Source organism: Algoriphagus yeomjeoni (genome assembly GCF_003259505.1).
GTDB lineage: Bacteria > Bacteroidota > Bacteroidia > Cytophagales > Cyclobacteriaceae > Algoriphagus > Algoriphagus yeomjeoni.
The window spans coordinates 230,687-288,357 of sequence record NZ_QLLK01000006.1 but is presented as its reverse complement, the minus strand read 5'-3'; the positions used below and the strand labels follow the sequence as shown (position 1 = coordinate 288,357).

Annotated in this window: 44 protein-coding genes (2 of these 44 running past the window's edge); 26 read left to right on the top strand and 18 right to left on the bottom strand. The window is 39.9% G+C overall.

Features of this window, described 5'->3' with window-relative positions:
• On the top strand, positions 1 to 81 hold the end of the coding sequence (locus tag LV83_RS12340) for a GlcG/HbpS family heme-binding protein (protein WP_111611832.1). It extends 378 nt beyond the left edge of the window; only the last 81 of its 459 coding nucleotides appear in the window; its start codon lies off the left edge, out of view; the stop codon is at positions 79 to 81.
• Between the two features lie 113 nt (positions 82 to 194).
• Here LV83_RS12340 and LV83_RS12335 read toward each other — a convergent pair whose 3' ends face one another.
• From LV83_RS12335 to LV83_RS12325, 3 genes are all read right to left on the bottom strand, one after another.
• A complete protein-coding gene (locus LV83_RS12335; RefSeq protein WP_111611916.1) occupies positions 195 to 422 on the bottom strand; it encodes a hypothetical protein in 228 nt (75 codons plus the stop codon).
• 103 nt (positions 423 to 525) lie between these two features.
• A complete protein-coding gene (locus tag LV83_RS12330) occupies positions 526 to 903 on the bottom strand; it encodes a DUF4174 domain-containing protein (protein ID WP_158530564.1) in 378 nt (125 codons plus the stop codon).
• Positions 904 to 984: 81 nt separating this feature from the next.
• Positions 985 to 1,278: a hypothetical protein gene (locus tag LV83_RS12325; protein WP_111611830.1), complete on the bottom strand. Its 294-nt coding sequence runs from the start codon at positions 1,276 to 1,278 to the stop codon at positions 985 to 987.
• A 555-nt stretch (positions 1,279 to 1,833) separates the two neighbouring features.
• On the opposite strand from LV83_RS12325, the gene LV83_RS12320 reads away from it, so the two are divergent.
• On the top strand, positions 1,834 to 2,772 hold the full coding sequence (locus LV83_RS12320) for a serine hydrolase (protein WP_245947044.1): 939 nt from the start codon (positions 1,834 to 1,836) through the stop codon (positions 2,770 to 2,772).
• Here LV83_RS12320 and LV83_RS12315 read toward each other — a convergent pair.
• The gene (locus LV83_RS12315; RefSeq protein ID WP_158530562.1) at positions 2,769 to 3,389 is read right to left on the bottom strand and encodes an HD domain-containing protein; all 621 of its coding nucleotides are present in this window, start codon (positions 3,387 to 3,389) and stop codon (positions 2,769 to 2,771) included. The two genes, LV83_RS12320 and LV83_RS12315, sit on opposite strands and share 4 nt — an antisense overlap.
• Positions 3,390 to 3,794: 405 nt before the next feature.
• On the opposite strand from LV83_RS12315, the gene LV83_RS12310 reads away from it, so the two are divergent.
• From LV83_RS12310 to gloA2, 6 genes are all read left to right on the top strand, one after another.
• Entirely contained in the window at positions 3,795 to 6,035 is a 2,241-nt protein-coding gene (locus LV83_RS12310) for a sodium-translocating pyrophosphatase (protein ID WP_111611828.1), read from the top strand.
• Between the two features lie 452 nt (positions 6,036 to 6,487).
• Complete coding sequence (locus tag LV83_RS12305) at positions 6,488 to 9,574, top strand: SusC/RagA family TonB-linked outer membrane protein (protein WP_111611827.1); 3,087 nt, start codon at positions 6,488 to 6,490, stop codon at positions 9,572 to 9,574.
• A 19-nt stretch (positions 9,575 to 9,593) separates the two neighbouring features.
• Entirely contained in the window at positions 9,594 to 11,006 is a 1,413-nt protein-coding gene (locus LV83_RS12300) for a SusD/RagB family nutrient-binding outer membrane lipoprotein (RefSeq protein ID WP_111611826.1), read from the top strand.
• 79 nt (positions 11,007 to 11,085) lie between these two features.
• Positions 11,086 to 12,393 (top strand): D-alanyl-D-alanine carboxypeptidase, encoded by a 1,308-nt coding sequence (locus tag LV83_RS12295; RefSeq protein ID WP_111611825.1) that lies wholly within the window; start codon positions 11,086 to 11,088, stop codon positions 12,391 to 12,393.
• Between the two features lie 4 nt (positions 12,394 to 12,397).
• Complete coding sequence (locus tag LV83_RS12290) at positions 12,398 to 14,470, top strand: S9 family peptidase (protein WP_111611824.1); 2,073 nt, start codon at positions 12,398 to 12,400, stop codon at positions 14,468 to 14,470.
• A 12-nt stretch (positions 14,471 to 14,482) separates the two neighbouring features.
• Positions 14,483 to 14,872: an SMU1112c/YaeR family gloxylase I-like metalloprotein gene (gene gloA2 / locus LV83_RS12285; RefSeq protein ID WP_111611823.1), complete on the top strand. Its 390-nt coding sequence runs from the start codon at positions 14,483 to 14,485 to the stop codon at positions 14,870 to 14,872.
• Between the two features lie 64 nt (positions 14,873 to 14,936).
• Here gloA2 and LV83_RS12280 read toward each other — a convergent pair whose 3' ends face one another.
• The 3 genes from LV83_RS12280 to LV83_RS12270 form a co-directional block, all read right to left on the bottom strand.
• Positions 14,937 to 16,427: a RagB/SusD family nutrient uptake outer membrane protein gene (locus LV83_RS12280; protein ID WP_111611822.1), complete on the bottom strand. Its 1,491-nt coding sequence runs from the start codon at positions 16,425 to 16,427 to the stop codon at positions 14,937 to 14,939.
• 12 nt (positions 16,428 to 16,439) lie between these two features.
• Entirely contained in the window at positions 16,440 to 19,574 is a 3,135-nt protein-coding gene (locus tag LV83_RS12275) for a SusC/RagA family TonB-linked outer membrane protein (protein ID WP_111611821.1), read from the bottom strand.
• A gap of 424 nt (positions 19,575 to 19,998) precedes the next feature.
• Positions 19,999 to 22,404 carry a S9 family peptidase gene (locus tag LV83_RS12270; protein ID WP_245947052.1) on the bottom strand — a complete coding sequence of 802 codons (2,406 nt, stop codon included), beginning with the start codon at positions 22,402 to 22,404 and terminating at the stop codon, positions 19,999 to 20,001.
• 326 nt (positions 22,405 to 22,730) lie between these two features.
• Here LV83_RS12270 and LV83_RS12265 point away from each other — a divergent pair, with 326 nt between their 5' ends.
• Positions 22,731 to 23,147, top strand: a complete 417-nt coding sequence (locus LV83_RS12265) for a DUF1801 domain-containing protein (protein ID WP_111611914.1) — start codon at positions 22,731 to 22,733, stop codon at positions 23,145 to 23,147.
• Positions 23,148 to 23,154: 7 nt separating this feature from the next.
• Positions 23,155 to 23,901: a DUF1835 domain-containing protein gene (locus LV83_RS12260; protein WP_111611819.1), complete on the top strand. Its 747-nt coding sequence runs from the start codon at positions 23,155 to 23,157 to the stop codon at positions 23,899 to 23,901.
• Positions 23,902 to 23,943: 42 nt separating this feature from the next.
• Here LV83_RS12260 and LV83_RS12255 read toward each other — a convergent pair whose 3' ends face one another.
• On the bottom strand, positions 23,944 to 24,537 hold the full coding sequence (locus LV83_RS12255) for a hypothetical protein (protein ID WP_111611818.1): 594 nt from the start codon (positions 24,535 to 24,537) through the stop codon (positions 23,944 to 23,946).
• Between the two features lie 3 nt (positions 24,538 to 24,540).
• Complete coding sequence (locus LV83_RS12250; RefSeq protein WP_111611817.1) at positions 24,541 to 25,035, bottom strand: RNA polymerase sigma factor; 495 nt, start codon at positions 25,033 to 25,035, stop codon at positions 24,541 to 24,543.
• Between the two features lie 282 nt (positions 25,036 to 25,317).
• Between LV83_RS12250 and LV83_RS12245 the strand changes: the two genes are divergently transcribed.
• From LV83_RS12245 to LV83_RS12225, 5 genes are all read left to right on the top strand, one after another.
• Entirely contained in the window at positions 25,318 to 26,289 is a 972-nt protein-coding gene (locus LV83_RS12245; RefSeq protein WP_111611816.1) for a GSCFA domain-containing protein, read from the top strand.
• Between the two features lie 184 nt (positions 26,290 to 26,473).
• A complete protein-coding gene (locus LV83_RS12240; RefSeq protein ID WP_111611815.1) occupies positions 26,474 to 28,501 on the top strand; it encodes a thioredoxin domain-containing protein in 2,028 nt (675 codons plus the stop codon).
• Positions 28,502 to 28,504: 3 nt separating this feature from the next.
• The gene (priA, locus tag LV83_RS12235; RefSeq protein ID WP_262510739.1) at positions 28,505 to 31,024 is read left to right on the top strand and encodes a replication restart helicase PriA; all 2,520 of its coding nucleotides are present in this window, start codon (positions 28,505 to 28,507) and stop codon (positions 31,022 to 31,024) included.
• 99 nt (positions 31,025 to 31,123) lie between these two features.
• Positions 31,124 to 31,396, top strand: coding sequence for a DUF6364 family protein (locus tag LV83_RS12230; RefSeq protein ID WP_111611814.1), 273 nt, complete (start codon positions 31,124 to 31,126; stop codon positions 31,394 to 31,396).
• A complete protein-coding gene (locus tag LV83_RS12225) occupies positions 31,380 to 31,829 on the top strand; it encodes a type II toxin-antitoxin system VapC family toxin (protein WP_111611813.1) in 450 nt (149 codons plus the stop codon). The genes LV83_RS12230 and LV83_RS12225 overlap by 17 nt, the downstream gene beginning before the upstream one ends.
• On the opposite strand, the gene LV83_RS12220 is transcribed toward LV83_RS12225, so the two are convergent.
• The 5 genes from LV83_RS12220 to LV83_RS12200 form a co-directional block, all read right to left on the bottom strand.
• Positions 31,824 to 32,210: a helix-turn-helix domain-containing protein gene (locus LV83_RS12220; RefSeq protein WP_111611812.1), complete on the bottom strand. Its 387-nt coding sequence runs from the start codon at positions 32,208 to 32,210 to the stop codon at positions 31,824 to 31,826. The genes LV83_RS12225 and LV83_RS12220 overlap by 6 nt on opposite strands.
• A gap of 17 nt (positions 32,211 to 32,227) precedes the next feature.
• Positions 32,228 to 32,521, bottom strand: coding sequence for a type II toxin-antitoxin system HigB family toxin (locus LV83_RS12215; RefSeq protein WP_111611811.1), 294 nt, complete (start codon positions 32,519 to 32,521; stop codon positions 32,228 to 32,230).
• Positions 32,522 to 32,585: 64 nt separating this feature from the next.
• On the bottom strand, positions 32,586 to 33,431 hold the full coding sequence (locus LV83_RS12210; RefSeq protein ID WP_111611810.1) for an alpha/beta hydrolase: 846 nt from the start codon (positions 33,429 to 33,431) through the stop codon (positions 32,586 to 32,588).
• Between the two features lie 177 nt (positions 33,432 to 33,608).
• Positions 33,609 to 34,682, bottom strand: a complete 1,074-nt coding sequence (locus tag LV83_RS12205; RefSeq protein WP_111611809.1) for an agmatine deiminase family protein — start codon at positions 34,680 to 34,682, stop codon at positions 33,609 to 33,611.
• A 6-nt stretch (positions 34,683 to 34,688) separates the two neighbouring features.
• A complete protein-coding gene (locus LV83_RS12200; RefSeq protein WP_111611808.1) occupies positions 34,689 to 35,564 on the bottom strand; it encodes a carbon-nitrogen hydrolase in 876 nt (291 codons plus the stop codon).
• A gap of 302 nt (positions 35,565 to 35,866) precedes the next feature.
• Between LV83_RS12200 and LV83_RS12195 the strand changes: the two genes are divergently transcribed.
• From LV83_RS12195 to LV83_RS12180, 4 genes are all read left to right on the top strand, one after another.
• Positions 35,867 to 36,769: an NAD-dependent epimerase/dehydratase family protein gene (locus LV83_RS12195; RefSeq protein WP_111611807.1), complete on the top strand. Its 903-nt coding sequence runs from the start codon at positions 35,867 to 35,869 to the stop codon at positions 36,767 to 36,769.
• A 108-nt stretch (positions 36,770 to 36,877) separates the two neighbouring features.
• Positions 36,878 to 38,434, top strand: a complete 1,557-nt coding sequence (locus LV83_RS12190) for an FG-GAP repeat domain-containing protein (RefSeq protein ID WP_111611806.1) — start codon at positions 36,878 to 36,880, stop codon at positions 38,432 to 38,434.
• A 95-nt stretch (positions 38,435 to 38,529) separates the two neighbouring features.
• Positions 38,530 to 39,012 carry a thiol-disulfide oxidoreductase DCC family protein gene (locus LV83_RS12185; protein WP_111611805.1) on the top strand — a complete coding sequence of 161 codons (483 nt, stop codon included), beginning with the start codon at positions 38,530 to 38,532 and terminating at the stop codon, positions 39,010 to 39,012.
• 195 nt (positions 39,013 to 39,207) lie between these two features.
• Positions 39,208 to 40,293 (top strand): alpha/beta hydrolase, encoded by a 1,086-nt coding sequence (locus tag LV83_RS12180; protein WP_111611804.1) that lies wholly within the window; start codon positions 39,208 to 39,210, stop codon positions 40,291 to 40,293.
• A gap of 120 nt (positions 40,294 to 40,413) precedes the next feature.
• On the opposite strand, the gene LV83_RS12175 is transcribed toward LV83_RS12180, so the two are convergent.
• Entirely contained in the window at positions 40,414 to 41,118 is a 705-nt protein-coding gene (locus LV83_RS12175) for a hypothetical protein (RefSeq protein WP_111611803.1), read from the bottom strand.
• A gap of 220 nt (positions 41,119 to 41,338) precedes the next feature.
• Between LV83_RS12175 and LV83_RS12170 the strand changes: the two genes are divergently transcribed.
• Together LV83_RS12170 and LV83_RS12165 are read left to right on the top strand one after the other, a co-directional pair.
• Complete coding sequence (locus LV83_RS12170) at positions 41,339 to 42,133, top strand: alpha/beta hydrolase family protein (RefSeq protein ID WP_111611802.1); 795 nt, start codon at positions 41,339 to 41,341, stop codon at positions 42,131 to 42,133.
• Positions 42,134 to 42,175: 42 nt separating this feature from the next.
• Positions 42,176 to 43,570, top strand: coding sequence for an alpha-L-fucosidase (locus tag LV83_RS12165; RefSeq protein ID WP_111611801.1), 1,395 nt, complete (start codon positions 42,176 to 42,178; stop codon positions 43,568 to 43,570).
• A 6-nt stretch (positions 43,571 to 43,576) separates the two neighbouring features.
• Here the strand turns inward: LV83_RS12165 and LV83_RS12160 are convergent, their stop codons facing one another.
• Entirely contained in the window at positions 43,577 to 48,706 is a 5,130-nt protein-coding gene (locus LV83_RS12160; RefSeq protein WP_111611800.1) for an adenylate/guanylate cyclase domain-containing protein, read from the bottom strand.
• A gap of 199 nt (positions 48,707 to 48,905) precedes the next feature.
• On the opposite strand from LV83_RS12160, the gene LV83_RS12155 reads away from it, so the two are divergent.
• Complete coding sequence (locus LV83_RS12155; RefSeq protein ID WP_111611799.1) at positions 48,906 to 50,471, top strand: hypothetical protein; 1,566 nt, start codon at positions 48,906 to 48,908, stop codon at positions 50,469 to 50,471.
• 10 nt (positions 50,472 to 50,481) lie between these two features.
• On the opposite strand, the gene LV83_RS12150 is transcribed toward LV83_RS12155, so the two are convergent.
• Positions 50,482 to 51,936, bottom strand: a complete 1,455-nt coding sequence (locus LV83_RS12150; protein WP_111611798.1) for a Dyp-type peroxidase — start codon at positions 51,934 to 51,936, stop codon at positions 50,482 to 50,484.
• A gap of 9 nt (positions 51,937 to 51,945) precedes the next feature.
• The gene (locus LV83_RS12145) at positions 51,946 to 53,208 is read right to left on the bottom strand and encodes a hypothetical protein (RefSeq protein WP_111611797.1); all 1,263 of its coding nucleotides are present in this window, start codon (positions 53,206 to 53,208) and stop codon (positions 51,946 to 51,948) included.
• A 408-nt stretch (positions 53,209 to 53,616) separates the two neighbouring features.
• Between LV83_RS12145 and LV83_RS12140 the strand changes: the two genes are divergently transcribed.
• The 4 genes from LV83_RS12140 to LV83_RS12120 form a co-directional block, all read left to right on the top strand.
• Positions 53,617 to 54,066, top strand: a complete 450-nt coding sequence (locus LV83_RS12140; RefSeq protein ID WP_111611796.1) for a nuclear transport factor 2 family protein — start codon at positions 53,617 to 53,619, stop codon at positions 54,064 to 54,066.
• A gap of 216 nt (positions 54,067 to 54,282) precedes the next feature.
• Positions 54,283 to 56,637 (top strand): ABC transporter permease, encoded by a 2,355-nt coding sequence (locus tag LV83_RS12135; protein WP_111611795.1) that lies wholly within the window; start codon positions 54,283 to 54,285, stop codon positions 56,635 to 56,637.
• 254 nt (positions 56,638 to 56,891) lie between these two features.
• Positions 56,892 to 57,506: a hypothetical protein gene (locus LV83_RS12125; protein ID WP_111611793.1), complete on the top strand. Its 615-nt coding sequence runs from the start codon at positions 56,892 to 56,894 to the stop codon at positions 57,504 to 57,506.
• A 1-nt stretch (position 57,507) separates the two neighbouring features.
• Positions 57,508 to 57,671, top strand: the 5' portion of a protein-coding gene (locus LV83_RS12120; protein ID WP_111611792.1) for a winged helix-turn-helix domain-containing protein. It continues 130 nt past the right edge of the window; the window shows 164 of its 294 coding nt (coding positions 1-164); its start codon is at positions 57,508 to 57,510; its stop codon lies beyond the right edge, outside the window.

The window sequence follows — 57,671 nt, the reverse complement described above, 5'->3', positions numbered from 1 at the left end:
GTCGTTGGAGCAATTGGGATTTCAGGCGCCAGCTCTGCCCAAGATGGAATTGTCGCCGCTGCTGGGATAGCTGTATATTGAGCAGCAACTCTTTAAATTAAAAAGCCTCCGGCTCATTTAGATTAATGAACCGGAGGCTTTTGAGCTTATTTAAAAAACTCATTCCACCTCGTCAGAACTGGGATAAACACCTGTTAGTCCTTCATACTTGAAATAAACGAACTCACTTTTGAAGTACAGCAAGATTCACATAAACCTACCTTTTCTTTAATGGCCAATGCTTTACGCAGTGCTTCTTTGCCTGTATTGAATGGGCCCAGATAATCCCGGTCATAAGCGCTCGGAATATGCTCACACTCGCGATCGTGGACTTCATGAATACCATTTTCGTTTGGATTGGAAGAAAGGTAAAAGAATTTCATAGGTTTAGTAATAAGATTTTCGCTTCTCAAAAATACCAACTGTACTAAAGCCAAAAAATACCCTATACAGGGTATTTTTTGTGTAAAAACTAAAAAAAATCACCTATTTCAGAGTATTAAAACTTTTAATTTCAGATTTCCGCATCGGCATTTGATCTATTAATTGATAGATATGCTTCAAGGAAAAATCTTGCCTGCTTCCTGAAGCCTTTACACCGCCATCCAGTCCGATCAAAACCCATTCAGGATTTTGGTTATTGCGAGAAAGAACATTGAGAAATCCAGAAGGATCGACTTCGTCCTGCTCCGTATTTTTAATGTACTCACTGTGTTCAAACTCAACGAACAATAGCTTTCTCTCCTCTATGCTTTTAGCTTTTCCTTCCAAAATTGAATCGAGCTTCATGTTATCAAAATTTGTGATAACGATTCGGTTTTCCCATTTATAGTCTTCAATAGTCTTGATAGCGTTAGGGAACATAAAAAAAAGAGTTAAAAGTAGTATAAGAGATTTCATATACTGGTAACCTCCACTCTTTCAATTGGTTTTGTTAATCTGCCATTATTTTAAAAAACGACTTAACAACTCCTCCCACTCTTGTTCTAGCGATAAATCTGGTTTAACCTCCCCAGCTCTTCTATACCAATAGTCTGCATTCCATTGATCTCCTTCTTTTCTGTGTAAATAAGCATGAATTCTTGCGGCAGGCTGGCCATCCAGACTATCCACCTGCTCATGCGCTTTTGCCCAATCTCCATTCCCATCGTACCAAAGCGCTTTGAGCATAGGACTGTACTCTTTGACCGCATCTTTTGAGTTCAAAAAATCATCAATAATATTCTTATCTAGTCGCATACCTTTTATTATTTCTTCTCAAAGAAAAGAAGCTAAAGTATAAATCCGTTACTCTTCCGTGATTTTTTTGTGATACACTAAAGGCAATTTTGGATAAATCTAAACCTCAAAATTAGGAAAATGCAGACACCTAAAAATTATATATGATTTTCCGCAATGATGCCAGTCCCTTTAGATTCTTTGCTTGGTTGACTGGAAGACCCCTGCCCGAACTGCAGGCGGGGATGACCGAAGACCGAAGCGGCCTCAAAGCGAGAGTTTACCATTAATTAAGTCGCTTTTACCTATATATTGGTAACAAAGCGTACACATATAAAATTATAATTATTGCAAACCTCTCTTTGCAAACTTGTAAAACTCGTACTTAAAATTTCTGTCAAAAAGTAGCCCTTGACTAGTATTAATCCACTTTTTCATCTGCATGATAATCATACCTCTAGGAAACTAGTTCAACTTCCTTTTGCACCTCAAAATGCTGAAAACTTCAAATTCAAAACAGCATTTCCTTGCGATTGGCAATCAGAAATTCACATATTTAAAGCCTAAACGCTACCAATGATGAAATTTATACGAGGGATTGTTTTATTGATTTTTTATTTACTCTGCTGCAATACCATACTCGCTCAGGTGAATATTGATAAAAATTTAGAGTCTTCAATAAGAGCGCTCACAGATTCATTTAAAGGCGATGTGGGGATTTACATCCAAAACCTAAAAACAGGAGCTACGGTGGAGATCAATTCAGATACGATTTATCCCACTGCCAGCATCGTTAAAATCCCGATTCTTCTAGGCCTCTTTGATAAAATCGAAAAAGGGGAAATCAGCTATAGAGAACCATTGATTTATCGGGATTCTATTAAGTATGGAGGATCGGGGGTTATGCAGTTTTTTAAGGACTCTACGCAGACAGATCTTAGCACTTTGATAGCACTTATGCTGAGTTACTCAGATAATACCACCTCGCTTTGGAACCAAGCGCTAGCTGGTGGAGGTGCGGAAATTAACGAACTGATGGCTACGCTTGGCTACGAAAATACCCGAGTGAATAGCCGAACCCTTGGCAGAGAAAGTATCTGGGAAAAATATGGCTGGGGCCAAACCACACCTAAAGAGATGGCAGATATTCTTATCAAATTAAATAATCGAGAATTGATAAGTAAGGCAGCATCCGAACAAATGTATCGACTGCTTTCAAACACATTTTATACAGATTATGCAGTGTCCGGGATTCCTGCAGGAGTAAATGTCGCCAGTAAACAAGGAATGGTCAATGCTTCTAGATCGGAAGTGTTTTTGGTCAATTCACCTCAAGGGGATTATGTATGCGCAATTTTCACGAATAACAATGAAGATAAAAGTTGGGGACATGAAAATGAAGCCTGGGTAATGACGCGAAAAATATCAAATCTGCTCTGGAATCATTTTAACCCAGATCAGCTCTATCATCAACCGGAGGGTATAAATAAATACTTGGAAGGACTTACCTACTAAGAGGATTTTACCGCAGCTTTTGCTAGTTCTTCAATTTTGGATCTGAGAAATTTAAGATTCTCAATCTTGCCAGGACGAAAAAATTTAACTGCATAGTCTGTGTGGTAGTGATGACCTTCCAAGAATTTCTCACTACTTCTCAACCAATCTAACAACTCAAGAGGCTCTCCATTTAGTTGTTCGCTTTCTTTCTTTAATAGTAAGGTTTGAGCATAAAATTGATCAGAACTCAAATGATATAAATCAGCATCGCAAATAATAGAATCCATCAGATTCTTGGGCTTTTGAGGAACTTTAGTAGCAAGTATAGCTTGACAAATGACTTTTATTCTCCTTGCGGGAACATTATAGTTCTTCAAAAACTCTTTGGCAAACTCTGCTCCTCTTTTCTCATGATCCAGAGCTACTCCTTTCCAATAGCCAACATCATGCAGCCAGCCTGAAAAAAACAAGTCTTCCAATTCACTTTTATCCAAATTATAAAACTCTCCTATCTCTTTGACCTTGGAAACTATCGACAAGGTGTGATCCAAATTATGGTAACAAACCTCAGGAATTAATCGCTCGGCAAACAATCTTCTAATGTCCTGTTCAAAAGTTTTGAGATGTATGTCCACTGGCTCTAATCTTATTTTTGATAACTTAAAGAAAACTAATTTACTATTAATATTGATTTCACAAGCTTTAAATAATTGAATAGTAGATATTTAAACTATTTAATACCGTTAAATAGGCAAATCAATACATTTAATTTCAGCAGATTTTACTTTTATTACCCAGTATTGCTTGCCAAAAAAAATTAAAGATTTGGACTTTTCACTCTCTTTTCAATTTTACACATATTCTATAATTCCCCGCATTTTTCATCACTAAACATGGCTAAACCACAAATTCTTTGCTTAATCATCAATAAATTCTTCTAAAACAGCAATTTAAGCTATAATAATCTGCAATTGGTCGGTAATTGAGAAGTTATATATTTGCTCAATTATCATTCTCAAAATAACTGTAAGAATTACTTTATGGAACAAGCTTTAATTTATGTAGTCCCTGCGTTGGGACTGGTGGGCCTGATTGTGATGGCCATTAAATCTGCTTGGGTTACTAAGCAGGAAACTGGTGACAAGAATATGATGGAGCTTGCTGGATATATTGCAGACGGAGCCATGGCATTCTTAAAGGCTGAATGGAAAGTCCTTTCCTATTTTGCTGTCATTGCAGTAATACTTTTAGCATGGTCAGGTACGGCTGTGGAGACGTCTAGTCCAGTTATCGCCATTTCCTTCCTGATTGGCGCTGTTTTTTCAGCTTTCGCTGGATATATAGGAATGAATATCGCTACTAAAGCGAATGTACGTACTACTCAAGCCGCAAGAACCAGCTTAAAGCATGCACTTAAAGTATCCTTTACGGGCGGTTCTGTCATGGGACTTGGAGTAGCTGGATTAGCGGTTTTGGGCCTGGGTTCACTCTTTATTTTATTCTATCACTTATATGTACAAAGTGTAGGTGCAGGAGTGAATGGTTTAGAAATGGAAAAAGCACTTGAAGTACTAGCAGGATTCTCATTAGGAGCGGAATCAATAGCTCTTTTTGCAAGAGTAGGTGGCGGAATCTATACCAAAGCTGCTGACGTTGGAGCTGATTTGGTAGGAAAAGTAGAAGCAGGAATTCCTGAGGATGACGTAAGAAACCCTGCCACTATTGCTGATAACGTAGGCGACAACGTAGGTGACGTGGCTGGAATGGGAGCTGATTTGTTTGGCTCTTATGTAGCTACAATTCTAGCGACTATGGTCTTGGGACGTGAAATTGTTTCAATTGATAATTTTGGAGGCATTGCCCCTATCCTACTTCCAATGGTTTTGGCAGGATTGGGAATCGTTTTCTCAATCTTGGGAATGTTCTTCGTGACAATCAAAAATGACAAAGGTGACGTGCAGCATGCGTTGAATATGGGTAACTGGTCTTCTATTGTATTTACAGGAATTGCTTCATTCTTTGTTGTCAAATACATGCTTCCAGAGACTCTTTCTATTCGTGGATACGACTTCACGAATATGGATGTATTCTATGCAATTATTTTAGGTCTACTAGTCGGGACCTTGATGAGTATCATCACCGAGTATTATACTGCTATGGGCAAGCGTCCTGTGAAATCAATTATAGATCAATCTGCAACCGGTCACGCAACAAATATTATTGCTGGATTAGCTGTAGGCATGGAGTCCACAGTCCTACCTATCCTTGTTTTGGCTGGCGGCATCATGGGCTCATATGCCTTTGCTGGGCTTTATGGTGTGGCAATTGCGGCAGCTGGCATGATGGCAACTACCGCAATGCAACTTGCGATTGATGCTTTTGGTCCAATTGCTGATAATGCCGGAGGGATTGCAGAGATGAGCCAACTCCCTGAGGAAGTTAGAGAGCGCACAGATATCCTGGATGCAGTTGGTAACACTACTGCAGCTTCAGGCAAAGGATTTGCAATTGCTTCAGCTGCCTTGACTTCACTTGCTCTATTCGCTGCCTTTGTGGGAGTAGCAGGAATTGATGCAATTGATATTTTCAAAGCACCAGTATTGGCTGCATTATTCGTAGGCGGTATGATTCCATTCATTTTCTCATCGCTGGCTATCGCAGCAGTGGGCCGGGCAGCCATGGACATGGTGAATGAAGTAAGACGTCAGTTTAGAGAGATTCCTGGTATAATGGAATACAAAGCTAAGCCCGAGTACGACAAGTGCGTGGAGATCTCTACTAAGGCATCGCTAAGAGAAATGTTACTACCCGGTGCCATCGCATTGATCACGCCTATCCTCGTTGGCTTTGGTTTCAAAGACGTTTTCGAGCAGGTGTCCTCAGCAGAAATGCTCGGAGGGCTACTTGCTGGTGTGACCGTCTCAGGAGTTCTGATGGGTATGTTCCAATCCAATGCAGGAGGAGCTTGGGATAATGCTAAAAAGTCCTTTGAAAAAGGAGTGGAGATCAATGGAGAAATGTACTACAAAAAGTCCGAGCCTCACAAAGCTTCTGTGACGGGTGATACCGTAGGCGATCCCTTCAAGGATACTTCAGGACCTTCCATGAACATCCTGATCAAATTGATGTCAATTGTCGCTTTGGTCATTGCACCACATATCAGCCAAAGTCCACATTCTGGAGCTATGTCTGATAAAGTTGAAATCAAAAAAGAAATCAACTATGAAGATGGAAAGAAAGTAGTCACAGAAACCATCAAGCAAATAAAGACGGTGGATTAAACACCACACTTTTAAAAGATACCTGAAAGGCTGCCTTAACTGAGGCAGTCTTTTTTTATGCCTATGAATAAAGGAGTTAGCATTGAATTGCTTGAATACAAAATTTAATACAGCATAAACAAGCAAAAGCAAATATTATTGAAGTCGAAAGAAATTATTAACAAATTGATGAAAATCAGTGCGGAAAAATTGAAATAAATAATCTATTATCCGTAATTTATGCAACGATGGTAGTGAAAGGCCTACTAAACTGTTCGATTTTAGTGCAATATCGCAAAAGTGGTTAAAATGAAGAGTTATGGTTGCATAGCATTTAAAGCACTATAAATCAATAATATATAATCTAATCTGCCAAATATTGAATATTTCCTTTGCTTTTTACTCTGAAAAAAAATGCAAGGAACTGCAAGAATTTAAAGCAAAACCAATTTTAATCTATAAACAAAAAACAAATGAAGAAAAACTACGCAATGACCTTGCTTTTTCTTTTGGGGTTTCTGGCGAGTATACCACTCTATGCCCAGCAAACGGTAAAAGGAAAAGTAACAGCTCAGGAAGATGGCGAGCCACTTCCAGGAGCTAGTATTTTGATCCAAGGTACCAATACAGGTGCTGTAACAGACCTCGATGGTAATTATACCATAGATGTCCCGAATGCAGATGCCATATTGGTTTTCTCTTTTATAGGCTTTGATTCAAAAAGTCTAACTGTAGGTTCACAATCAACTATAAATGTTGCATTAGCAACTTCTGCTTCTGATCTGGATGAATTTATTGTTACAGCTTTTGGTATTTCCCAAGAGAAAAAATCATTGGGCTATGCAGCTCAAAGTATCGATTCTGAAGCAATCACAACTTCCAAGCAACCTAATATAGTTAATGCCTTGCAAGGGCAGGTTGCTGGCGTGCAAGTAACCAACTCTGGTGGAGCTCCAGGTCAGTCAGCTAGAATTATCATTCGAGGTATAAACTCGCTGGATCCAAGCGCAGATAACCAACCACTGTTCGTAGTAGATGGTGTTCCTGTAGATAACTCTACTGTAGAATCTAGTGGTACCCCTAGAGGTATGACCAATAGAATTGCTGATATCAACCCAAATGATATCGAGACTATGTCTGTGCTAAAGGGTGCGGCAGCGACAGCTTTATACGGTGTGCGTGCTGCAAACGGTGCAGTAATCATTACCACCAAAAAAGGTAAAGTCGGTCAAGTTCAAGTAAATGTATCAAGCTCATTCGGAGTGGATGAATTAGTTAAAAAGCCGGCACTTCAAGACCAATACGGTCAGGGATTCAGTGGGGAAAGAGATGATTCTAGCTTCTGGCCTTCATGGGGAGCAAATATCGCCGATGAAAACGACCCAAACTATGTTTATCAGGACAATTGGACCAATGCATTCAACACGGGAACTACCATTGACAATAGCGTCAGTATTTCTGGTGGCAACGAAAAAGCTACTTTTTATGGATCTTTTGGCCGACTAGACCAAGAGGGTATTATCCCTTTTTCTACTTGGGGTAGAACGACAGCCAAACTTTCGGGTACTGTAAAAATGAGTGAGAAGTTTAATTTCTCTGGTTCTGTGAACTACTCAAATTCAGGTGGAAATAGAGTGCCTCACGATAGATTTCTTGAAAGAATGATGTATTGGTCGGAGACAACAGATGTAACAGACTATATCAACGAAGATGGTACCATGAAGACATATGGTAATACCAACCCAATCTATGATGCACGATTTGCAACCTATGAGGATGATGTAAATAGGGTGATAGGAAATATTAACCTGAATTACAGCCCTACTGACTGGTTAATGTTCTCATATAGACTAGGAACTGATTTTTATGCAGACAGTCGTACAGAAATCACTCCTGGTCCAATGGGCATCGATGGTGAACTAGCTTTAAGCTCTACTGGAAATATGGAAGAAACCCGAATTAACAGTAAAGACTTAAATTCCAATTTCTACATTACTTTAAAAAAACAATGGAACAGCGATTGGAATACGCAATTGAGATTAGGTAATGATGTATTCCAAAGAAGGTATGACAGAGTATCAGCATCAGGCTCAAACTTTGTAATCCCTGGATTCTACAACCTCAGCAATACTACTCAAATATTTGCAAGTCAGGGCAAAAGCATTAGAAGACTGGTAGGCTTCTATGGTGATTTAATGGTCGATTATAAAAACTTCTTATTTTTAAACATTACCGGCAGAAATGACATCTCCTCTACCCTGCCCAAGGAAAATAACTCCTTCTTTTATCCATCAGTAAACTTAGGATATGTGTTTAGTGAGAACCTGGATTTACCTTCCTGGTTTACTTTTGGAAAACTGAGAGCTTCTTGGGCACAAGTAGGTAAAGATACTAACCCTCATATCTTGGGAGCAACATTTGTATCACCATCTATTTTCCCATTGAATGGACAGGTTGGTTTCTCTAAAAACTCTGTATTTGGTGATCCAGCTCTTAAGCCTGAGAGTACAACTTCTGTAGAATTTGGTACTCAATTGGCCTTCTTTAATAATAGATTGAATTTGGACGTGACTTATTACAAGTCAAATGCTGCGGATCAGATCATCCCAGTTCCGATTTCAGATGCAACTGGTTTCTCTTCTTATATCACCAATGCAGGTGAAATCGAAAATAGAGGATTTGAAATCGTACTTGGAGGCTCTCCTATTGAAACTGCAGATTTCAAATGGGATGTTACTGCCAACCTCACAACCAATACGAATGAAGTAAAATCAATCCGTGAAGGAATTGATCAAATCGTAGTGGGTAGCCAATTCGGATATGCAGGATCTACAGTTACAATGATTTTAAGAGAAGGAGAAGCATATGGAAATATATCCGGGAGCTATTATATCAGACCTGGCATAGCTGAAGGAGCAACTGAATTGGATAGAGGGCTAACCCAACAAATTGGTGCTAATGGATTCCCAGTAAGAACAGGCAATCAGATCATCCTTGGTAATGCTGTTCCAAAATTCTTTGGTGGTTTGAGAAATCAATTCACATACAAGGGTCTTGAACTTTCTTTCCTTGTCGATTTCAGAGCAGGATTAGAGCAATATGACCAGTTTGGCAACTTCCTATCTGCATTTGGTAAGCAGGAAGATTCCAATAGAAGAAATGACACCGTGGTATTCCCTGGAGTACTTGCTGATGGATCACAAAACACCAAAGAAGTTTGGCTTGGTCAAGGAATTGGTCCTGACGGAGTAAATTATGGAGCTGGCTACTGGAGAAACTACTACAGAGGTGTTTCTGAAAACTTCGTGAATGATGCAAGCTTCATCAAGCTAAGAAACATCACCTTAGCCTACAGCTTACAGCCAGAGGTATTGGACAAAACTCCATTTAGATCTGCCAGAATTTCTCTAGCCGCGAATAATATCATCCTATCAACCCCTTGGGATGGGTTTGACCCAGAGTCCTTCTCTGCTGGAGCAGGTGGAAATGCAATAGGATTCACTGGGCTAGGTTTCCCAGGTGTACAGAGCTATTTCGTCACTTTGAATTTAGGTCTATAACCACTAAACCAACAGAAATATGAAATTCAATAATAAAATAAAAGCAGTTTTGGGAACATCCATGATTCTTACAGCCTCGGCTTGTGATTCATATTTGGATGTCAATGAGAACCCAAACAATCCGCAGGATGCTCCTATCTCTGGTCTGATGACCAACATTACCTACGAGACTAGCTTGAATGTCTATAGAGAAGGTAGCGCCGTTAGCAATTATGTACAATACTTGGCATCCCCGAACCCAGCAAGTGGCTCTGATACCATGGATCCGCTTAACTTCAGCAGTATGTGGTTCAGTCTATATAATGTAATGACTGACCTTTATACCATGAATGAGAAAGCTGAGGCTGAAGGTGCATTTCAATACCTGGGAGCTGGCCAGGTATTAATGGCTATGAACCTTGGAATGACAGTTGACCTTTTTGGTGATGTGCCATTTTCTGAAAGTTTCAACTTTAGCACTGTAACACCAGCATATGACGATGATCAGGTACTTTACGGTAATGTCATGAGTCTACTAGATCAAGGAATCTCTAATTTGAACAGGGAGTCTAGTTCTTCAATTGGAAATGACGATTTCATTTATGGTGGAGATATAGATTTATGGCTGAAGTTTGCTTACACGCTAAAAGCTCGCTACATGATCCATATGAAAGGATCATCAGGATACAGTGCTTCAGAGGTACTTGCTGCAGCAGCAAATGGATTCGATTCAAATGCTGATAATGCCTCAGTTACGTTCTTTGAGCAGCGTTTCAACCCATGGGCTCAGGATGCAATTAACAATGCAAACTTGCTATTGACAGGCTGGATTTCAGAGCAATTTATAGAAGCATTGGATGGTACTTCTTATCCTACCGTAGATCCTAGATTGAAGCTGATGGTGGGAACTACAGATGATGGAGAGTTCATTGGTACTGTAAATGGTGCTGGTCGTGGAAATGCTCCTGAACAAGGTGCCCGCTCTACGTTGGTAGAAGGTCAATATTACACTTCTAGACAAGCTCCTTTATTAATTGCCACCTATGCAGAGTTAAAATTCATAGAAGCAGAAGCAGCATTTGATACCGATAAAGCTGCAGCATACGCTGCCTACCTAGAAGGAATAAATGCACATATGGATATGCTAAGTGTTCCCGCAGCTGAGAAAGCAGCATACCTTGCAGATGCAAGTGTGAGTATGGGTGCTAATGCCTTGACTTTGGCAGATATTTTCAAGGAAAAATACGTAGCACTATTCCTTCATCCTGAAACTTGGAATGATGCCAGAAGATTTAATTATGCCTACAAGGACATGACGCTTCCAGAAAACTTAAATCCGGATTTAGGTAATGAATATATTAGAAGATTGGCTTACCCAGACAGTGAAATAAGCAGAAATGGATCTAACGTCCCTTCGGTTTCACTTCTCGACAGAATCTGGTGGGACCAATAAATCCTTAACCCTAATACTAAGTCTCCTATCGTAAGATGGGAGACTTTTTTATTTAACTTAAGAGCACAACGCACTACACATGAAAAACCTATTAATCGCCGTATTGATACTACTGAGCTCCTGCACAGTTCAGCGAATCAATAAGTCTCTAACCAAATCTGACATCTTCAATCAAGGCCATTTGGGCTTTATGCTTGTTGACCCTGTGAAGGACAAAGTACTTGTGGACATTAATTCAGATAAGTATTTTATCCCGGCATCTAATACCAAGCTTTTCACTTTTTACACTTCCTATACCATTTTGGGAGATAGTTTGGTAAATGGCCTAAACTATCTGGAAAAAGCTGATTCTCTCATATTCTGGGGAACAGGCGACCCAAGTTTGCTTCATCCGGATTTAAAAAACACCAAGGCAGTTGAGTTTCTCAAAGCACAAACTAAACCTCTGTACCTCTTAGACAACTTTGATCAGGTCTCAGCATTCGGATCAGGCTGGTCATGGGACTGGTACAATGCCTACTATGCAGCTGAGCGCGCTGCGATGCCGGTTTATGGAGATATTGTGCGCTTCGCTAAAGATGAAGGAGACAGCACCTTCACTATTTATCCGCCACGATTTGAATCTTCTTTGCAGCTTGTTGAGCCTAGAGGTAGTTCAAGCTCTAGCTTCCGCCGAGATCATCTAGAAAACAAGTTTTCCTACTTTGTGACTGCTGATGCTAAAGACAAAAGATTTGAAACCGATATTCCTTTTATTACCTCAGCAGATTTTGCAGCTCAATTACTTTCTGAAGAAGTTGGAAAAAAGATAACGGTCATTACTAACACCAACTACGTTTCCGAAGAACCGAAGAAGTTACTCACCGCAGCAGCAGATAGTATCTATTCCCAGATGATGAAAATCTCTGACAATTTCTTAGCTGAGCAGCTTTTGCTTTTAGTATCAGATCAATTGGACAACAAACTGAGTACTTCAGATGCCATTGCTTACGCAAAAGAAAACCTGTTAGCTGACTTGCCGGATGAGCCTATTTGGGTGGACGGATCTGGTCTTTCTTCCAAAAACATGTTTACTCCTAGAAGTATCATAGCCTTATTGGGAAAAATACGGGCAGAAGTGCCTATGGATAAAATAAAGGCTTACTTCCCAGCAGGCGGAGAATCAGGCACAATCAGAAACTGGTATCCATCTGATGAAGGACAGCCACCTTATATCTATGCGAAAACCGGCACACTCTCCATGAGTAATGCACTCAGTGGCTATCTGATCACCAAAAGTGGAAAGATCCTACACTTCTCCTGCCTGATGAATAACTATGCTATTTCTGGCAATGAGTTAAAAACCGAGCTGACCAAGGTGCTTTACTACATCCATGATACGTATTGACCTCATGAAAAAGACCTCACTTTTACTGTTACTATTCTCATTATTTTCTGGATTGGCTTTTTCCCAATCCTTCACCATGGAGCAAGTGGGAAAATTCAGCTTCCCCTCCGAACTCACCTCCTCTCCCACTGGTGAAAAAATAGCCTGGGCAATGAATGAACAGGGAAAAAGGAATATATACTTTGCGGAAGCGCCGGACTTCGAGCCTCTAAAACTCACTTCTTACAATGAAGATGCTGGACAAGAAATAAGCAACTTGCAATTTACTCTAGACGGAGAATGGTTGGTTTTTGTACGCGGTGGAGATCACGGAGGTGGAAATGCTTCTTCTCCGGTTAATGCACAGAATCTCCCAAAATTACCTAAAGTAGAAATCAAGGCTATTAACCTAGCATCAGGAGTGATAGAAGATATTGCGCAAGGCGATGATTTTAGTTTAGGTGCGCAAGCTGACATTTTATTTCTTAAAGGAGGACAGGTATGGGTGGCAAATGCACACAATATGGAGGCTCCCAAACAGCTTTTTGAAGTAAAAGGGAATGTGAATTATGCCCAATATTCCCCTGACGGAGGAAAGATAGTTTTTGTCTCAAATCGAAGTTCTCATTCTTTAATAGGAATTTATCAAAATGATTCGACTGCGATCCAGTGGATTTCGCCATCGTTTCATCGCGATGCACTGCCAATATGGTCACCCGATGGAGAGCAAATCGCATTCATCAGACGTCAAGGAGGACAAGGAGCTGAATATCCTGTTCTAGAACCCAGGCATACGCCTTGGGAAATCTGGCTAGCAGATGTTTCAAACGGTACTGCTAAAAAACTTTGGAAAGCACCAGAGACGCTGAGAGGTTCCTATTCTTATCCCTTTTTCTCCTTCAGTACGGATGGGAATTTAATTTTCCAATCCTACGAAGATGGTTGGCAACACCTGTATTCTCTTGAAGTCGCTTCTGGAAAAACTACCTTATTGACGCCTGGAGATTATATGGTCGAGCAGGTTAAAATCAGCACAGATAAATCCAAGTTGATCTTCTCAGCAAACACTGGTCCCGCACCTGAAGACATTGATCGAAGACATATTGGGACAATTGATATTGCAAGCAAAAAGCTGACTTGGGAAACCAATGGAACAGGTATAGAAGCCTATCCTGTTTGGATTGGAAATACTGGCAAGAAAGCTTATTTCAGCGCCACAGCACAACGCCCTCATCTGATTGCAGTATATGATGGTGATAACACAAAATTGCTCCAAGAATCTATCATTCCATCAGATTTCCCACAGACTTCGCTAGTCGTGCCCAAACAAGTAAAATTCACAGCACCGGATGGAACCACGGTTTATGGTCAGCTATTCGAAAAAGAAGGTGGAGAAGCTAAGAAACCTGGGGTGATTTTCGCCCATGGCGGTCCTCAGCGACAGATGCTTTTGGGATGGAGCTACATGGATTACTATTCCAATACCTACGCGCTGAATCAATATTTGGCTGAGCTTGGATTTGTGGTTTTATCAGTTAACTATCGTTTAGGAATAGGTTATGGCTTTGAATTTCACAGACCTGCATATGGTTATTACCAAGGTGCTGTTGAGTATCAGGACATTAAAGCAGGTGGAGAATACCTTGCAGCTTTACCCCAAGTTGATGGGGAAAAAATTGGAATTTATGGAGGGAGTTATGGAGGGTATTTGACTGCATTGGCTTTGGCAAGAGATTCAGAACTTTTCAAAGTCGGAGTGGATATTCACGGTGTACATGATTTGGATGGACGATATGATCTCCCAGAAACCTATGAAGTTGCTCCTGACTTAGACAAAGCCAAAAAGATTGCTTGGGAGTCCTCTCCTATGGCTGATTTGAAAACTTGGACTTCACCTGTACTTTTTATTCACGCGGACGACGATAGAAATGTAGGTGTAAGTCAGACTGCTGATATGATCCGGAGATTTGAAGAAATGGGAAAACCCTACGAATCTATTCTGATTCCCGGTGACACGCATCACTGGATGAAGTGGTCAAATATGATCAGAGTGGATCAGGCGACTGCTGACTTCCTGAAAAAACATTTAATGGATTAATTAGCCTATCAAATGCTTCAGCTACAAAATATCCATCATACAGCTATTATCTGCAGTGATTATGAGCGATCAAAAAAGTTCTACACCGAAATTCTCGGTCTTGAAATAATAAGAGAGGTATATCGTAAAGAAAGAGACTCGTACAAACTTGACCTCAGCTTAAATGGCCACTACGTTATCGAGTTGTTTTCCTTTCCATCGCCACCAGATCGGATTTCCCGACCAGAAGCTGTAGGGTTAAGGCATTTAGCGTTTGCGGTAGCCGATATAGAAGAATGTATCCTTGATCTTTCAAAGAATAAAGTCAGCTCAGAACCCATTCGGGTGGATGAATTGACTGGAAAGCGATTCACATTTATAGCAGACCCTGATCTGTTACCAATAGAATTTTACGAAGTATAGAATTCTATCAAGCATAAAAAAACCCGAGGAAATTTCCTCGGGCTTTCATTTTTATTACTAATCCTTAAAAAGGATTTTGAACCATTAAATCATTTGCGTTCAACTCATCAATTGGAATTGCCCACTGCCAAGCGTTAGTTCCGGCAGGCTCTTCAAATTTACCGTTGATTACAGATTCTACATGGTTTGCACCAGTTCTGTCCAAAGGTAGGTTAAGACGCTTCAAGTCATAGAATCTGAAACCCTCACCCCAAAGCTCAATTCTTCTTTGAGTCATGATCTCATCGATAAGTGCCTGGCCAGTGTTAGTTGACCTAGTATAGGCGTCATCTCTAGCAGATACAAGCTCAAATAGAACGTCTGCAGCATCTGAATCATTACCAGTTCTAGCCAAAGACTCAGCCTCAAGCAAGATCATTTCCGCCGCTCTCATGTAAGGAACATCACCTACAGAGGATGCATTTCCTTGCGCAAGGAATTTACGGTTCATATAATCTCTCTTTGAAAAACTAGAAAGTGTAGCCTCATCAATGAATGGATCTCTCAATGCAGGATCAGAAGCGTTTGGATCCCAAAGGCCTTTTCTAGCATCTGTATCAGGAATCATATCATAAAGCATGCTATTGATAGCTTTTGGATTGTTTCTGATGTTAGTTGAGCTAAAATTCAGTGACATGTATGCAAAGTAAGAAGCAAAGAAAGTCTGCTGATCATCTACTTGACGACTACCCCAAATCCACTCAACATTATCCGTATTATTGAATCCCTCATAAAGAGCACTTTGTGACATTAACGAATAGCCAGCTCTCGCTTCTTTTGCAAGAGTAGCAGCTAATCCAAACTTACCTTGTGTAGCAGCTACCCTAGCTTTGATACCTTTTACCACATTGATGTTCAGGTGTGATTTAGCATTTCTGCTTTCGTCTAGTAGAGCAATCGCAGCATCAAGATCTGCGTTGATTTGCGTATATACTTCCTCAACTGTATTTCTCGCACCACCTTCAGTGATCGGCTCAGTTACAATTGGAACTCCCATTTGGCTGTTGCCGCCTGCAGCATCATAGCGCTGTGCATACAATTGAACCAAGTTGAAATGAGCCCATGCTCTGTAAGCTAATGCCTGACCTGTAATTTCATCTTTCTCAGATTGAGGGCCAGCTGCATCTTCAATGCCCTGTAGGATCATGTTGGCATTACCAATTATCTTATAGTAATATCTCCAAACAAAACGAGTATCACCACTTGTCTCTAAGTTAAGGTTCTGCCATCTACAGATAGAAACATACCAGCCATTACCGGTGGTAGTCATTACCACATCATCAGCCAAAACATCACGCATAATCATCACTGCTCCTTCAGCAGCTTGACCTTGGCTATCAAATCTTAATAGCAACATTCTGTGAATACCATTCAAAGCCGCCATGGCATTTTGAGTAGAGGTAAACACCGCAGAAGCAGAAACTGCATCTGTTGGAATCGTATCCAAATAATCATCCGCGCAGCTAAAGTTCATTAAAAGCGCAACTATAACTATTGATTTAAATATCTTCTTCATAATTATCTCAGATTAAAGGTTGACATTAAGACCAACCGTAAAGGTTCTTGCAGGAGTATAAGTGTTGGATGTAGTACCAGCAAAATTACCAGACACGTACATTCCTTTTCTATTAGACATCCATCCTAGATTCTCGCCAGCTACATATACACTAGCACCTGCTACGCTGATTCTCTGCAATAAAGACTTAGGCAGATTATAGCTCAAGTTTATTGACCTTAAATTCAGGTATGAACCATCAATCAACCATCTATCAGATCCAGCATTTGTTTGTGCAGCTCCTGTTACATCCATCTTTGGAACATCGGTGATGTCACCTGGTTCTTGCCATCTATTTAATGCATCTACATGAAGGGCATTTCCATCAGGATCAGCAGTCATCAAGCTAGCATAAACCCCGTCATATATTTTTCCACCTACTGAATAAGACACCAAAACATTTAAAGAGAAACCTTTGTATGTAAACGTGTTAGTAACCCCACCGAAGAAATCAGGAATTGAAGTTCCAGCGTAGTGATACTTTGCGTTATTCTGACGAGTAGTTACAGTATCTTGGCCCACGATTCTAGTAGTAGCATCGTCCTCAGCATATTCCTCTGCTCTGTAAAGACCCTCTCCAGTTGCTGGATCTACACCCATCCACTCTCTTAGCCAGTAGTCATAGATTGATTTACCTACCATCAACTTCTTGGTTCCAGTGATCTGCTCTTCGAAAGGAAGTTTTTTGAACTCATTTTTGAAAGTCGAAACGTTTAAGCTTGCCGTCCATCTGAAATCATTGCTTCTGACAAGATCGCCTTGAATACTGAATTCAATACCTGTATTCGCAAGAGTACCAATATTTTGAGATCTGCTAGAAAGACCAGTAGTCAATGATAATGGCACGTCAAAAAGCAAGTTTTGAGACTCTCTGCTGTAGTATTCCAACGTACCAGAGAATCTACGTCCAAAGGCAAAATCCAATCCTATGTCATAGGTGTTATTAGACTCCCACTCAAGATCCTCAGCAGCAAGGCTAGCCTGAAGAATACCTGGCTCAGAAGCATTATTGAAACCTAAGTCATAAAGTGCTTGCCAAGGATAAAGACCTCCGATAGAATTGTTACCAACTTCACCATATGAAGCTCTCAATTTCAACATATCGAAGAAAGGCACATCAAAGAATGATTCTTTGTCAATATTCCAAGCTGCACCTGCAGAGTAGAAAGTACCCCATCTCACATCTTCATAAAATCTAGAAGATCCATCAGTTCTGTATGATCCCGAAATAGAATACTTGTCATCAAAAACATAATTTACTCTTGAAAACACAGATTCAATTCTGTCTCTATCTACTCTACCATTTGCAGAACTAATAGTTACAAAGTTTCCTGGCTCAATATTGCCTGCCAAGATTTGATCCTGCTTAGCTAAAGACTGGAAATTTAATTTATAATCATAGTTCTCATGACCCACCAATACTTCAACAAAATGCTTCTCATTAAACGTATTTGTATAAGTCAATAACTGGTTGAACGTGTATGAATTGGTTCTAGAATTAGATCGGTTGGAACGTCCAGCAGGAGCTCCATCACCTACTATAGGGTTATCATAACCTATGTCGAGGAAAGAAGTCACATCAGTTGCGATATTCGTTCTCAATGCAAAGTGCTTTAAGAAAGTTACTTCAGCAAAAGCACGGGCTGAAATCACATCTCTGTCAAACTGATCCACGTTAAGCAATGCTTCTTGATAGGCGTGACGTCCTGGAGATCCACCTGTTCCTCTTCTAGGAAGTCCCATTCCAATCAAATCACCGGTATCAAATATTCTATTTCCAAATTCATCAAGGATATAACCTCCAGTCATTGGTGTTTGTGCATATACTGGATAAATAGGCCCCATACTTCTTGCGAAGAACATAGGGTTCACATAACTAGTACTTCCTCCTGTTCTCGCATTATTACCTTCACTCATGGTAGCAGAAAGGTTAACACCAGTTTTAAACCAATCCGTTGCCTGCGTATTAATATTCAAACGGCCTGTAAATCTTTGGAAATCAGAATTGACGATAAATCCTTTTTCATCTAGATAACCGACAGAAGCGAAATAATCAGTTTTACCAGATCCGCCGCTATACGTCATGTTGTATTCAGATCTACCTCCTTTATCAACTATGTCGTCGAACCAATCAAGACTTTGGAAGTTATTTACAGCAGAAGAATTCAAAGTACCGTCTGTACCAACAATCTGATTGTCAGGAACATTATACACATTGTATCCTAATACTTCAATCAGGTTTTCCGATGCATAGGTATTAGATGAAGCCAGGTCATTTCCACCTGTAAGGCGACTGTTTCTAAGTGATTCCCAAACCAACGGGTAGTACTGATCAGCATTCACTCTATCATATTCAGGAAGTGCTCTGCTGGCAGTACCTTGCTGCACTCTGAAAGAGAAGTTAGACTTGTTCTTTTTACCTTTTTTGGTTGTGATCATAATCACACCATTTGCTGCTCTAGAACCATATAACGCAGTAGAAGAAGCATCTTTGAGGATAGTCATATCCTCAATATCCTCAGGGTTCAGGTTGGAGATAGCGGCGTCATAAGGAACACCATCCACCACATAAAGTGGAGAACTTGATGCGTTCACAGAACCAATACCTCTAATTCTAATAGCAGGAGTAGAACCTGGCTGACCAGATGCAGATGTAGTGATTACACCTGGAGATTGACCTTCAATTGCATTTGCTACGTTGTTGATAGGACGATTAGCAATTTGATCACCTTTCAGAGAAACTGCTGACCCAGTAAAGTTTCCTTTGTCTGCAGTACCATAAGCCACAATAATTACTTCGTCTAGATTCTGTACATCTGACTCCATAGTCACATCGATTACAGTTCTATTCCCAATTACTTCTTCATGGGCGCGATAGCCAATGTAGCTAAACACTAAAGTTGTAGATCCTTGCGGTACTTCGATTGAGTATGTACCATCAAGATCTGATACTGCCCCAATGGTAGTTCCTTTTACCAAAACACTCACTCCAATGAGTCCTTCTGGGTCTTCGGCTGAGACTAGCTTTCCAGTTACAGTTCTGCTTTGAGCAAAAGCTGAAACACTTACTAGCAACCCCAAGAGTAAACTAAGTAATGTTTTTTTCATAAATTTTAATTAAAGGTTAACACATAACACAGCCACCGTTGGCTGCAAATTTTTAAACTAATACTTGACTAAATCTGAACTCTTAAATCAACAGATGAAAAAATGATTTTGGGCAAATCGTAAAAGTCAACTCATTTTCCAAAATATGAGAAAAACTAAATTTTTCAATTTTTACACATTTTTGGGTTTTTTCTGGGTTTTATAAACATGAAGTTTCAAGAAACTCATATTTTCTTTATTTAATGGTCAAAAATAACCTCATATAAATAAAATGTGCAAGCCGTTTAAATAAAAAAGCAACTTAAAACACAGTAGAAAATGAATGAAAAATCAGACCATTTCTCTTTTAAAAATCGCCTCTAAATTGAAAAACCCTCCCTGAATCATTCTTCAGAAAGGGTTTTTCAATTTCTTGATGAGAATATTATTTGGCTCTATCTACCACATTTTTCTCCTTAACATATTTCTCTAGCCAGTTATCCATTTCCCATAACATATGGTTAATAGATTCTTTTGCAGCGTAGCCATGACTTTCATTTGGCAAAAACACAAGTCTTGCAGTTGCACCATGACCTTTTAGTGCGTTATAGTACCGCTCAGATTGAATAGGGAAAGTCCCTGAGTTGTTGTCAGCCTGTCCATGAAGTAACAGAATTGGTGTTTCTACTTTATGAGCGAAGGAGAATGGAGACATATTGAAATAAACTTCTGGGGCTTCCCAATACGTCCTTTGCTCATATTGGAAGCCAAACGGAGTCAAAGTCCTGTTATAGGCACCACTTCTAGCTATACCGGCAGCAAATAGATTGGTATGTGAAAGTAGGTTGGCAGTCATAAATGCACCATAAGAGTGACCTCCCACTGCTATTCTATCTCTATCACCTATTCCAAGATCTACGATCTCATCAATGGCGGCTTCCGCATTTGCCACAAGCTGATCGATAAAGTAATCATTTGGTTCTTTGTCTCCTTCACCTACGATTGGCATCTCAGTTCTATCCATGATGGCATACCCACGGGTCACCCAAAATAACGGCGAACCAGAACTTACTCTTGTAAAAGCATATTGAGATCCTCGTACTTGAGCTGCAACTTCTTTGGATTTGTATTCACGAGGATAGGCCCACATCAAAACTGGTAATGGCGCATCTTTACCTGGTTCAAAACCCTCCGGAGTATAAATTACCGCAGATAGATTCAGTCCATCGTTTCTTTCATAGGTCACCAACTGCTTCTGAATACCCTTGATAGATTCATATGGATTCTCAAAATAAGTAAGTTGCTGTGGAGCAATTCTCTTTCTGGTATTCACCAACCAGTAATTTGGCTGAATATCTGTACTCTCCTTTATAGTAATGAACTCCGTTGCATCATCATTCAAAACTTTGGCTACACGCTCGTAATATGGTGCCTGCGATCTCCATAAGATGGTTTCTTCCTTGGTTTTGGTATTGAAAGTTGATAAATAAGGCATATCTCCTTCAGGTGATCCACCTGGACTGGTCATATACACCAAATCACCTTTGCGAAGCATCACATATTCTCCAAATTCATTCTCCACCATCACTGGATCGCCCGGATCATTGTACAAATCATCCGAGGAGCGTTCGATGATCACTTGCTTAGGTTGTGCAGGATTAGCAGGATTGATGATGGATCGCTTGTCCATTCTGGTTCTGGACCAGCGCTCTCCCATGATTGCAAAAGAATCATCAGACCAAATAATACCACCAAATCTATACGGAGTTGTTGCCAATTTTTGCTTAGAACCTGCAAACGGCGCAGCCAATGTATAGACAATCTCTCGCTCTTCCATCTCAACGCGAGCATCCCCGCCATCCTGTGCCTCTACCCAATATAACATTGCAGGCTTGTCCGCTCGCCAATTGATATTTCTAGGCCCAGTCACAGTCGCATCAAAACCAGTCGGTCTATTTTCATCCAAAGGAATCTCAGCCAATACCTTTACTTTCTTCCCATCTATTGTCCAGATCTCTACATCGTATGGGAATCTACTCGCTGGCACTAAATAAGAAAATGGTTTCTTAATCAAATCCACTAGGATATAATTTCCATCAGGTGAAAGATCCATTGATTTAATCATGCCTGAAGGACCTATTGGTTTCTTATTTCCTTCCAAATCAACCTCCATCAACTGAGAATCCATGAAGTAGGCAAAAAGCGCTTCATCATAAGAATTCTCAAGCAGATCTTGATAGGTTCTGCTCGGTGCTGCATCTCCAGTGGTTTCCTGAATAATCGGACCTGCAGGGGCCGAAGGTCTTTTTGGGATTTCTCCACGTGTTGGGTTTACCGCTTTTACGAGCAATTTATTGTCAGGAGTCCATGCTATTGGATTTCCATAGACATCATTGATGATCTTATCGGTTAATTTTTTAGCAGAAAAGGTAGTCAAATCAACTAACCAGAGACTAACACCGTCAGAATCGGTTTGCGTGAAAGTCATATATTTTTCATCATGAGACATACTCATCCCACCCATGTTTGGTTGAGCTGGTAATCCTGTGATTTGAATTTCTTCCCCTGATTGGGTTTTCTTGATTTTAATGTTTTCTACTCCGATTTGTCGACTTGGTCCAGAAGTCGCAGGATTAATTCTCATTCCCGCAATTTTTAATTCAGGTTGAGATAGCTGCTCAATAGTAGGATTGTCTGAACGCTCCATCAGAAGCATCCAATCACCGTTTTTGCTCCATCTTACTGAAGGCGTACTAGGCGCATTCACCAAGTCAGCTATTGCTTTAGGAGGAGTTTGATAAGTGCTCTGCGCTGAGACTTCCAAGAAAGACCCCCCCAGAAGAATTACCATTGCATAGATTATAGTAGCTCTTAGTTTCATGTTTGTTTAATTTGATTTTCAATGTCTAGATGTAATCTCGCAGGGTTTACTGTCATACCGGTGTATGATTTTTCAATCATGCTCGATTTCATAGTGTTATATTTTGGTTATTGAAAAATACCACAAACAATTCAAACCAAAATTTAGATTGAGATAGAAGGCTGAATATTAGTTTAAATCACGGTTTTATGGAATGCATTGGAAATACACATCCAATTTCCATAAAACCTCAAAAAAAAAGTACCTTTTTGGTTAATTACAAACCCAATTTTAATAATCCAACAAATACAGAATTTATGTCTGAACTTAAAACCAAAGCCACAAACGAATCTGTAACAGATTTTCTAGATTCAATAGAACATCCTACTAGAAAAGCTGATGGCTTTCTGCTATTGAAAATTTTTCAAGAGGAAACAGGCGAAAAACCCGTCATGTGGGGGCCAAGTATTGTAGGTTTTGGTAAATTCAATTACAAGTATTCTTCAGGAAAGGAAATGGACTGGTTTCCAGTTGGTTTCTCTCCTAGAAAGCAATCCTTGTCTATTTATATCATGCTTTCTAAGGAAGAAATTGAACCTTACTTAGCAAAACTTGGTAAATTCAAGAAGTCCAAGGGATGTATCTACATCAATAAAATGTCAGATGTTAATGAAGAGATTTTTAGGGAAATGATCCGTACTTCCATAAATTTAGTCTACAACAATAACCAATAACAAAATCATGCTACACGTATTAAATGGTGATTCTTTAGCATCTTCATTTCCAGCTAGCCTTCGTGGCGAAATTGCAGTGGCTCGGGAATGCTTAGTTGATGGTCCAGTCCAGGCAGATTCCATCGAAGAATTATGGGTGATTCGAGATAAATATCTTTCAAAAAATTACGATGGTGTTACAGAAGGAGAGTATTTCAAAAGTGTTGTCCCTGAATTTGAGAAAATCTTAACTGCTTCGCAGGAAACGCAAGTATATCTTTGGTTTGAAAATGATCTGTTTTGTCAGGTAAATTTGTGGTTTGTGATGCATTTATTAAAAAAACATAGAGGGTCAGTTTATTTGGTCTCACCTACCACAGATTTAATCGAAGGTTTTGGAGGAATGAATCAATTGCAATTAGAGCAAGCCTATCGAGATGCGAAATTATTAACTGCTAATGAGAAGCACATTTTAAGTCACATGTGGGAGCTTTACGAGAGACCCGACGTATCCGAAGCCATCACGCTTTCTAAGCAGGTCATTCCTGAATTACCTTTCCTTTATCCAGCTGTAGCAGCATGGAAGGAATCAATTCCACATGGCGAATATTTAGGCAAGCCAAAAGAAGCTTTAAAAGAACTCTCAGCTCAATTGGATACGGATGATTTCGGAAAGATTTTCAGGGCCTTTCATATCAAATATCCTATCTATGGATATGGAGATTTGCAAGTGAAGCGCCTTTGGGAAGAATTGAAACAAGAAGAATCAGAATAATTCGATAAAGGAGCTGCTCACCACAGCTCCTTTTGTTTTTAATCAATCAATATCACGAAGCATTTTTTCAGATGAGTTTATCACCCCCTTGTACTTTTTCATCACGAAGCGTGTGAATAAAAACATAAATACTAAACCTCCCGGAACGTATAATCCCCAGAACCAAGGTTTCTGAATTATTTCATCAGACCCATTCAACTCCACAAGTGGCGGCAATATGGCAATCAATAATATAATCCCAAAAATTGCTCCGTAGCGCTGCACCTTCCAAAACCTTACTTTGCTTTTAACAAACTTATCCATCATCCCGGCCGGTGTTTCAGAGTCGATTTTCAAATCCCTCATTCCTTTTATAGCAGTCAAACTAGCTACTGGAAGTGCGATCATTAGAAAAATGCACGTAAGTGCAAAAATCTGGTTATACCATAATTCAAATTCTCCAAATCGAGATAAAAAATACATCGCATAGCCCACACAGACCAATGAGCCTATTATTTCGGGAATTCTTATACGATTCATTTTACTTCTAAATTTCTGTTTGGTGATTTCCATCAGTAGTTCTTTTTGAATTTTATCCTGTTTTTCGACTTGCAAGCTTAGATCAGCCCAGAGTGATTTCATTTCCTCGAGTTCCATAGTCTAGTTGGTTTGTGTGGTGATTCCTGATTTTAACTTTGCTTTGATTCGGGACATTCGAGTCCCTACATTACTTACTGAGATACCGGATATTTCAGCTATCTCATCATAACTTTTGCCTTCCAAAAAGAGAAAGATGATCCCTCGATCAAGCAGATTTAGTTTTCTGATCTGAGAATAAAGCTGCTGTATTTTGTCTTCCTTTTCAGAATCTCCTTGCTCAGAAAACTGGATTTTCATATCCTGAAGTGGAACAACCTGCAGTTGTTTTTTTGAGCGATTCATATGCGTAATCGCAGTGTTCATTCCCACTCTATACAGCCAGGTGCTAGGTTTAGCCGCTTTTTTGAAATTATCAAATGACTTCCAAGTCTGATAGACAATCTCCTGATACAAATCATCTTGCTCATACCTATCACGGGTATAGATCGAAGTGATCTTGTAGATCAGTCCTTGATTTTGATGGATAAGGTTGACAAATTCTTCCTCTTTGTTCATTTGGCTTCTTTTACTCTATTAGTCTCTTATCTCGGAGAAAAATCACAGAATAAGTGAAAAATTTTTAGAAAATATTATAAACATAGCGTTTTAGCCATTCTTGAGGGCATAAATGACAGCGCCGAACTGTTCGATTAGCTTCAAACGGTAGCGTTTATTTTGGATAAAGTCCTACTTCTAGAGATTCAGGACAACCATTTCTACTAAACCCACTGCGTCCTCTGCAAAACCTTTGTGCAGCCTGTGATTAAAACAATCCATCACAAATCCTTAATTTCGGGTATGCAATGGTCCACCGAATTCATAATTCCTGAATCACAATTCCCGATCTCTCATCAAAGCAAAGTCCTGAGTTTGGGTTCTTGCTTTGCGCAGACTATAGGTCAAAAAATGATTGACTCTAAAATGAATTGTCTGGTCAATCCTTTTGGGACAATCTTCCACCCAATGATACTAGGCGACCTATTAAATCATGCACTTTTTCAGGACAAAATGGAAGAAAATGGGGTAATCGAACGTGATGGTGTGTTTTTCTATTTTGGGGCACATTCTGATCTCCATGGTTTTTCTAAGGAAGATTTGGAGCAAAAATATGCCGTAAAACTAGCCGAAGTGAAAGAGTATCTGGAAACAGGAACTCACTTAATCCTGACGTTTGGCACCTCCTGGATTTACGAGACAGAAGAATTTGGAAGGGTGGCCAATTGCCATAAACTCCCACAAAAGCAGTTTAGCAAGAAACTCGTGTCTTTGGAGGCAATGGTTCTTCATTTGGGCCACGTTTTCGGTAATTTCTCTAGAGTTTATCCAAACTTAAAAATCATCCTAACGGTCAGTCCAGTCCGCCACATAAAAGATGGAATTCCAGAAAACCAACTTAGCAAAAGCTTACTCCGCGTGCTTTGCAATGAGTTAGAAAAAAGATACCATAACATCATTTACTTTCCTGCTTACGAAATACTTATAGATGAATTGCGAGACTATCGCTTTTACAAGGAAGATCTGATTCATCCGAGTGAGAAAGCGGAAAATTACATCTGGGAAAAATGGAGTAAGGCATATTTCAGCCAAGAAACACAAGCAAAAAATCAGGAGCTGCAAAAAATCAAACTGGAACTTGCCCATCGCCCGCTTAACCCAAATAGTGAGGCGCATCAAAAATTTCTACAGAATCTTCTCCAAAAGCTGGAACGATTGAATGAGGAATTTGATTTTTCAGAAGAGATGGTGATGGTTCAAAAACAGCTTGAATAATTTATTTGGGAATTACGAAGTACGATTTACGAGCTCAGATTTAGTATTAGGCTACCCTAAAACCCCAGTCAATTTGCAGATCTAAAAATCATTGCGTCTTACTTTACAACCTTACCAGCTTCCAACTCTTAATCTTAAACCTATAATTTTTCAATCTTCAAATCTTAAAATTGTCCAATCCAAAATGTCTAATCGTCTCCTCCACTCCCAATCCCCCTACCTACTACAGCACGCGCACAATCCGGTAGATTGGATGCCTTGGGGTCCTGAAGCGCTAGAAAAAGCCAACAGTGAAAACAAACCAATTTTAGTTTCCATTGGCTATTCGGCTTGCCACTGGTGTCATGTGATGGAGCGGGAAAGCTTTGAAGATGAGGCTACAGCAGAGATTATGAATGCGCATTTTGTCTGCATCAAAATTGACCGGGAAGAGCGTCCTGACATTGACAATATCTACATGGATGCGGTTCAGGCAATGGGATTGCAAGGTGGCTGGCCGTTAAATGTATTTTTGATGCCAAATCAAAAACCATTTTATGGAGGGACTTATTTCCCAAACCAGCAATGGAAAGGATTACTCTCAAACATTGCAGACGCTTTTGAGAAGCATGAGGATCAATTAGCGGAAAGTGCAGAAGGATTTGGCACGAGCCTTAATCGTAGGGAAACTGATAAATATGGGATTTCAGCTGGAAATCAGGAATTGGATGCTGATGAACTTGCAGAGATCGCTACCAAGATAATCTCCCAGTTCGATTCAGATTGGGGTGGAATGAATCGCGTCCCCAAATTCCCGATGCCTGCAATCTGGCATTTCATTCTAGACTATGCCGTATTGAGCAAGAATGAAGCAATGCTGGAAAAGGTCTTTTTCACTTTGAAAAAAATAGGAATGGGCGGGATTTACGATCAGCTTCGAGGTGGATTTGCACGCTATTCTGTGGATGGAGAGTGGTTTGCGCCACATTTTGAAAAGATGCTTTATGATAATGGTCAACTGCTGGAATTGTATGCAAAAGCTTACCAAGTGAGCAAAGATGAGTTTTTCAAAGAGAAAGTCACAGAAACGGTTGCATGGCTGGAAGCAGAAATGCTGAACGGAGAAGGAGGATTTCATGCGGCTCAGGATGCAGATTCTGAAGGTGTAGAAGGTAAATTCTATGTGTGGACCTATGAGGAATTGAAAGAATTGATCCCGGAAGAACTGCCTTGGTTTAGCAAACTCTACAACCTTAAGCCAGGTGGAAACTGGGAAGACGGAGTAAACATACTTTTCCAAACAGAAGAGGAAGAAACCATCGCCAAAGAGTTTGGGATGAGTTTGGTGGAATTTCAATCAAAATTAAAGGAGATAAAAGCGCAACTTCTGGAAATCCGAAATCAGAGGATTTATCCTGGAAAAGACGATAAGATTCTCAGCGGCTGGAATGGTCTGATGAGCTCAGGTTTGATTCAGGCATTTTATGCAACTGGCGAAAAAAGTATGCTGGAGTTGGCAATCCGAAACTTAGAATTCCTCGAGAACAAATTGCTAATAGATGGCGTGCTTCACCGCGCTTACAAAAACGGAAGCGCTTATACTCCAGGTTTTCTGGAGGATTATGCAGCAGTGATCCGAGCTTCCATGATGGTATTCGAGGCAACTGGTAAAGCTAGATGGTTGGATTTTGCTAGGTCATTGACAGATTTCTGTTTGGCAGAATTTTACGATGAAAGTGATGGGTTTTTCTACTTCAACAATCCAACAGCAGAAAAACTGATAGCCAATAAAAAAGAGCTTTTCGATAATGTAATTCCTGCTTCCAACTCGATCATGGCAAGGAATCTCCATCGACTGTCGCTTTTCACCTATGAAGAAAAGTACACGGAAATCGCTTCAAAAATGCTCGGAGGCATGAAGGAACTTATTTTGAAAGAGCCAGGATTTCTATGTAACTGGGCAAGTTTATTTTTGGAAAAACTGGTACCAACGGCAGAAATCGCCATTGTTGGAAAGGGAGCTCCGGAGAAGGCTACGGAATTTCAACAAAATTACTCACCTAATATGATTATGGCTTTCTCAGAAAGTTTGACAGAAAATGCCGCTATTCTTTCAGACAAAACTCCTGATCCGTCAGGAAATGCCTTAATTTATGTGTGCTTTGATCATGCCTGCCGCAAACCTGTAAACAATTATCAAGAAGCGATTTCACAACTCCCCTATTTAGCGTAATCCTTGGAAAGCCTTTTTTCAGATCAAGATTTATTCCCACCGGAAAGCGGAAACAATTTCGCCGATATCATCCTGCCCGTCCCGATTCCGCGGATGTTCACTTACAGCATTCCGTATTCCATGCAGTCTGAGATTAACCTTGGAGCTCGGGTGATTGTGCAGTTTGGGAAGAAAAAAGTGCTGACTGGAATCATCGGAAAAGTACATAATAAGCCTCCACAGGCCTATCAAGCGAAACCAATTTTGGAAGTGCTGGATGATACGCCTAGTGTAAATCCGCTTCAAATCCGGTTTTGGGTGTGGATGGCAGAGTACTACTTCTGCCATATAGGGGAAGTGATGCATGCGGCTTTGCCATCTGGCCTTCGTTTGAGTAGCGAAAGCAAGGTGCAGCTCAATCCAAATTACGATCGGGAAACAAGCAAATACCCGCTTGATGATCGGGAAATTATGATCTTGGACGCTTTGGATTCCAAACCTGAGCTTTCCTATGATGACTGCGAAAAAGTACTTTCCATCAAAAGTATTCACCCCATTTTAAAGAGCCTTGTCAAAAAAGAAGCAATTCTGATTTTTGAAAAAGTGCAGGAAAAATACACTCCAAAGGTAGAAACTAGAATTCGGCTGACTCCTGAGATCGCAGAAAGTAAAAATGCATTACAGGAAATTTTTGAGGCCTTGGCTGGTAAAGCAAAACAAGAGTCGATTCTAGTTAAATACCTTCGTGACGTCCCGGTGATGAAGCTTCCAAAAGCTAATAACAACGGTGTCGACAAAGCGACCTTATTGGAAGAAGGAGATTCCGAGAGTTCGCTCAAAACTCTAATCAAAAACGGAATTTTCGAGTCCTTCAAAGTCGTAGTCAATAGACTAGCTGAAGAGGAACCAGAGTCAGAGCCTGCGCAACTTTCCACTAGCCAGCAAGCGGCTTTCGAGGAAATTAAGCATCAATTTGAAAGCAAGCAATCTGTGCTGCTTCATGGCGTAACTGGAAGTGGAAAGACTGAGATTTATATCCAGATGATTCAGGAGGTTCTGGATTCTGGCTCACAGGTGTTACTTCTTTTACCCGAAATTGCACTCACCACGCAGATAGTCACGCGACTGAAAAAAGTGTTCGGAAGCAAGATGGGTGTCTATCACTCCAAGTATTCGGACAATGAGCGAGTAGAAGTTTGGAATGGAGTACTAAGTGGAAGGTTCTCATTTGTGGTCGGCGTAAGATCTTCGATTTTCTTGCCCTTCGATAGTTTGGGTTTGATTATAGTCGATGAAGAACATGAGTCGAGCTACAAGCAATTTGATCCTGCACCAAGATTTCAGGCGAGAGATTCAGCGATTATGCTTGCCTATTTTCATCAGGCAAGAACACTTCTTGGTTCGGCAACTCCTTCTTTCGAATCTTATTTCAATGCCAGCCAAGGCAAATTCGGTTACGTGGAATTGACTCATAGATTCGGTGATGCCAGAATGCCGCAATTCCATTTGGCAGACATGGCAGCAGACAAGAGAAAGAACCTTCTCAAACTGGATACAACTCGCATTTTGCGCGAGCGAATCCAAGAAGCACTGGCCAAGCAAGAGCAAGTCTTGATTTTCCAAAATCGCAGAGGCTACTCTCCTTATATTCAATGCGAAGATTGCGGCTGGACAGGCCAATGCGTACAATGCGATGTCAGTCTCACCTATCATCAGTTCTCCGAAGAACTCCGCTGTCACTATTGCGGATACAAAGAAAAGACGCCTAGCTCCTGCCATGCCTGCGGAAGTACGCAACTCACTACCATGGGAATGGGAACAGAGCGGATTGAGGAATCTTTGAGTTTATTGTTTCCAGAAGCTAGAATCAGCCGAATGGACTTGGACACGACCAGAAATAAGCATGGATACCAGCGCATATTGGATGAGTTTGGGTCAGGAAATCTGGATATTCTGGTTGGAACTCAGATGATCACCAAAGGACTGGACTTCGGAAGAGTGACGGTAGTTGGGATTTGGGATGGAGATCGGATTTTAAATTTCCCTGATTTCAGGGCTGGGGAAAGAGCGTATCAACAAATCACACAAGTAGCAGGACGTGCTGGAAGAAGAGAAGCTCAGGGACAGGTGATTGTGCAAACCCGAGACCCTGAAACTCAGATTTATTCCCAGGTAATCAAGGGAGATTATTTTGAGTTTTTCAATCAGGAAATTCATGATCGGAAGAAATTCTACTATCCTCCTTTTGTAAAACTGGTAAAAATCACGACTCGCCATACAGATTTCAAAGTGGCAGAAAAGGCCGCACTAAATCTACATCATGGAATGGCCGAGATTCCAATCAAGAAAATCGTGCTTGGGCCGGAAAAAGGCATCATCGCCAGAATCAAAAACCAATATCAATTTGAAAGTCTGATCAAATTGGATCGAAGCAGCAATACAGGAGTGATCTTTAAAGAAAATCTGTGGAAAATCACCGAAGAAGTGAAGTCCAGACCTGAGTTTCGCTCGGTGAGATTCGTGGTGGATGTGGATCCTTCATAATGCAAAGTTACAAAGTTGTAAGGTTGAAAAGTTTTGTGTCAATGAGTTAAAAACAGATTATAAATTCATGCGTATATTAAGTAATCATACGCATAAAATATGAAGAAGAGACTTAACATTACCATAGAAGAGAATCTGCTGGATAAGATTAAAACCTATGCAGATCAGAATGAAACTAGTATTTCAAGTCTGGTTGAGGAGCATTTTGAAGCGCTAATCAAACCAAAGCCAAAATTGAAAAATGGAATGAGCTTGGTGGAATACATGAAGTCCTTGCCTCCATCTAAGGTTGAATTTCCAGAAGATTACGATTGGAAAGAAGAATACTATAAGGCCAAGGCAAAAAAAATGGGCTATGAAGATCTTCTTTGATGCCAACATTCTGCTCGATTTTTTCTTGGAGCGAAGTCCGAAACAAGAATTGATTAATTCGATTTTTGAAAAATTAGATGGAAATGAAATTCAGGGTTTTGTCACCATCTCAGTTATTCAAACTTGTGCTTTTTACCTGAAGCAGGCTAAGGAGCTTTCTGTTTGTAAAGAAATAATAGGTGTGATTTGTGAGAAATTCACCTTAGTTGAAGGAAATCAAAAATCAATTCTTTCTGCGATTCAATCCAGTCATAATGACATCGAAGATTCCATACACTATTTCATTTGCCTTGATCACCACATGGATACGATTATGACTTCAGATCGAGATTTCCTCAAACTTTCAAAACCCTACCTTCCTGTGATTAGTCCTGAGGAATTGATTGAAAGGACAGAAAAATGCACTCCCAGATTAATGACTGAAAGATCATAAAACATTCTTTAAGGGGTATTCCTTAATCAACCACGCTGGAGGAATTTTCAATAAGTCACTAAACTTTCTAATCATTGTCAAAGAAAGTGACTGTTTATAATTTAGCACTTTGCTAACGGTTCCTTTATCTCCATATTCTTTGGCTAATGTTGTAGCATTAAAGCCAAAATCCTCCATTCTTATTTTAATCATTTCCACAGGATCTACATCAGGAAGATCCCATTGTTTGCTTTCAAAATCAGCTATAAGATGAACTAATAGCATTTTTTCCTTATGCTCTTTGCTACCTTTCACAGCATTCTTAAGTTCCTCATATCGGTTCACTGCTTTCTCGTAATCAGAAGAAGATTCTAGCAAGTACCAATTTTTGTCTGTCTGCATATTGATGTCTTAAAATTTTAAATGGAAGTGGCATCTATTTTATCATACTCGTTATGAGTTCCTATAAATCTGATTTCAACAATCTCATCATCAAAATCAACTTCAATTATTAATCGATATTTATTGCCTACAATTTTAAACCTTGCTCTATTTCCTTTGATGAGTTTAGCCGTAGGGAAACTATCAATTATATCTTTATTCTTTTTCCATTGACAACTTTCAACAATCACTCTCCATGTTGTTAAGCTTTTGCCCGCATCAGAATGCTTTCTGGCAAATGCAATCAATTTGGTTAGGTAGAGAATAGTCATTTTCACAAAGTAACGAAATTGATTTTAAGGAGTTGGCATTATACCAACAAAAAATTTCTATCATTTAATTCTCTTTAATAAATCTCAGCACATCCTTATACACGCTACTTCCAGTCCATAGAAACTGCGTAATCATGGGAATATGTTTTTTCTTCGGGTAGATTTTCACCTTCACATCTTTAATTCCCTTTTCGTCTATTCGTTTCATGAATCGTTCCCTGCCTGCTCGAATGCTAGGATAAGTTCTTTCCCCTTCCAAAATTAGCATAGGAGTCAATTCATCGGTTAAAAAGTACATTGATGAATATTGTTTCCAAATGGCTGGGTCATCTGTGAATGCATTTAGATACTTCTTCCCTTCACCTTCACTCGTTTCCTCCAAATACCCATACATATTTAATCCAGCTGGATCAAGTAAAATCGATCCTGCCAGTTTCTTTCCGTTCGCCGAAGGTTCTAATTTATCTTCTTTCACAGCAATCAATGAAGCCAAATGCCCTCCAGCCGAATGACCAGAAACAAATATTTGATCTGGATCCCCACCGTAACGTGCAATGTTATCCTTTGTCCAATTCACCGCTGCCAACGCTGATTTCTGCATAGCTGGAATCTCATAATCGGGAGACAAAGGGTAATCAGCAAGCACAACGACCACTTCTCTTCTAGCCAATCTATTTCCAAGAAAGTGATACATCTCCTTTTTTCCCGATTTCCAACTTCCACCATAGAAAAACACCAACACTGGAAGGTTCTCAGCTTTTTTAGGGGCATATACATCCAAATCCATGCTCGGTAAACCCGCTTGGGAATTGGAGAATACATAGTTGATGTCTTTTGTTCTGTGTAAATTCTGAAAAGCGCAGGAGCTCATCAAAAATGCTAAAAATAGCGCAGGAATTATTCGAAACATAGTTGACGATTTTCCTTATAAACGAACAAGAGCAGAAATTAAGATCGCTCTAAGCTAACGTCATTGCGAGGAGGTACGAAGAAGCAATCTGTTAATGCTGACTGGATTGCCGTGCATTGCTCGCAATGAAATTAATATTAACAGGCCTGACTGATCACTGCGACTGTATACCGCAAACTATACAGCCGGTTCCTGTTGACTCAAGCAATGAAAACTACCCAGCCCCCAAATAATATCTGTGCTATCAATCCCAACTACTTTACGATTAGGAAAGCAGCCAGAAATTATATCCAAGGCTTGTTGATCATTTTTATCTCTGAACGTTGGTACGATAACAGAATCATTGGCAATGTAAAAATTGGCGTAAGAGGCAGGAAGACGCTGATCTTCATAAACGACCGGGCCAGGCATAGGTAGCTCCACAATATTCAATTGTTTCCCATCCTCTAATCGCATTTTTTTCAGGCGATCTAGATTATCCTGCAATAACTGATGATTTTCATCAGCTCTATTCTCCTCCACCACAGTCACTACGGTGTCCTCATTTACAAAGCGAGTAATGTCATCAATATGCCCATCGGTATCATCGCCGACGATTCCATCACCTACCCACAGGATATGATTCACCCCGTAAAAGTCACAAAGGTATTTTTCAATTTGCTCCTGCTTCAAATGCGGATTTCTATTTTCATTCAGTAAGCAAGCCTCTGAAGTCAAGAGTGTTCCTTTTCCGTTGAATTCTACAGAACCGCCTTCCATCACCATTCCAGGTTTAAAGCATGGAATCCCCAATTCCTCGGCGATCCTGATAGGAATCTGATTATCCAGATCATGCGGCGGATACTTTTCACCCCAGGCATTGTAATTCCATTTCACAATCACCTTCTTCTGCTCAGCTTTTGGATTGATCAGGAAAGCCGGTCCATGATCTCTGCACCATGCATCGTTGGTAGGGAAAAAGTGAAATTTGATTTTCTCCAAGTTCACTTCAGCCTTTTCCAGATGTGCCAAAGCAAAAGATATCATGGCCTCATCTGCCACGTTGATATTTACCTTTTGACCATTGGAAACCTCCTTGATAAAAAGAGAATATGGGGAATAAATCGTATCGATTTTTCCCGGCCACGAAGCTTCCTTATGTGGCCAACTAAGCCACATGGATTCCTGAGGAGCAAATTCTGCGGGAAAATAATATCCCAGTTCAGCAGGAGTTTTTGTACCTGACTTGGCAATTGAAAAGATATCTGTCATGAATGGTTATTCTTCGTCCAAGTATCGCTTGGTGATTGGCTGATAGGAATCAATTCTACGGTCTCTCAAGAAAGGCCAGTGCGTCCTGTATCTATCAGATCCGGCAAAATCAAGTTCTTCCACATGAATTTGCTCCTCCTCATGGGAAGCTTTAAAAACTACTCTTCCAAAAGGATTGGAAACAAAAGAACCTCCCCAGAATTTCATATCTCCCTCAATTCCGCAACGGTTTACTGATACAACTGGGATTCCATTTGCCACGGCATGAGAGCGCTGGATTGTTTGCCAAGCTCCGTACTGCTCGTCATTGGTCAGTCCATCCTGATCCTTGTGCCAACCTATAGCCGTTGGATAAACTAGGAAGTCCGCTCCTTTCAAAGCCGTGATTCTGGCTGCTTCCGGATACCACTGATCCCAGCAAATTAGTACACCTATGTTGCCAAACTTCGTTGGGAAAACCTTATATCCTAAATCTCCAGGTGTGAAATAAAATTTCTCAAAGTATCCTGGATCATCAGGGATATGCATTTTCCGGTATTTGCCAAGGTAAGTACCATCTGCATCCAAAACTGCAGTCGTATTATGGTAAAGTCCTTCCGCTCTTTTCTCAAAAAGTGAAGCCACGATCACAACCCCAAGCTCCTTTGCCAAAGCTCCAAAGGTATCCGTAGACGGACCAGGGATGGATTCAGCTAGTTTGAAGTTTTCATAGTCTTCTACATCACAAAAATATAGAGAACGGAACAGCTCCTGAAGTACAACCACCTGGGCTCCCTGAGCCGCAGCCTCACGCACACCGGTAATTGTTTTTTCAAGGTTATTTGCCACATCAGCAGAACAACTCAACTGGACCAAGCCCACTTTTACAGTTTTATTTGCCACTATAGATTCGTTTTAAGATTAAGGATACAAAGATACTTTTGCCTGTTGCCAATGCCAAATATGAAAGTTCAAATTCACAATTGAGTAATTTGACAGGCAAGGGCTAGAATAACGGAAGAAGGTTGAAAAAGATTCAGTGCCTGAAATTTCACTAAAGAGGTAAATCTAAGTTCGCTTTAGCCAGCCTCTACGCTAACTAATTCAATTCTTCCTAACTTGGAATTTGATAAGATGAGTTTGAAATCAAAATCAATTTTATCACAAACAATTGAAAAACAATAAAAGGTAAATTTTAACCATACATGAAGAAAATGCGAATATTTTTCACTGGAGGATCAGGAAAAGCTGGAAAACATGTCATCCCTTACCTGCTTAATCAGGGCCATAGCGTGATGAATGTTGACTTAAAACCGCTGGATCATCCGGGGGTTGATAATTTGATTGCAGACATCACAGATTCCGGACAAATGTTTAATGCGATGAGTTCATACGCCAACTTGGAGGAACTGGAACCTGGAAATGGTGTGCCAAAATTCGATGCTGTGGTGCATTTCGCCGCAGTTCCAAGAATCCTCATCAATCCGGACAATGAAACTTTTCGAGTTAACACCGTAGGTACGTACAACGTGATAGAAGCCGCTGTAAAGCTGGGAATAAAGAAGGTGGTTATTGCTTCTTCAGAGACTACCTACGGGATCTGTTTTTCAGATGGAAAAACTGACCCCAAATCACTTCCATTGGAAGAAGATTATGATGTGGATCCTATGGATAGTTATGGTATTTCAAAGGTGGTGAATGAGAAAACCGCGCGAGGATTTCAGCGGAGATCAGGAATAGATATTTATGCCCTACGTATAGGGAATGTGATCGAGCCGCATGAGTATGCGGAACTTTTCCCTCATTATTTCAAAAATCCAGAAGTGCGCCGCAGGAATGCATTCTGCTATATAGATGCCCGTGATTTAGGCCAGATTGTGAATTTATGCCTGCAAAAAGACGGTTTGGGTTTTCAGATTTTCAATGCAGGAAATGACCATAACGGTGCAGTAATCCCAACCAAAGAACTGGCAGAAACCTTTTTCCCTGGTGTGCCAATTACACGGGAAATGGGAGAACATGAAGCTTTGTTTTCAAACCTAAAAATCCGTGAAGTGCTAGGCTTCAAAGAGCAGCATAACTGGCAGAAGTATGTGAAATGGGAGTGAATAATAGGCGCGTATTCGAAAACTAACGAAAACCCCACTTGGCAATTTGTTCCAGCTATTGAGCAATCAGAATCTTCTCCTTCATAATAATTTCGATACAGGTAGGAAATGTCTCTTTTTCGAAAATCTTTTTTCCTAGGATCTCTCTCCATTCTGGGGTGCTGCATAGCTCAAGCTCAAGAGGAAGCCTCGCTAAAGGGGAAAATGCTGGCGGAAAGCTACTGCGGCTCCTGTCATGCTTTTCCCTCTCCTTCCATTTTGCCTCAGGCTATTTGGAAGCAGCAGGTACTTCCTCAAATGGCAGCAATGATGGGGATAAAAGCTGCGCAGGATACTTTGGGGGTTTATGAGAACAAATCCTCCGAGGAAATCTATACTAGCAAAAAACTTGGCGTTTATCCCTCCTCGGCTACGGTCAGTGTCGCCGATTTTCAAGCGATTGTGGATTTTTATAGTACAGAAGCTCCTAAGGAGTTGCCTTTACAAAACCCAAAAGAAAATCCTGAACCTCTGCAGAACTTTACCGCAAAAAAGCTTTTCATAGAAGGCATACAAAGCCCAAAAACTAGCTTGGTGGCGATCAATGAGGAAAGATCTGAGCTATTTATTGCCGATGCCACTGCAAATCAACTCTATGTAAAGGTTCAGACGGATGAACTTTACACCCTTCCCCAGACTGCCAGTCCAGCAGTAGATTTCATTAAAAAAGCACCCAATATTTTCAATATTATTTCCATTGGATCCATTGCTCCAAGTGATCTTTCTCAAGGAGGACTTTATGAAATGGATTTGAATTCTGATAGTTGGTCTCAAGTGCTGGATCAGCTACCTAGACCAGTATTTGGAGTTTGGGAGGATCTAGAAAAGGATGGCAAGCCTGACTTCTTGCTTTGTAATTATGGGCATCATGGAGGAAATATCTCCGTTTATCCAGATGGAAATTTAACTGCTACTCCTATTGAGCTTGGTGGAGCCGGCGCTAGGAAAATAGAAGTTGCCGACTTAAATCAAGACGGAAAATTGGATATTATAGCGCTTTTCTGTCAAGGAAATGAGCGAATTTCTGTTTTTTACAATCAAGGAAATGGTCAATTCGAGGCTGAGAAGATTTTGTTGAAATTCTCTCCTGTGATGGGTTCTAGTTATTTCGAACTGCAAGACCTGAATGCAGATGGAGAACTGGATTTGCTTGTTAGCAATGGAGATAATTGGGATTATTCGGCTGTTTCAAAACCTTATCATGGATTCAGAATTTATGAAAACAACCGGAATGGTACTTTTGAAGAGACTTGGTTTTATCCTCAATATGGGGCAGCCAAAGCAATGATGTTGGATTTTGATGCAGATGGAGATTTAGACTTTGCTACCATTGCTTTTTACGATGAGCTTGAGAATCCTAAACATCAGTTTTTACTTTTTGAAAATGTAGGAAATATGACTTTCCAACCCAAGTACATTCCTGAAGCGGCTTTAGGAAAATGGATGACTTTGGATGTGGGAGATCTGGATGCCGATGGGGATAAAGATATAGTCCTAGGCGCGTATCTGCATAACACCTTAGAATATACAAAGCTGGTTATTCAGGGAATTGAGGAACTTCCAAGCGTGTTGATTTTGGAAAATACTCTGAGAAGCTTGAAAGTGGAGGATGGTTATAATCAATAGATATTTACAGCTGTTTACTATTAAATAAACAGCAACATCATTTAGCCATTATACTCGTAGAATTAGTATTAAATCTTTTTCAAAAAGTAGTATACATGTTCACCAAAATCCATAAGACTACCCACCCACCCGATCAGCCCCTATTTATCTGGGATGGAGAATGTGGATTTTGCAAATATTGGATCATCGTATGGAAAAGCAAAACAGAAGGTTTGGACTACATGACCTTTCAGGATGCCGCTTCTAAGTTTCCTGATATTTCGCTTAAAGATTTCAAAAAAGCATCTCGATTGATCGAGAGCGATGGTTCAGTATTTAGTGGTCCAGATTCAGCATTCCGAACTTTTTACTACTTCAAAAAACCTAAAAAGCACTGGCATCAATGGTATAAATATTCACCAATCTTCCAAAAGATCAGTGATCACACCTACAATTGGATTGCCAAGAACCGTCCTCTAATGATGAGGTTGACTTTGGCATTTTGGGGTAAAAATCCGCTGAAAAGAAAACCTTACTGGTTGCTTTGGGTCATTGGTGCTGCGACAATTGCCTTTTACATAATGAGCGTTTTCAGTTGAAAATGCTTTAACCAAACAGTCAATGCTATTTAGGGAAGTACACTGAGGCCGCTTCGGTCATCTAGCCTGATGAGCAAAGACATAATATTTTGAATAGTTAGGGATTTATTCTAAGAAATTTTAAAGTATATAAAACATAAGAAATTAAATGTTGAACTTAGATTAGATCCAGTGAATCTATAACAACATATTACTATGAAAAAGATAGTATTCAGCCTATTCCTTCTTAGCATTTCTTTCGCAGGTATTGCTCAGGGCAACTTAGAAAGGCGGGAATTTCTTGCAGCTTCTTTACAAAACAATGAAGCAGGAGAAGATCCCTTACGCCAATTATCAATCTACTTGCCTCAGGGCTATGAAAATGGAAATCACCGCTACCCGGTAATCTATGTTCTGCATGGATATGGAGGCACAGACACCGTGATGATGAGTGTGTGGATTGATTTTAAGCGATTACTCGATGAAGCCATCAAGACTGGTAAGATGCGACCTATGATCGTGGTTGCTCCAAATAGCAACACGCGGATGCAGGGTAGTTTTTACACCAACTCAGAAGGTTCAGGAAATTGGGCAGATTACATCGGTAAAGATGTAGTCCAATATATGGATGAGAATTTCAGAACTATTCCTGACCGTGCCAGTCGAGGGTTGTGTGGGCATTCGATGGGAGGAAATGGTGCGCTTAAGGTAGGGATGTTGTTTGCGGACACATTCAGCGCTGTTTATTCACTCAGTCCTGCTGTTTTGAATTGGCATGGAGATTTTTCTCTTTCCAACCCTGCATTCAAGCGCATCAGCCAACTGAATGATGAAGAAGCGATACTACAAGGCCTGGCAGAGTCTGGTCAAACTGGTGAATTCAATGGTTTTTTTGCGGCGGTATTCACTGCGATGGCACGGGTTTATTCACCGAACATTTCAAATAAGGAGCTAAAAGCAGATTTTCCCGTTACATACCTAGATGACAGTGTGGTTTACAATTCGGAAGTAATCAGAAAATGGGAAGCAGAGTTCCCTTATTACATGATTGATGACTATCTCCCCCAGTTGAGAAGCCTTACAGCATTGAAAATAGATTGGGGTCGGAATGAGGACTTTTCCCATATCCCTTACACCAGTTTAGAGTTCAGCAAGAAATTGGAATCGTACCGAATCCATCATTTTGCTGAAGAATACATTGGCGACCATGGAAATATGCTGGATGGTTTCGAAGGAAGGATTTTCACCGAGCTGTTGCCATTTTTCAATACCTATCTGAATGGACAAACTCCTTCAAATTAAAATGAATAGTTTCAATCTGAAGGAGTTTTTTGGAATGTGTCAACCCTACTTATTTAGAGATACGACAAATTTTGAAAATGGAATGGCCATCTGGACAAACCAATTTTTCGGAACCTAATCTCAGTAAAAAATATTAGCGTAATGCTGTGCAAAACTTTGCCATAAAACGGTATCTCTTATTTGCCAAAGCGTCATATAGATTATGAATATTAAGAAAATGGTGAGAGAGGCACGATTACTTTTTTTGCCAGTTATATCTATAAATAATAAAATGCCAGCAATCAATAAAACAAGCAAATCTGAGATGGTCATAGCCATGCCCAAACTAGCATCAAAGCTGAATAAAATACCGCGACCAATACCTGGCCCAATGGCCAATAGTCCAGTAGCAATCATGTAGCGCATGTGGTACTGAGATTTTTTGCGGTAGACCATCGCCAAGGTCCAAAAAACAGTAAAGTATATCAGCCCACGGGAGTCCAAAGCAATAAATGTGAGCGCATCATGCATAGGCACATCGAACTCGATAGCCCGCCAATAGCCATGCCGTCCAATCAGATATAGGGATATAATAATGGCAGGACCTAGCACCCAAGAAACCTTTCCTATACTTCGGTGAAGCTTTGGGCGACCCATATAAAGAAGCGCAGGTTGGAGTACCAAAAGCACTAGCCAAGTCATCAGCAATGCACCGTGTACATGTATTGTAGGCGTGGCATTTTCGAACGTTGGAAACTGACTGGTGTAAGTGGAATAAAAACCCCACTGAGTCCCTAAAAAAATAAGAACCATCAAGATGGTCGTATTTCGAAAAGTTTTTTGCATAGTTAAAAGCTAGCTTGTTTTGCTCGGCATTGCAAATGAAATATTCCGATCTGGTCAAAGTGCAAAAATAATTTAATCTGTCTACAGGAACGATTTCTATATTCATTTCACCTAAAGATTGAATAAAACAAACCACAGCCTTATAGCAGGTCAGTTTTAGGCGAATTCTTATCCCAGAAAACCTTTATCTTGAGGCACTTAAAACCCAAGTTGAAATCATATGTACACGCTCAAAACCCTACTTTTTCTCAGCCTAACCTTTGTGATTATCAGCAACTCAATGGCACAGAATGCCCCGTTTGATGCCTATACGATTAGATATTTCACCTTCCAAGGACATGAGGCCAAGATCGTTTTTCCGAAGGAGGCAAATGAAACCAGAAACTGGATCTGGAGAGCGAGATTCTGGGGCCATGAACCGCAACTGGATCGAGCTTTATTGGACATGGGATTTCATGTAGTCTATGTAGATGTCGCAGATCTATATGGAAATGAAGAAGCTGTAAAGCGCTGGAATGACTTCTATGCCTTTTGCCGGGCCGAATTTCAACTCAACCCCAAAGTAGTTTTGGAAGGCATGAGCCGAGGCGGATTGATTATCTATAACTGGGCAGCGCAGAACACAGACAAAGTATTTTCAATCTATGCCGATGCCCCCGTTTGTGATATCAAAAGTTGGCCAGGAGGATTATATGCCGGAAAAGGTAGCCCAGGAGATTGGGAGAAAGCACTTAAAGCTTATGGATTGGATTCAGCTTCGGTTCGGGAGTTTAGGGGAATTCCGATTTATACCAGCATTGAAGTTGCCAAAGCAAAGATCCCTGTCATTCACGTATTTGGGGAATCTGATAAAGTGGTTCCTTATATGGAAAACACCTATTTATTGGCAGAGGAATTCAAAAAAGCTGGAGGTAACATCACCCTGATCCCCAAGCCCGGAGTAGATCATCACCCGCATAGTTTGGCCGATCCACAACCTCTAGTGGACTTTATCATGAAAAGTATTCAAAAGTAGCATCATTCTATTTTCTTTGATTTTGCAAATAATCTAAGCCCAATGCGATTTAAAAACCCTCTATTTACGCTGATGCTTTTATGGCATACTGCTAATTTTGCGCAAGCTCAACAGCAAGTCCCCATCCCAACACAAGCGCAGCTTGACTGGCAGAATTCTGAAATGGTGGCTGTTTTCCATTATGACCTCCATGTGTTTGACGGAAAAGTTTACAACCAAGCTCAAAACAGAATCACACCCATCGCGGATTACAATATTTTCAATCCAGAAAAGCTGGATACAGACCAATGGGTAAAAGCCGCCAAGGATGCAGGATGCAAAATGGCCATTCTCACCGCTACTCATGAAACTGGCTTTGCACTTTTCCAATCTGACTCAAATCCATATAGCATGAAAGCGCTGAAATTTCAGGATGGCAAAGGAGATTTGCTTCGGGACTTTAAGGCTTCCTGTGAAAAGTACGGCTTGCGAGCAGGTGTATACATAGGGATTCGATGGAATTCATTCTATGGAATCCATGATTTTATGGTTGAAGGAGAAAGTACTTTTGCCAAAAACCGGCAACATTATTACAATACCTTGGTAGAGGGAATGGTGACAGAAATCTTTACAAATTATGGGGATTGGGCAATGGTTTGGTTTGACGGAGGTGCTCACGGACCTGAGCAAGGCGGACCTGACGTCTTGTCGATCTTTGAAAAGCATCAGCCAAACGGTCTCTTTTATCACAATTTACAACGGGCAGATATGCGCTGGGGAGGAAGTGAATCAGGTACGGTTCCTTATCCTAGCTGGGGAACTTTTCCTTTTGCAGCTATTGGGTCGGGAGAAAGTTCGAGAGCAGAAATCAGTAAAAACAACTTTGCGTTACTCAAAACTGGTGATCCGAATGGGATCTATTACATGCCAGCTATGAGTGATGCGCCTCTGAGAGGATATGGGGGCCATGATTGGTTTTGGGAGCCCGGCAGAGATCATTTGGTTTTCCCTTTAGAAAATCTGGTCAAGATGTATTACAATTCCGTAGGGCATAATTCCAGTTTGATTTTGGGACTAACGCCAAATGCAGAGGGACTTTTGCCCGATACAGATACCAAGCGTCTCAAAGAACTTGGAGATGAGATTTCCCGACGTTTTGCAAATAAGATTGGGGCTACTTCTGGAGCTGGTGATCAAGTCAAACTTCAGTTTTCCAAAATGCAAAAGGTCAATCAAGTAGTACTAATGGAGGATATCACCAAAGGTGAGCGGGTCCGGAAATTTACGATTGAAGGTAAGACTGCAAATGGCTGGAAAATGATTTTCGAAGGTTCAGTGATTGGGCACAAGTTCATCCATGAGTTTGAAGAATTAGAAATTTCTGAGCTACGACTTAAAATTTTAGAATCAAAAGGTGAAGCTCAAATCAAAGAATTTAGCGCCTATTCCTTTGAATAAATTGCCCTATTCACCCTTGTACCTCTCCACAAAATACATATCTACTTCACCCTTATTTTTCGCCTGCACTTTTCCTCTGTGAATGCATGAAAAACGATCTTTCACCAGCTCATAAGTAGCACCGGAAACGTTGATTTTACCTGCCTCTCCACTACTTTCCATCCGTGATGCAAGGTTTACAGTATCTCCCCAGATATCGTAGGCAAACTTATTCAGCCCAACAATGCCAGCAACAATATTCCCTGTATGAATCCCTATCCTAAGCTCAAAAACAGGCTTATTTTCACGGATGCTTACTGCTTTATGTTCTTCGATAAAATCCCGGATTTCAATAGCTGCATTGATCACATCAATAGGATGTGTAATATTTGCAACCGGAATTCCACCAGCAGCCATGTAAGAATCACCTATCGTTTTGATTTTTTCTATTCCATGCTTTTCGATGATCCTGTCAAACTTCTTGAAACAGAAATCAATTTCCGCCACCAGATCAACTGCAGTCATTTTCTCAGCAATCAGAGAAAATCCCACAAAATCAGTAAATAAAACCGTGGCACTGGCATACCTTTTCGTCTGAGCCGATCCTTTTTCCTTCAGTTCTCTAGCTATATGCAGTGGTAAAATATTCAGTAAAAGCTCATCAGACTTTTCCTTCTCATTCTGAAGATCCAAGGTTCTTTCTTTGACTTTAGATTCTAGGTTGGCATTGTACTCTTCTAGCCTTTTCTCATTCAATCTCAGATTCTCCTCTACTTCTTTTCGCACTTCTACTTCCTGAATCAATTTTTCATTGAGTTGATTTGTACTTTCCAAAAGCATTGCATTCTGTAAGGAAATAGCAGTCTGCGTAGCCATTACTTGAAGTATCTCAATGCGTTCTTTGGTAAATGCTCCAGATAGCAGCCTATTTTCCAGATAAAGCAATGAAAACCCAACTCCAGAATGCTTCTGCGGGATACACAGTATGGATTTTACCTTGTTAGAATCGATGTACTCTTCGTCTGAGTAAGGCAAAGTCTTGGTAGCATCTTCGAGGACGAGGGTCTCCCCAGACCTCAATACGTAATTAATGACTGAGTGACTGATTTCCTCAAAGTCAGCATAAGGGATATTTTGAAGCACCTGAATCTCATTGCTGGAGTTGTCAATGGATGCTTTGATCACTTTGCTATCCTTTTCGATCGTGATGAGAAAAGCCCGGTCTGCTCCGGCATTTTCGCTTACCAGCTGCATCAAGCCTGTGAGAATATTCTCCAATTTCATCTCACCGGAAATCAGATTAATAGTCTTTAGGATAGTATCCAAATCCAGGATATTAGCATTCACTCCTATTTCTTCCGCTGAAATAAATCCAGCATATGCTTCTTTCATTTGAATAAGTTTAGCCTTGGCTCCCCACTTCTCATAGGATTTATAGGCATTTGATAGGTAAAATTGAGCAGCTTCGGGTTGCTGCTGCGCGTTGAAAAATATCCCTGCTCTTTCCCATATCAACGCCTCATCCTGAATGTATTTATGCATTCTGGCATACCTGATCGCATAAGTAAAAGATCTGACGGCATTATCGAAATTCCCTTTTAGACCTTCATATTCTGCCTTCATAAACTCATGACGATGCTGGAAATTAACTTCCGAATGCTTTACTAGTCCTCCGATCAGCTTGATATTCTTTTTACATATTTTCAAAAGAGCCTTTTGCTCCGAAGCAGATCTAGCATGAAAAATCGGGGAAACACAAAGGTTTTCGTAATAGAAAAAAAGCATTTCTGTAATTGATCCTTTTACAGGAATCAAATGTAATTTCTCCAAAGAACAGAACTTCCAAGCTGTCTCATTTTGATTGAAAATCAGGCTCAAAAACTTCTTCTGCGAATACAGATTATGGTAATACAAACTGAAAGCAGGGACATCAGCAAAGTCTATCATTCGCTCATCAAAGAGCTCCCCACTTAAGACCTCAAAGTCTTCTACTCCTTCCAGCAGGCACAAAGCAGATTGACGAAACAAATCAATTCGCTTGATCTGCATGATTTGATTCAGTGGAGTGATTTGTTTGCTGAGTAATTCGCCTCTTAGTAAGATCTTAGGTATTGGCTCACCTCCATAGAAATTCCAGTAAATAATCAATTGCCCGATTATGGAAGTGAATTCAAAATCTCCGGTTTCAAGTCCTTTTTTCAATGCCTCTTCCAACTCCGGGATGCTTTCCGCAAGATGCTTCAGCCAGTGCGAAATAAACATCACATAGACCTGCTTAAAGGAGACAAACTCGTCTTCGTTTTCGATTATTTCAAAAACACTATTCCCCAATTGACCCATTTTAAGACCCTTGGCCATATTACCCATAAAGGCAATATTGATATAGCCAAAAACTACGAAAGCCACAGGTGTCTTGGAGCCCAAACCGAATTTTAAGGTTAGCCGGATCAACTCAAACATGATCAATGGAAGTAGATTAGGTTCGGTTAAATAGGCTGCCAAAGACATATGATGCATGATAGACATGGCTATCAGTAACTTCTCGTCTTTGATCTTCGGGAGATTTAGGATTTTGTCTTCAGAATAAAAGAGCAATCTTATGTTGGTTCTCAAAAAGCCTAATAATACATTCACCTGACCAGGATGACGCTTGAGGTCAATATCGACTAGACGAAGAATCTCCAATCCAATTTCAATTACCCTCTTCTGATCATTTTCAACGTTGGCATTCTGGATTTTAAGATCAGCCAATTTGAGCTTATCCAAAACACTAACTGCATTTGCATCGAGTAAAGCAGTGTATCTAGTGAATAGATCTTGATTGTTGCACTGATAGGCTGCGATGGCAGATTTCAGGTAAAGATCATAAGTGAATTCCCTATCCTTGTCCCAAGCGTCTGATGCGAGGTGTTGCAAGGCATTTTCAAAATATTGCATTGCCAACACATACGCTGTAGAGTTTTGAGCTCTTTGGCCTGCTATACTATTTAGCTCACAGAGGGTTTTAATCTCAGATGGATCTGTGATTAATTCCTTACCGAAATTGAATTGATTCACAATCTCAAAAACATCATCTCTAGGTCCTTTTTCTTTGGTTTTCGAGAGAAGAGCTTGACCGATTTTTAGGTGATTTCTCTTTTTATCATCTTCAGCAATGAGTGAATAAATAGCTTGCTGAACCCTGTCGTGAACGAAATAATAGCTGCCGTCCAGACTTTCTATAACTAAGTCAAGCTCTAGGGCAAGATTGAAATCTTTGGCTACTTTTTCGCTTTCTTGCTCAGAAACTCTAACCAAGTCTTGCAAGTAAAATTTATTACCAATGCAGGATGCTAGTTTAAGGATTTCAATCGTATCTACAGGGAGTTCATTGATCGCTTCAAGAAACAAATTGACGATATCTCCCTCCACATTGTAACTGATCAGCTTATCAATTTTCCAGTTCCATGAGCCCTCCTCGCTATCAAAATAAAGCATCTCGTTTTTATAGATTGCTTTCAAAAATTGATTAGCAAACAATGCATTACCAGCGGACTTTTTGAAAACCAATGAAGCTAATTCATCTAAAGGTCGCTCTGATTTACCAAGCGTATTGGTGACCATCTGTCGTATATCCTCTTCTTTCAGGTTTTCCAATAATATTTCTTCCGGCTGCAGTCCTTGCTCTTCCAATTCCATTTTAAACTGAAGAAAATGATGCCCAAGGGTAATTTCATTATCTCGATATGCGCCTACGATGAGGATATTGTTAAGCTCAGAATTGACGAGTATAGTCTTCATCAAATCTAGAGAAGACACATCTGACCATTGGAGATCATCAATAAAAATGAAAACAGGTTTCTCAAGCTCTGCAAATACTTGGAAAAACTTCGTGAGTGCGTAGTTAAATCTTAGCTGCGCTTCGGTTCCTGTTAATACCGGAATCTCTGGTTCATTATCAAGCAATTTTTCCAAACCAGGAATAACCTCAAACAACACCCTTGCTATAGGCTGCAAAAGACTATGAAGTTTGGCTTTCCATTTATTTAGCTCAACTTCATTTAAAAGCAAAACCTGATTGATCAACTTGCCTAACGCCTGCGAAAAAGCCGAATAGGGCACATCAGCCCGTAGCTGATCGAACTTCCCCGAGATAAAGAAACCTCCGGATTGAACGACAGGTCTGTACAGGCGCTCTACCAGCGCAGATTTCCCAACTCCTGAATTGCCATAGACATAAACAAGTTTTTTCTCGTTGTGGCTGATACTTGAGAAAGCATCCTTGAGCTGTTTTAATGGCTTGTCTCTAGCATAAAGCTGATCTGTAAATAGCAAAACGCCAGCGGAATCTTGGGTACCAAGTAGGAAACCTTCTATATCCAACTCCTTTTGGATGGAGTAAAGAATCATTTCCAGATCATACAAGACACCCTGGGCAGAATGATACCTGTTTTGCACATCTTTCTCGATCATTTTCATGATCAATTCAGAAAGGACCTGCGGCATTTCGGCTAATTCTGAAGGATGCTTAGGAGTCAACGCTATATGAGCATGAATCTTCGAAGCTCCTTCCTTTGATTCAAAGGGTAATTGCTTGGTGAAAATCCAATAAAAGATGATACCTAGTGCATAGATATCTGAATAAAGCCCGATGTCTGTACTGATTCTACCCGTTTGTTCTGGGGCGATGAAGTCATAATCAGCTTCAAAAAAAACCAACCTTCTTTCAATTCCAATTTTTCTTTTGATTCGCGTGGCTAATCCAAGGCTGATAAAAAACACCTCATTCGTCCCATCCTCGACAATAATATGATCTGGATTGAGGTTTAAGTGAACAAATTCTTTACGATGAACTTCTGCGAGCCTTTTTGTGATAGCTAGACAGATTTTCATCTTTTCGGCCACGTTCAAAGGCTTAGAAAGATATTCTTTTAAAGTTTTTCCCTTTATAAACTTCAGCTTTAGACATAACTCGGTCCCGGTATTTTCGCTTTGTAACACTGTCCTAAAAGCAGGGACAGAGACATCCAAAAACGAAGCTTCATTATTAGCTTTTAATGTTTCAATCTGAGAAAGTGTGGCAAGCGCTATTTTTTTGGTGACAATGGTATTTTCCCCAGAGGGATTAGAATCCTGGTTGGCAGAATTATTAGTTGAAAACAAGATTTGCCATTTCATTAAAAAGAGCTGTTAAACTGTCAATTGGAAGGGTTGACCTAATAGAAATGGATAATAGGGTGATCCATTTCACTAAATTTAATACAAAATCTAATATAAAAAACACAAAATAAAATTCCCAACCGCATTAGCTTCACCTTATTTTTAATTACATTCCAACTCACTTTTCTTGTTTTTTAACCTCACTTTATCGCAGGACATGTCAAACTCAACCGAAGCTCCAAAAAAATTAGGACATGAATATGTACAGTATGATGAAGATCGTATTGGGTATGAAATGCTTCAGGAATTTGAAGCGCAAGTCACTCGAATGTACAAGGACAAAAAAATGCTCCGCCAAGTACATACCAAAATGCATGGCTGCGTAAAAGCCACTTTTGCCGTAGAAAAAGATTTGCCAGACGAGCTTAAAGTTGGAGTATTTGCAGGCGAACCTAGAAACTACAATGCTTGGGTTCGATTTTCCAATGGCAATACAAAACCGCAAAAAGACAAGAAAAAAGATATTAGAGGAGTTGCGATTAAGTTACTTGGCGTACCAGGCGAGAAAATATTGGAGGATGAAATTGATGCTCAGACGCAAGATTTTTTATTGATGAGCACGGAGAAATTCTTTGCCAAAAATATCAAAGAGTTGGGCAGACTTCTTAAAGCAATAACATCAGCTAGTTTTATAAAAAGTAAACTCTTTATACTAAACCCAGTTTTATGGCCAATAATACTTCGTGCATCAAAAAGTAAAGTGGCCTGTAAGAATCCTTTGGACATCCCTTATTGGAGTACCCAACCCTACCAATTTGGGACAGTAGACAGAGCTGTCAAATATCACCTTCGACCATCTCCATGTAACATTACAGTCGTAGAAAATACTACCGACTATAATTATCTAAGGTATAATATGGCCCAAACGCTACATGACAATGAGGCCAAGTTTGATTTTTTTGTTCAGTTTCAAACTGATGCTGACGCAATGCCAATTGAAGATCCGACCGTCCCTTGGACTTCTCAAAATATCAAAGTTGCCACACTGACGATTTACCCGCAGGTTTTTGATTCGAATGCACGAATTGAATACGGAGACAATCTCTCCTTTAACCCCTGGCACTCTCTGCCTGAGCATAGACCTTTGGGTGCATTTAACCGAGTCAGAAAACGTGTGTATGAAACCATGTCTAAATTCCGACATGACAGTAATAAGCTTCCCTTTGAGGAGCCAAAGGACTCTTCTGATTTTCTTGATGACATACTTCCAGCAAATACGAAGGTGACACTCGATCAGCAAGTACCTTCCAAACATGTCATATTTACAACTGCTGAAGTCATTGTCAATTGTGACAAAAAGACTGCCTATGAATTTGTGTCCAGTGTAGAAAAGCTATCGAGCTGGTTACTTAAAACTGGGCCTATTTACGGTATTATTAAAGTAAAAAAGCTGCGTGGAAATTGGGCTGAAGTTGGAGACAATAGGCTGGTAGAAAGAGGAGATTCCGCAACATTAGTAGAAGAACTTATTTCGGTTCACCATTATTCTAACTACGCGTATCAAACAACGGAATTCAGTGATATCTTCAAGCGTTTCACCAACAAAACCTATGGCCACATGTGGTTTGATACCGTTGATGATAAGACAAGACTAAGATGGGTGTATACGTTCACCTACAAAAATCTACTTGCTCGAATTTTCCTTTCCATCTTCGCTCCACTTTTTCTGAAAAAGTATCTTCAAAATGGGTTAAATAATGCCAAGGCATTTTTGGAAGAATAAGAATATGGAGTTAAATGGTGGATAAGTACCGAAGCACATTTATTGATGGGAAAAAGAAATAGGCTCCGCCCTTCACGGTAATCACTCTTGGCAAGTCCTTAATCGTTTTGCTTACTGGCTCATCTTGTATAGTGAAATTCTGTTCTTCTCCGAGCTCCGGCGTCTCTTTTACGCCAATAATTGGGTCAGGGTCATTATATAACTCCTTGTTTTTCGGGAGATTTGCCCAGGTATATTGGAGAAATTCAAACTGACGACTGATATCTGCATTGAAGCAAATAAATAAGAGCCCAACATCTCCATTGGGTGTAGTTTTCGTTGGTGAACCTTCATAAATCTCCCCATAAAGCCTTGCACGTCTGATAATTCTGTGTTGCTTACTTAGTTTTAGGGATTCCTTTTTGCCATGATCATCCACATTATCTCTCGGGTTTGTTCTTCTTAAGTGTGACCCAAATGGACATTTCAATCCATCCTTATCGAACTTAGCATAACCAAAATCATTGACATCACTGAATGGTCCTGGATCTGCATCTGGAAAAAGAGTAACAGGAGCACCACTCTGCCATCTTCCCATGAACTTTGCTCCTAACTTTAAGCTTTCTGCTTCATTGATAGATCCATCTGGATTCTTCGTTTTTTCATTCAAATAACCCCAAAACTTATTTACATCCTGATCCAATTGGCGCATCACCATGAATGTCCCATCTTTCCCTATGTCTTTCTGACCGCTTCCACCCGCGTCAGGCGTTAGTAAATTCAAGTCCCCTTGTTCCTTTACAATCAAAGGAGTGTCAGGATATACTCCAAATTCATTTTTATAACCGAATAAGAATTCCCCTGCTTTGATGACGTCATCCTTGTCTCCTACCCTCCCGGATCCCTCGATGATTGGCTGAGAAACACCGTCTCTAAACCCAAAGTGTTCTTTATTATCTGGCTGAGTTTTTCCATCTATATGAAAAAGTTCTATGAAACCATTCTCATCAAATTTAGCGGCTAACTCATTGTAGTAATCCAGACAGACTATTTTATCCTTTTCCAGGTCATCGTTCGAAGATTTATCATTCCCAAACACCATCAAACAAAGATGGATAGTTTCATTGCGAGGTCCTCCCCAATTCCAAACTTCAGGGCGACTTGTGCCAAAATCCCCCAGTAATCTGGTTCTATGATCTGAGACCATCCCTTGTCGAAATTCTCTGGAAAATGCGCCTAGATTCTCTTCATTTAACCCCAGCTTTCCCAATCCAGCATGCGTAAACGCAATATTCAGATGTGTAGGAGGAATTTTAGACTTGTCATGAATATGCCTTGCTGATGTCATTTCTTTCCAGGACTGTGACAACCATTTTTTGGCCGCCTTAGCATCTGAAATCTGTAAGTAAACAAACCTCGAATACAACATATGAGCATAGCCTCGGATAAGGTAACCTTGGATATTTTCTAGTTCTAGCCTTGTCATATTTATAGTCTATAGGAGTTTAAGGAATTTGGCGGCACGTCTTTTTGAAAGTGTCTTCATCAACTGAACCCTTATTCGGGTGTTATTATTGACATTTTTTATGGAGAGGTCAGGATATGCTGTGTACCAGAAATTAGTCACTAGCTCAGAATTGCGACTCCAGGCTAGAAAGTATTCCTCCTTGTAAGCGCCGCCGGTAATTAAAAAATTTGTCTTTGGAAAGACCTTCGTGTTAGAGAATATTCCAGTAAGTCCCCAGCCACTATTATCTATGAAGTCACCAAGGTATTGCTGCCAGCTCCCGTCAAAATTGGAGAAAAACAACACCCTGGAATTCTTCTCAAACATCACCCATTTAGCAAAGTGTATAGTGGGAATCCCCATCAATTTACCTTGTGTGAAGATAAATTTGATTAGAAAATTTGATAGCAAAAACATGAATTTGATAGCAATAAGTCGGATAGTCCCTTCTTTCATATCAACAAGCTGGGTAAACTGATTCTGATTTTTAAAATCTTCATACTTCTCTAAATCAGTTAAGAATTCATCATCTAGCTGACTTCTTTTCTTGGTGAAATTTTCATCCTTTCGCTCATAAAAGAAATGCACAATCAAAACCAAAACAAGGATAAAAGGCAATAAGGCTAGTAAGCATACCCCTAATAAAACTACCCCAAAATAATTGATTCGAGGCATTCTTACTCTTTCTCCTTTCAAGTAAGCAAATTCAGGATTTGACAAGACCTGGTCTTTGATTTTCTTATGTACTGTTTCTGGTGAAACATCTTCCCAAGTCCTAGAATCGACAAAGTCTCTAATAAAATCCCGAAGCTTTTTTTCCTTACGGATCTGCAAAACAGACCTGCCTGGAGCACCTATGTAAACTGCTGCATCCTTGATCACATGGCTTTCCAAATACGCTTTTCTACTTGCAGTGGTCACCGTATTTAATGGTGGATAATTCTCACAAAAAACATAGACCAAGTCCAAAATTGTACTGGAATTCTCGCTGACTTTATGAAGCATTTCTCCTTCCTCACCATCGTAATCGATAACAAAAAGTAGCTTTGGATTCCGTTTCTGCTCGTCATCTATCCATGACTTCCCATGATCTATCACCACCCATCGAGCATAATGTATGATAGACAAACTATCAAATTCTTTTGAGATTCCTTCTTGGGAATTCCGCTTGATTTCTACGAGTTGGTCTAATAAATCCTGAACCTTTTCGGGAATTACTGGAACAAGAATAGTAGTTGAGTTTTGTTTCATATAGATTTATTAACCTATAATTAATTTAATATCTAAAAATACCATAGTCTTGAAAGTCAAATAAATAAGGTGATAAAAGACTTGCTTGGACCAATTCCTTAGAAAAACTAAAAGTAGAAATTGATATTATTCTCATTTCAATAAAAGATTTCAAACCATTACTTACATAGTGGAAAACCTAATTTAAAAACAACAACAAAGCCTCATTCAATATAAAGTTAAATATCCAGTATCACAATTTTGATCTAAGAATAATCCTATATAAGCCTTGTCCTGAACCTCGAGAAAAACTCCGATAATTCTTATAGCGAATAAATACACACAAAATGATATAGCGAATTTAGATTACCTTCCTATTCTAGATATCTTTAAAAGTAATTCTGAATAACCCCAAAAAACCGAAATACAATGAAATCAGTCTATGTAGTTTTTTTCTTATTTGTAGTCGCAAGTTTTTCTGCTTTTGCTCAACAAACCTGCATGACAGAAGCTAGCATCAAAGCACTGGATGCCAAGTGGGAAGAGATGAACCTGAATCCAGATCCGGAATTTTTCAAAAATCAACTTGCAGAGAATTTTGTCTGGGTGCACAATCATGCTTCAATGGTAGATACGAAAGCGGGGGCTATAAAGCGAGCAGAAACGCAAGCTGCCAATGGAACGAGCAACACACGTTCTAGGGTTCAAAGTGACGTGAAAGTCGCTATTACTGGAAATGTAGCTATTGTTACTGGATTCACAATAGTAGATAGAGGCCCTACTCCTACACGATACCACTTCATGCGAACCTATATGGAAATAGATGGACAGTGCCTTTTAGTTGGAAATCATACCATGGCGGTTCCTGAAGAGGAATAGTGGATCAAAGCTTTAGACAAAATCAACCTTTACGAAGTTTTTTTAATCTTAGGTTTTTCCCAAAACCGAACAAAATTGTCCGCGGATTTTATTATCACAATTTGAAAAAGCTTCTCTCAAGCTCTCTATCCGGGTTTAGGGAAGGCATGCCTTTTGGTTTTTTGTGTGGAAGCAAAAAAGAGATACAGATTTGTTTCTCCAAAATTTGAGAATACCATGTGGAAAAATTATCTGAAGACATCTTTTAGAAATCTAAGACGACAGAAGGGCTATACCTTGATCAATATTCTTGGCTTAACATCAGGAATAGTAGCAAGCATTTTTATCTTTTTGTGGATCCTAGATGAACTATCGTTTGATAAGTTTCATATTGAAAGCGATAGAATCTATAGTGTCATGGTTAATAGCGAAAGACCAGATGGAATTATTGATACCTATCCCGCTAATCCATCCAGACTGAAAGAAACTCTTGTCAATGAAATTCCTGAAATAGAACTAGCGACTCAATACAGTTTTGAAAGTGCTGTATTGGTAAAGCATAAAGCTGAGGGCTTTAATGAAATAGGAATTTATGCTGATCCCAATTTTTTCAGGGTCTTTAGTTTTCCATTGGTAAAAGGCAGCGTTGATAACATTCAGAATAAGTTAAACAGCATCTTTATTTCTGAAGATTTGGCCATAAAGCTTTTCAAGGATGAAACCTCATTAGAAAAAACTATTCTACTTGGGCAAGATCAGGAATTGACGGTGGCTGGTGTATTCAAAAACATCCCTGATAATTCTTCCCTACAATTTGATTTCGTTGCTCCTTTTGATCTCTATCTACAAGAGAATCCATGGATGCAAAACTGGGCAAGTGGTGGATCGAGAACGACAGTCTTGCTGAGTGAAAATTCAGAAATCCCTACTAATAAAATTGCTAATCTGATACAAAAAAACTGTACAGAATGCACTAGCCAGCCATTTCTTTATCCTTACCATAAGCTTCGACTTCATGGAGAATTTGAAAATGGGGTGAATATTGGCGGAAGAATTCAACAAATTTATCTTTTTGGGATTGTAGCTATTGTGATTCTAATCATGGCATGCATCAATTTCATCAACCTTGCAACTGCAAGATCAGGTTCAAGAGGTCGGGAAGTAGGAATCCGTAAATCTATAGGTGCAAATAAATCTGAACTCGTAATTCAATTTATTACTGAATCTATTTTGGTTTCTTGGATAGCATTAATTGTAGCGATCCTTTTGGTGCAATTGCTCCTTCCCTTTTTTAATCAACTCACAGGAAAAAATCTAGCCCTTGACCTAACCAACCCTATTTTCCTACTAGGTTTAGTGTCAATTACCATCATTACCGGAGTTCTTTCTGGGGCCTATCCTGCATTTATTTTATCCCGCTTCAAACCTATTTCTGTTTTGAAAGGAGATAACCGATCTTTACTAAAAGGGCAGAGTTTGCGAAGAATTTTGGTCATTGCTCAATTTTCTACTTCGGCCATATTGATCGTGGGAAGTATTGCTATTTATCAGCAAATTAATTTCATCAGCAATCGTAACCTTGGTTTTAATAAGGAAAATATCATCATTATTGATCAAAATGAAGGCATTGTCAAAAGCTATGATGGGATAAAAAATGAATTACTTCACCTTCCTGGAATCGAAAATATAGCCTTTGGTGGCAATAGTATTTTTTCTGTGCCAATCACAACCAATGATCCCGTTTGGACTGGAAAATCAGAAAATTCAAACATCAATTTTAAGATTTATCGTTGCGACGAGGCGTTTATTCCTACCCTAAACATCCCTATAAGTAATGGCAGAAATTTCTTAGGAACTCAAGATGCCTCGAATTACATCATCAATAAAAAAGCTGCTGAAGCGATGGGGTTGGACCTTGAAACTGCAGTCGGCACTGAATTGGAAATGTGGAATGGAAAAGGTCAAATCATTGGAGTTACAGAAGACTTTCATAACGATAACCTGAAGTTTGATATTGAACCGATGATTTTCATGTTTTCTGAAAATCTTGGTTCACACTATTTCATCAAAGTTTCCAATCAAGCTTCCATGGCTGGATTAATCGACCAAGTCAAAGGAGTTTTTAAAAAATACAATCCGGAATATCCTTTTGAATTTTCTTTTCTAGAGGAGGTTTTTGAAAGAGAATATCAAAATGAACAAGTCATAGGCAAACTCGCTCTTTCTTTTACAATCATAGCAATTTTAATCTCTGGTTTGGGTCTTTTTGGTTTGGCTTCATTCACAGCAGAACGAAGAACCAAAGAAATTGGAATTAGAAAAGTGCTTGGCGCCTCTTCCAAAAGTCTTTCTCTATTATTATGTAGCGACTTTGCTATTTTAGTCTTTGCCAGCTTATTAATTGGCTTTCCTATCGCTTGGTATTTGATAAGGGAATTCTTATCCACCTTCACTTTTCATACAGAGATTCATTGGACATTGTTCTTTTTCACTGGCTTGCTGATGCTGGGACTTACATTCCTATCCGTCGGATATCATGCAATTAAGACTGCCTGGTCCAATCCTGTGAATTCCCTTCAGAATGAGGAGTAGGGTTCGATTGATATTCTCTATTGGATTCCCTTTGATTATCATTAGATCTCCCCACTTTCCAGGGCTAATGCTACCGGCACGATAGTCTATTCGAAATGCCTCAGCATTTTGCTGCGTAGCGTAGTATAAAACCGCTGCAAGATGTTTTCCTAGCAATTCATCTAGAGTGTTCAAAAAAATCTCAAGTATTTTTCCACATAAAGATGAAATCCAGAATTTTTCATTTTACTTTGTGACTCAAAGTACTTTTAACTATGAGAAAACCAGAACAAGAGTTAGCTGAAATCAAATCCATGATGGAGCGAAGCACACGCTTCCTAACCCTCAGTGGTCTTTCTGGGATATTGGCAGGAACCTATGCTTTGATCGCAGCAGGGATTGCTTATACTTGGATTTATTATCCAGAATTACCCTATGGAAGTAATATCGACAAGATCAGTGAAGATGGGATCGTTGGCAAGTTGATGATTACAGCATTGATCGTACTGTTACTTTCCATAGGAACAGCTTGGGTTATGAGTCAAAATAATAGCAAGAAAAAGGCTACCAAATTCTGGACTCCAGCCAGCAAACGTTTCATTCAAGCGCTGTTTATTCCTGTAGCAATCGGTGGAATTTTCTGCTTGGCCTTGGTTTCAAGAGGACATCTTGCCGTAGTCGCTCCAGCAACCTTAATCTTTTATGGATTGGGCTTGCTAAACGCCTCCCACTTCACTCATAACGACATCAAATACCTTGGCTATTGTCAGCTTGCGCTTGGAGTTATTTCGGCATTTCTTCCAGGATTTGGTCTGCTCCTCTGGTCATTAGGTTTCGGAGTAATGCATGTTATCTATGGAGCGATGATGTATTATAAATACGACAGGTAAGGTGAAGGGGAATTACGATAAAGCATTTGAAAATGTGGTCCGGTTGCGGGTCATGTCCATCTTGATGGTCAATGATGAATTTGATTTTAATTCATTCAAAGAACTGCTCGATGTGACTGATGGGAATCTGGCTTCACATCTGAAAAATTTGGAGAAGCAAGAATA

Coding starts and splice junctions, on each gene's coding strand:
- LV83_RS12155 (WP_111611799.1), top strand. CDS start 48,906: ATGTCAAACTCAACCGAAGCTCCAAAAAAATTAGGACATGAATATGTA.
- LV83_RS12240 (WP_111611815.1), top strand. CDS start 26,474: ATGTCTAATCGTCTCCTCCACTCCCAATCCCCCTACCTACTACAGCAC.
- LV83_RS12150 (WP_111611798.1), bottom strand. CDS start 51,936: ATGACAAGGCTAGAACTAGAAAATATCCAAGGTTACCTTATCCGAGGC.
- LV83_RS12325 (WP_111611830.1), bottom strand. CDS start 1,278: ATGCGACTAGATAAGAATATTATTGATGATTTTTTGAACTCAAAAGAT.
- LV83_RS12180 (WP_111611804.1), top strand. CDS start 39,208: ATGAAAAAGATAGTATTCAGCCTATTCCTTCTTAGCATTTCTTTCGCA.
- LV83_RS12225 (WP_111611813.1), top strand. CDS start 31,380: ATGAAGATCTTCTTTGATGCCAACATTCTGCTCGATTTTTTCTTGGAG.
- LV83_RS12250 (WP_111611817.1), bottom strand. CDS start 25,035: ATGAACAAAGAGGAAGAATTTGTCAACCTTATCCATCAAAATCAAGGA.
- LV83_RS12330 (WP_158530564.1), bottom strand. CDS start 903: ATGTTCCCTAACGCTATCAAGACTATTGAAGACTATAAATGGGAAAAC.
- LV83_RS12195 (WP_111611807.1), top strand. CDS start 35,867: ATGAAGAAAATGCGAATATTTTTCACTGGAGGATCAGGAAAAGCTGGA.
- LV83_RS12280 (WP_111611822.1), bottom strand. CDS start 16,427: ATGAAGAAGATATTTAAATCAATAGTTATAGTTGCGCTTTTAATGAAC.
- LV83_RS12335 (WP_111611916.1), bottom strand. CDS start 422: ATGAAATTCTTTTACCTTTCTTCCAATCCAAACGAAAATGGTATTCAT.
- LV83_RS12300 (WP_111611826.1), top strand. CDS start 9,594: ATGAAATTCAATAATAAAATAAAAGCAGTTTTGGGAACATCCATGATT.
- LV83_RS12255 (WP_111611818.1), bottom strand. CDS start 24,537: ATGGAACTCGAGGAAATGAAATCACTCTGGGCTGATCTAAGCTTGCAA.
- LV83_RS12125 (WP_111611793.1), top strand. CDS start 56,892: ATGAGAAAACCAGAACAAGAGTTAGCTGAAATCAAATCCATGATGGAG.
- LV83_RS12140 (WP_111611796.1), top strand. CDS start 53,617: ATGAAATCAGTCTATGTAGTTTTTTTCTTATTTGTAGTCGCAAGTTTT.
- LV83_RS12135 (WP_111611795.1), top strand. CDS start 54,283: ATGTGGAAAAATTATCTGAAGACATCTTTTAGAAATCTAAGACGACAG.
- LV83_RS12270 (WP_245947052.1), bottom strand. CDS start 22,404: ATGGTAATTCTTCTGGGGGGGTCTTTCTTGGAAGTCTCAGCGCAGAGC.
- LV83_RS12320 (WP_245947044.1), top strand. CDS start 1,834: ATGATGAAATTTATACGAGGGATTGTTTTATTGATTTTTTATTTACTC.
- LV83_RS12275 (WP_111611821.1), bottom strand. CDS start 19,574: ATGAAAAAAACATTACTTAGTTTACTCTTGGGGTTGCTAGTAAGTGTT.
- gloA2 (WP_111611823.1), top strand. CDS start 14,483: ATGCTTCAGCTACAAAATATCCATCATACAGCTATTATCTGCAGTGAT.
- LV83_RS12305 (WP_111611827.1), top strand. CDS start 6,488: ATGAAGAAAAACTACGCAATGACCTTGCTTTTTCTTTTGGGGTTTCTG.
- LV83_RS12310 (WP_111611828.1), top strand. CDS start 3,795: ATGGAACAAGCTTTAATTTATGTAGTCCCTGCGTTGGGACTGGTGGGC.
- LV83_RS12230 (WP_111611814.1), top strand. CDS start 31,124: ATGAAGAAGAGACTTAACATTACCATAGAAGAGAATCTGCTGGATAAG.
- LV83_RS12160 (WP_111611800.1), bottom strand. CDS start 48,706: ATGAAATGGCAAATCTTGTTTTCAACTAATAATTCTGCCAACCAGGAT.
- LV83_RS12165 (WP_111611801.1), top strand. CDS start 42,176: ATGCGATTTAAAAACCCTCTATTTACGCTGATGCTTTTATGGCATACT.
- LV83_RS12210 (WP_111611810.1), bottom strand. CDS start 33,431: ATGTTTCGAATAATTCCTGCGCTATTTTTAGCATTTTTGATGAGCTCC.
- LV83_RS12260 (WP_111611819.1), top strand. CDS start 23,155: ATGCTACACGTATTAAATGGTGATTCTTTAGCATCTTCATTTCCAGCT.
- LV83_RS12170 (WP_111611802.1), top strand. CDS start 41,339: ATGTACACGCTCAAAACCCTACTTTTTCTCAGCCTAACCTTTGTGATT.
- LV83_RS12245 (WP_111611816.1), top strand. CDS start 25,318: ATGCAATGGTCCACCGAATTCATAATTCCTGAATCACAATTCCCGATC.
- LV83_RS12220 (WP_111611812.1), bottom strand. CDS start 32,210: ATGCAGACAGACAAAAATTGGTACTTGCTAGAATCTTCTTCTGATTAC.
- LV83_RS12205 (WP_111611809.1), bottom strand. CDS start 34,682: ATGACAGATATCTTTTCAATTGCCAAGTCAGGTACAAAAACTCCTGCT.
- LV83_RS12190 (WP_111611806.1), top strand. CDS start 36,878: ATGTCTCTTTTTCGAAAATCTTTTTTCCTAGGATCTCTCTCCATTCTG.
- LV83_RS12265 (WP_111611914.1), top strand. CDS start 22,731: ATGTCTGAACTTAAAACCAAAGCCACAAACGAATCTGTAACAGATTTT.
- LV83_RS12175 (WP_111611803.1), bottom strand. CDS start 41,118: ATGCAAAAAACTTTTCGAAATACGACCATCTTGATGGTTCTTATTTTT.
- LV83_RS12185 (WP_111611805.1), top strand. CDS start 38,530: ATGTTCACCAAAATCCATAAGACTACCCACCCACCCGATCAGCCCCTA.
- LV83_RS12290 (WP_111611824.1), top strand. CDS start 12,398: ATGAAAAAGACCTCACTTTTACTGTTACTATTCTCATTATTTTCTGGA.
- LV83_RS12215 (WP_111611811.1), bottom strand. CDS start 32,521: ATGACTATTCTCTACCTAACCAAATTGATTGCATTTGCCAGAAAGCAT.
- LV83_RS12295 (WP_111611825.1), top strand. CDS start 11,086: ATGAAAAACCTATTAATCGCCGTATTGATACTACTGAGCTCCTGCACA.
- LV83_RS12145 (WP_111611797.1), bottom strand. CDS start 53,208: ATGAAACAAAACTCAACTACTATTCTTGTTCCAGTAATTCCCGAAAAG.